This is a genomic window from Streptomyces sp. NPDC056296, assembly GCF_042268605.1.
GTDB lineage: Bacteria > Actinomycetota > Actinomycetes > Streptomycetales > Streptomycetaceae > Streptomyces.
Genome location: NZ_JBHJRX010000010.1, coordinates 1 through 56,594, shown reverse-complemented (window position 1 = coordinate 56,594; position 56,594 = coordinate 1). Strand labels below are relative to the sequence as shown.

General features: G+C 72.4%; 46 protein-coding genes (1 of these 46 running past the window's edge). 18 read left to right on the top strand and 28 right to left on the bottom strand.

Features of this window, described 5'->3' with window-relative positions; genetic code table 11:
* The 4 genes from ACFCZF_RS09460 to ACFCZF_RS09445 form a co-directional block, all read right to left on the bottom strand.
* Positions 1-2,395, bottom strand: the 5' portion of a protein-coding gene (locus tag ACFCZF_RS09460) for an SAV_2336 N-terminal domain-related protein (protein ID WP_376671169.1). Its footprint begins 1,544 nt before the window's first position; only the first 2,395 of its 3,939 coding nucleotides appear in the window; its start codon is at positions 2,393-2,395; its stop codon lies beyond the left edge, outside the window.
* Entirely contained in the window at positions 2,395-3,420 is a 1,026-nt protein-coding gene (locus ACFCZF_RS09455; protein ID WP_375907513.1) for an AAA family ATPase, read from the bottom strand. The genes ACFCZF_RS09460 and ACFCZF_RS09455 overlap by 1 nt, the downstream gene beginning before the upstream one ends.
* Positions 3,421-3,886: 466 nt before the next feature.
* Complete coding sequence (locus ACFCZF_RS09450; protein ID WP_375907516.1) at positions 3,887-5,539, bottom strand: trypsin-like peptidase domain-containing protein; 1,653 nt, start codon at positions 5,537-5,539, stop codon at positions 3,887-3,889.
* Positions 5,536-5,895 (bottom strand): CU044_2847 family protein, encoded by a 360-nt coding sequence (locus ACFCZF_RS09445; RefSeq protein ID WP_375907519.1) that lies wholly within the window; start codon positions 5,893-5,895, stop codon positions 5,536-5,538. Before ACFCZF_RS09445 ends, ACFCZF_RS09450 begins: the two co-directional genes overlap by 4 nt.
* 222 nt (positions 5,896-6,117) lie before the next feature.
* Here ACFCZF_RS09445 and ACFCZF_RS09440 point away from each other — a divergent pair, with 222 nt between their 5' ends.
* A complete protein-coding gene (locus ACFCZF_RS09440) occupies positions 6,118-9,777 on the top strand; it encodes a S8 family serine peptidase (protein WP_376671168.1) in 3,660 nt (1,219 codons plus the stop codon).
* 264 nt (positions 9,778-10,041) lie between these two features.
* Here the strand turns inward: ACFCZF_RS09440 and ACFCZF_RS09435 are convergent, their stop codons facing one another.
* Genes ACFCZF_RS09435 through ACFCZF_RS09425 form a run of 3 tightly spaced genes read right to left on the bottom strand, consistent with a single transcriptional unit; the run spans position 10,042 to position 14,367 of the window.
* Complete coding sequence (locus ACFCZF_RS09435; RefSeq protein ID WP_375907525.1) at positions 10,042-11,412, bottom strand: carboxyl transferase domain-containing protein; 1,371 nt, start codon at positions 11,410-11,412, stop codon at positions 10,042-10,044.
* A complete protein-coding gene (locus tag ACFCZF_RS09430) occupies positions 11,405-12,865 on the bottom strand; it encodes an acyl-CoA synthetase (RefSeq protein WP_376671167.1) in 1,461 nt (486 codons plus the stop codon). Before ACFCZF_RS09430 ends, ACFCZF_RS09435 begins: the two co-directional genes overlap by 8 nt.
* A gap of 50 nt (positions 12,866-12,915) precedes the next feature.
* The gene (locus ACFCZF_RS09425) at positions 12,916-14,367 is read right to left on the bottom strand and encodes an SLC13 family permease (protein WP_376671166.1); all 1,452 of its coding nucleotides are present in this window, start codon (positions 14,365-14,367) and stop codon (positions 12,916-12,918) included.
* 175 nt (positions 14,368-14,542) lie between these two features.
* Between ACFCZF_RS09425 and ACFCZF_RS09420 the strand changes: the two genes are divergently transcribed.
* Together ACFCZF_RS09420 and ACFCZF_RS09415 are read left to right on the top strand one after the other, a co-directional pair.
* A complete protein-coding gene (locus tag ACFCZF_RS09420; RefSeq protein ID WP_376671165.1) occupies positions 14,543-15,250 on the top strand; it encodes a FadR/GntR family transcriptional regulator in 708 nt (235 codons plus the stop codon).
* 3 nt (positions 15,251-15,253) lie between these two features.
* On the top strand, positions 15,254-16,147 hold the full coding sequence (locus tag ACFCZF_RS09415; protein ID WP_376671164.1) for a RimK family alpha-L-glutamate ligase: 894 nt from the start codon (positions 15,254-15,256) through the stop codon (positions 16,145-16,147).
* On the opposite strand, the gene ACFCZF_RS09410 is transcribed toward ACFCZF_RS09415, so the two are convergent.
* The gene (locus ACFCZF_RS09410; protein ID WP_376671163.1) at positions 16,134-16,739 is read right to left on the bottom strand and encodes a hypothetical protein; all 606 of its coding nucleotides are present in this window, start codon (positions 16,737-16,739) and stop codon (positions 16,134-16,136) included. The genes ACFCZF_RS09415 and ACFCZF_RS09410 overlap by 14 nt on opposite strands.
* Before the next feature lie 141 nt (positions 16,740-16,880).
* Between ACFCZF_RS09410 and ACFCZF_RS09405 the strand changes: the two genes are divergently transcribed.
* Together ACFCZF_RS09405 and ACFCZF_RS09400 are read left to right on the top strand one after the other, a co-directional pair.
* Positions 16,881-17,654 carry an IclR family transcriptional regulator gene (locus ACFCZF_RS09405; RefSeq protein WP_375907539.1) on the top strand — a complete coding sequence of 258 codons (774 nt, stop codon included), beginning with the start codon at positions 16,881-16,883 and terminating at the stop codon, positions 17,652-17,654.
* Positions 17,651-18,565 (top strand): SMP-30/gluconolactonase/LRE family protein, encoded by a 915-nt coding sequence (locus ACFCZF_RS09400; protein WP_376671162.1) that lies wholly within the window; start codon positions 17,651-17,653, stop codon positions 18,563-18,565. The genes ACFCZF_RS09405 and ACFCZF_RS09400 overlap by 4 nt, the downstream gene beginning before the upstream one ends.
* Positions 18,566-18,648: 83 nt before the next feature.
* Here the strand turns inward: ACFCZF_RS09400 and ACFCZF_RS09395 are convergent, their stop codons facing one another.
* The 5 genes from ACFCZF_RS09395 to ACFCZF_RS09375 form a co-directional block, all read right to left on the bottom strand.
* Positions 18,649-20,052, bottom strand: a complete 1,404-nt coding sequence (locus ACFCZF_RS09395) for an FAD-dependent oxidoreductase (RefSeq protein WP_376671161.1) — start codon at positions 20,050-20,052, stop codon at positions 18,649-18,651.
* Positions 20,042-21,244, bottom strand: coding sequence for an MAB_1171c family putative transporter (locus ACFCZF_RS09390; protein ID WP_376671160.1), 1,203 nt, complete (start codon positions 21,242-21,244; stop codon positions 20,042-20,044). Before ACFCZF_RS09390 ends, ACFCZF_RS09395 begins: the two co-directional genes overlap by 11 nt.
* A 31-nt stretch (positions 21,245-21,275) precedes the next feature.
* Positions 21,276-22,463, bottom strand: a complete 1,188-nt coding sequence (locus ACFCZF_RS09385) for an MAB_1171c family putative transporter (RefSeq protein ID WP_376671159.1) — start codon at positions 22,461-22,463, stop codon at positions 21,276-21,278.
* On the bottom strand, positions 22,460-22,981 hold the full coding sequence (locus ACFCZF_RS09380; protein WP_375907553.1) for a toxin: 522 nt from the start codon (positions 22,979-22,981) through the stop codon (positions 22,460-22,462). The genes ACFCZF_RS09385 and ACFCZF_RS09380 overlap by 4 nt, the downstream gene beginning before the upstream one ends.
* 91 nt (positions 22,982-23,072) lie before the next feature.
* Positions 23,073-24,308: a DUF6545 domain-containing protein gene (locus ACFCZF_RS09375; protein WP_376671158.1), complete on the bottom strand. Its 1,236-nt coding sequence runs from the start codon at positions 24,306-24,308 to the stop codon at positions 23,073-23,075.
* Positions 24,309-24,546: 238 nt separating this feature from the next.
* Between ACFCZF_RS09375 and ACFCZF_RS09370 the strand changes: the two genes are divergently transcribed.
* The 5 genes from ACFCZF_RS09370 to ACFCZF_RS09350 all read left to right on the top strand — a co-directional run bounded on the left by ACFCZF_RS09370 (position 24,547) and on the right by ACFCZF_RS09350 (position 30,256).
* Positions 24,547-25,905: an extracellular solute-binding protein gene (locus tag ACFCZF_RS09370; RefSeq protein WP_376671157.1), complete on the top strand. Its 1,359-nt coding sequence runs from the start codon at positions 24,547-24,549 to the stop codon at positions 25,903-25,905.
* Positions 25,902-26,843 (top strand): carbohydrate ABC transporter permease, encoded by a 942-nt coding sequence (locus ACFCZF_RS09365; RefSeq protein WP_376671156.1) that lies wholly within the window; start codon positions 25,902-25,904, stop codon positions 26,841-26,843. Before ACFCZF_RS09370 ends, ACFCZF_RS09365 begins: the two co-directional genes overlap by 4 nt.
* Positions 26,840-27,703 carry a carbohydrate ABC transporter permease gene (locus ACFCZF_RS09360; RefSeq protein ID WP_376671155.1) on the top strand — a complete coding sequence of 288 codons (864 nt, stop codon included), beginning with the start codon at positions 26,840-26,842 and terminating at the stop codon, positions 27,701-27,703. Before ACFCZF_RS09365 ends, ACFCZF_RS09360 begins: the two co-directional genes overlap by 4 nt.
* Positions 27,700-28,671: an arabinan endo-1,5-alpha-L-arabinosidase gene (locus tag ACFCZF_RS09355; RefSeq protein WP_376671154.1), complete on the top strand. Its 972-nt coding sequence runs from the start codon at positions 27,700-27,702 to the stop codon at positions 28,669-28,671. The genes ACFCZF_RS09360 and ACFCZF_RS09355 overlap by 4 nt, the downstream gene beginning before the upstream one ends.
* A 79-nt stretch (positions 28,672-28,750) precedes the next feature.
* The gene (locus tag ACFCZF_RS09350) at positions 28,751-30,256 is read left to right on the top strand and encodes an alpha-N-arabinofuranosidase (RefSeq protein ID WP_376671153.1); all 1,506 of its coding nucleotides are present in this window, start codon (positions 28,751-28,753) and stop codon (positions 30,254-30,256) included.
* Between the two features lie 12 nt (positions 30,257-30,268).
* Here the strand turns inward: ACFCZF_RS09350 and ACFCZF_RS09345 are convergent, their stop codons facing one another.
* Positions 30,269-33,085 carry a beta-galactosidase gene (locus ACFCZF_RS09345; RefSeq protein ID WP_376671152.1) on the bottom strand — a complete coding sequence of 939 codons (2,817 nt, stop codon included), beginning with the start codon at positions 33,083-33,085 and terminating at the stop codon, positions 30,269-30,271.
* A 160-nt stretch (positions 33,086-33,245) separates the two neighbouring features.
* On the opposite strand from ACFCZF_RS09345, the gene ACFCZF_RS09340 reads away from it, so the two are divergent.
* Both ACFCZF_RS09340 and ACFCZF_RS09335 read left to right on the top strand, forming a co-directional pair.
* On the top strand, positions 33,246-33,899 hold the full coding sequence (locus ACFCZF_RS09340; protein WP_376671151.1) for a DUF4360 domain-containing protein: 654 nt from the start codon (positions 33,246-33,248) through the stop codon (positions 33,897-33,899).
* Positions 33,900-34,102: 203 nt separating this feature from the next.
* Positions 34,103-34,894 (top strand): hypothetical protein, encoded by a 792-nt coding sequence (locus tag ACFCZF_RS09335; protein ID WP_376671150.1) that lies wholly within the window; start codon positions 34,103-34,105, stop codon positions 34,892-34,894.
* A gap of 19 nt (positions 34,895-34,913) precedes the next feature.
* On the opposite strand, the gene ACFCZF_RS09330 is transcribed toward ACFCZF_RS09335, so the two are convergent.
* A complete protein-coding gene (locus ACFCZF_RS09330; protein ID WP_376671149.1) occupies positions 34,914-35,279 on the bottom strand; it encodes a hypothetical protein in 366 nt (121 codons plus the stop codon).
* Between the two features lie 92 nt (positions 35,280-35,371).
* Here ACFCZF_RS09330 and ACFCZF_RS09325 point away from each other — a divergent pair, with 92 nt between their 5' ends.
* Positions 35,372-36,340: an arabinan endo-1,5-alpha-L-arabinosidase gene (locus ACFCZF_RS09325; RefSeq protein ID WP_376671148.1), complete on the top strand. Its 969-nt coding sequence runs from the start codon at positions 35,372-35,374 to the stop codon at positions 36,338-36,340.
* A gap of 11 nt (positions 36,341-36,351) precedes the next feature.
* Here the strand turns inward: ACFCZF_RS09325 and ACFCZF_RS09320 are convergent, their stop codons facing one another.
* From ACFCZF_RS09320 to ACFCZF_RS09285, 8 genes are all read right to left on the bottom strand, one after another.
* Positions 36,352-38,064 (bottom strand): pyridoxal phosphate-dependent aminotransferase, encoded by a 1,713-nt coding sequence (locus ACFCZF_RS09320; protein WP_376671147.1) that lies wholly within the window; start codon positions 38,062-38,064, stop codon positions 36,352-36,354.
* A gap of 121 nt (positions 38,065-38,185) precedes the next feature.
* Positions 38,186-39,334, bottom strand: a complete 1,149-nt coding sequence (locus tag ACFCZF_RS09315) for an aldose epimerase family protein (RefSeq protein ID WP_376671146.1) — start codon at positions 39,332-39,334, stop codon at positions 38,186-38,188.
* A 135-nt stretch (positions 39,335-39,469) separates the two neighbouring features.
* Positions 39,470-40,714, bottom strand: a complete 1,245-nt coding sequence (gene mmsB, locus ACFCZF_RS09310; RefSeq protein WP_376671145.1) for a multiple monosaccharide ABC transporter permease — start codon at positions 40,712-40,714, stop codon at positions 39,470-39,472.
* Entirely contained in the window at positions 40,711-42,270 is a 1,560-nt protein-coding gene (gene mmsA / locus ACFCZF_RS09305) for a multiple monosaccharide ABC transporter ATP-binding protein (RefSeq protein WP_376671144.1), read from the bottom strand. Before mmsA ends, mmsB begins: the two co-directional genes overlap by 4 nt.
* Positions 42,271-42,302: 32 nt before the next feature.
* Positions 42,303-43,415 carry a multiple monosaccharide ABC transporter substrate-binding protein gene (gene chvE, locus ACFCZF_RS09300; RefSeq protein WP_375919945.1) on the bottom strand — a complete coding sequence of 371 codons (1,113 nt, stop codon included), beginning with the start codon at positions 43,413-43,415 and terminating at the stop codon, positions 42,303-42,305.
* 95 nt (positions 43,416-43,510) lie between these two features.
* The gene (locus ACFCZF_RS09295; RefSeq protein ID WP_376671143.1) at positions 43,511-44,482 is read right to left on the bottom strand and encodes a hypothetical protein; all 972 of its coding nucleotides are present in this window, start codon (positions 44,480-44,482) and stop codon (positions 43,511-43,513) included.
* Positions 44,483-44,624: 142 nt separating this feature from the next.
* Positions 44,625-45,629, bottom strand: coding sequence for a zinc-binding dehydrogenase (locus ACFCZF_RS09290; RefSeq protein WP_376671142.1), 1,005 nt, complete (start codon positions 45,627-45,629; stop codon positions 44,625-44,627).
* Positions 45,626-46,792, bottom strand: a complete 1,167-nt coding sequence (locus ACFCZF_RS09285; RefSeq protein WP_375919936.1) for a mandelate racemase/muconate lactonizing enzyme family protein — start codon at positions 46,790-46,792, stop codon at positions 45,626-45,628. The genes ACFCZF_RS09290 and ACFCZF_RS09285 overlap by 4 nt, the downstream gene beginning before the upstream one ends.
* Before the next feature lie 215 nt (positions 46,793-47,007).
* Between ACFCZF_RS09285 and ACFCZF_RS09280 the strand changes: the two genes are divergently transcribed.
* Positions 47,008-47,751, top strand: a complete 744-nt coding sequence (locus tag ACFCZF_RS09280) for a hypothetical protein (protein WP_376671141.1) — start codon at positions 47,008-47,010, stop codon at positions 47,749-47,751.
* 114 nt (positions 47,752-47,865) lie between these two features.
* Here ACFCZF_RS09280 and ACFCZF_RS09275 read toward each other — a convergent pair whose 3' ends face one another.
* Positions 47,866-48,306 (bottom strand): MarR family winged helix-turn-helix transcriptional regulator, encoded by a 441-nt coding sequence (locus ACFCZF_RS09275; RefSeq protein WP_375919930.1) that lies wholly within the window; start codon positions 48,304-48,306, stop codon positions 47,866-47,868.
* Between the two features lie 101 nt (positions 48,307-48,407).
* Between ACFCZF_RS09275 and ACFCZF_RS09270 the strand changes: the two genes are divergently transcribed.
* Positions 48,408-49,430 (top strand): NADP-dependent oxidoreductase, encoded by a 1,023-nt coding sequence (locus tag ACFCZF_RS09270; protein WP_376671140.1) that lies wholly within the window; start codon positions 48,408-48,410, stop codon positions 49,428-49,430.
* Between the two features lie 126 nt (positions 49,431-49,556).
* A complete protein-coding gene (locus ACFCZF_RS09265; protein ID WP_376671139.1) occupies positions 49,557-49,976 on the top strand; it encodes an organic hydroperoxide resistance protein in 420 nt (139 codons plus the stop codon).
* Between the two features lie 13 nt (positions 49,977-49,989).
* On the opposite strand, the gene ACFCZF_RS09260 is transcribed toward ACFCZF_RS09265, so the two are convergent.
* Positions 49,990-51,156: a serine hydrolase domain-containing protein gene (locus tag ACFCZF_RS09260; RefSeq protein ID WP_376671138.1), complete on the bottom strand. Its 1,167-nt coding sequence runs from the start codon at positions 51,154-51,156 to the stop codon at positions 49,990-49,992.
* A gap of 146 nt (positions 51,157-51,302) precedes the next feature.
* On the opposite strand from ACFCZF_RS09260, the gene ACFCZF_RS09255 reads away from it, so the two are divergent.
* Complete coding sequence (locus tag ACFCZF_RS09255; protein ID WP_376671137.1) at positions 51,303-52,151, top strand: EI24 domain-containing protein; 849 nt, start codon at positions 51,303-51,305, stop codon at positions 52,149-52,151.
* On the opposite strand, the gene ACFCZF_RS09250 is transcribed toward ACFCZF_RS09255, so the two are convergent.
* The 3 genes from ACFCZF_RS09250 to ACFCZF_RS09240 form a co-directional block, all read right to left on the bottom strand.
* On the bottom strand, positions 52,096-53,433 hold the full coding sequence (locus tag ACFCZF_RS09250) for a pyroglutamyl peptidase (protein WP_376671136.1): 1,338 nt from the start codon (positions 53,431-53,433) through the stop codon (positions 52,096-52,098). The two genes, ACFCZF_RS09255 and ACFCZF_RS09250, sit on opposite strands and share 56 nt — an antisense overlap.
* A 301-nt stretch (positions 53,434-53,734) precedes the next feature.
* Positions 53,735-54,721, bottom strand: coding sequence for an aldose epimerase family protein (locus ACFCZF_RS09245; RefSeq protein ID WP_376671135.1), 987 nt, complete (start codon positions 54,719-54,721; stop codon positions 53,735-53,737).
* A 39-nt stretch (positions 54,722-54,760) separates the two neighbouring features.
* Entirely contained in the window at positions 54,761-55,696 is a 936-nt protein-coding gene (locus ACFCZF_RS09240) for an SGNH/GDSL hydrolase family protein (protein WP_376671134.1), read from the bottom strand.
* Between the two features lie 257 nt (positions 55,697-55,953).
* Here ACFCZF_RS09240 and ACFCZF_RS09235 point away from each other — a divergent pair, with 257 nt between their 5' ends.
* The gene (locus ACFCZF_RS09235; RefSeq protein WP_376671133.1) at positions 55,954-56,448 is read left to right on the top strand and encodes a DUF3145 domain-containing protein; all 495 of its coding nucleotides are present in this window, start codon (positions 55,954-55,956) and stop codon (positions 56,446-56,448) included.
* Positions 56,449-56,594 lie beyond the last annotated feature (146 nt).

Here is a 56,594-nt window from a genome sequence, read left to right as displayed (position 1 = left end):
GCCGCACGCGCAGCGGTCCCAGGACGTGGTACCGGCGCCGCTCGTACGCCCCGGCCGCCCGGGCGGGCAGCTGCGGGTCCGCGAGCAGCTCCAGGCCCTGGCTCTGGGTCGCCGACGAGGCGGACATCAGCTGGTCGAAGGCGTGCGCGTAGTGGATCCGCAGGCTGCCGGGCAGCCGGTCGAGGTGGCGGGAGTCGATCGGGACCGTCAGGCGAGAGGTCCCCGACGTCAGCAGCAGCAGGACGTCGCACAGGGCCCGCAGGTCCTCGGAGCGGCCGGCCGGGCCCGCGGTGTGCCCCGGTTCGAAGAGGCTGAGCCGGACCGTGCCGTCCGGCATCAGGACCACGCGGGAGGCCTCCAGACCGCCGTGCGTGACGCCCGCCTCGTGCAGGGCGGTGAGCGCCGTCGCCAGCTGCGCCCCCACCGACACCGTCAGCGGCATCGGCAGCCGCCGGCCGCCGGACCGGGTGAGGGCGTTCAGGGCGATGCCGTCGAGATGCTCCATGACGACGTACGGGATGTCGTCCTCGATGCCGCGGTCGAGGACGGTGACCACGTTCGGGTGGGCGATCTCCGACAGGCGGCGCGCGTCGCGCAGGAACGCCTCGCGCGACGCGGGGTCGGTGTTCGCGTCGTGCAGCCGGACGGTCACCGTCCGGTTCTCCGCGGTGTCCTCGGCCAGCCACATCCTCCCGGTCGGCGCGAGCCGACGCACCGGCCGGTAGCGCGCGCCCAGCGCGGGCGGGAAGGGCGACGGGGCCGGTGGCCGCTCCCGCGCCGCCAGCTGCCGCGCGCTCTCCTGGCTGATCCGCGCGAACGACTCGTTCCCGTCGGCCCGTTCGGTGCCGTCCCGGTCGGGGATCAGTGCGCGGAACTCGCCGGGCGATCGCCCCGCCCGCTCGTCGATCAGGCCGCCGGTCCGCAGCAGCAGTTCGTGGGTGCGGTTGCGGGCGGTACGGGGCAGACCGCGCAGCAGGAGGTCGCGTACGCCGGGCCGGAACGCGTACGAGCCGGGCGGCCCGGCGACCGTGGTGAGCAGGCCGCTGAGGATGACCTCGGCCAGGTGCCGGGGGAGCGGGTGCGGCTCGACGGCGGCCTGCACCAGCCGCATCACCGGCAGGTCCGGACGCCCGAGCGCCAGGTGCCCGGCCAGCCGGAAGGCCTGCGGGGAGGCGCTCGCGCGAAAGCGCAGGACCAGCTCCTCGGCGGACAGCCGCGCCACGTCGGTACGGTCGTCGGCGTCGGCCGGCAACGGGCGGTGCAGTGCGGCGGCGGCGCCCGGGTACTCGGTGCCGCCCGGGCTCGCGACCAGTGCGGCCCAGTTCGCCAGCCACTCGGGCCCCGGTTCCAGTACGGGCACGTGCACGGCCTTCCCGGGCGCCTGGCGCGCGGTGCCGTCGTACGGCGTGAAGGCGAGCGACGCGCTGGGCGCGGCCCGGTGCGGTGCCGACAGCCGGCCGGGGACCGGTGGCAGGGCGGTGTCCCGCCACAACTGCTCGGGCAGCGGCTGGAGTACGGCCAGGGGTGTCCGGCGCGCCCAGCGGCGCAGGGTGTCGAACCACCGGGTGCCGGCCGGGCCCTCGCGCCACTGGGGCCCCATGCAGTCGCTGATCAGCAGGGTGACGGTACGGCCGTCGGCGGGCGCGTCTGCTCCGTCGCCGCGGACGGTGCCGTCGGGTTCCGCGCGGTGCAGGGTGACCGTGCGGAAGACGCCCGACTGGGCGAGCGTGGCGTGCAGTTCGCGCACCAGGGGCTGCCAGACGGGCATCGTGGGGCCCGCGTCGTGCACCAGGTTCAGCCGCAGCCATCGCTCCCGCACGGGCCGCAGCACCGGCAGCCACCACTCGGGGCCGACGCCCAGCCGCGCGATGCGGTCGGCGGTCGCGGCCTCGTCCACCTCGTGCCCCACCGGCGCGTCGGTACGGCGCTTCAGCGGACGCAGGGAGCGCTGCAGCGCCAGCGTGTGCCGCAGCATCGGCGGGGCCGGCGCGAGCAGGGCGCTGTGCGGTTCGGCCGCCGAGGTGCCCGGCGTGGGGGCCGGGGACGGCAGGCGCAGGGGGGTGCGTGCCTCGGGTGCGGGCGGCGGTTCCTGCGGCCGGTCGTGCCGGGACGGCCCGCCCTGTCGGTGCTGCTCCGGCGTCACCCGGGGCGCGGGCGGTGGTGTCGGCGCTGCGGGCTCCGTCTCGGCCGCGGGAGCCGCCGGAGTCGCCGGGGCCGTCGGAGTCGTCGGAGCCGCCGGAGTCGGCCGGTCCGGCTCCCCGGGCTCCATCTGTCCGGCCAGCCAGAGGAGTTCGGCCAGCTCCAGCGGGGTCGGGCGGACGCCCGAGGTCGCCCGGCCGAGGATGTCGGCCAGGCGGGGAAGGGGCTCCGGTGCGCCGGGGCGGTCGGCGGGCATCAGAAGGCGTCTGGCTGCGGGGACCGGCCCAGGTACGGCATCAGCTGCTCCGCCAGCTCGTCGAGCGAGTCGGTGCCCAGGCCGGAGGACCGGGCCAGGTAGATCGCGTTGAGGAGTTGGTCGGTGGCCAGTTCGCCGCTGCCCACCCGGGACAGGAACCGGTCGATCAGCTGCTGCGCGTACCCGTCGGGCTCGCCCAGGTGGGCGCGGACGATCTCGGTGAGGTGGTCGTCGTCCGGCTGCCGCAGGCGCAGCGAGACACAGCGGCGCAGGAACGCGGGCGGGAACTCGCGCTCGCCGTTGCTGGTGAGGACGACGAAGGGGAAGGACTTGCAGCGGACCCGGCCGCGCTCGACGGGCACCCGCTGGTCGGTGCCGTCGATCAGCACCTCGGCACGCCCGTCGGGGGTGTCCCGGGAGGCCCGCACCAGTTCGGGGATCTCGTACTGGCCCTCCTCCAGGACGTGCAGCAGGTCGTTCGGCAGGTCGAGGTCGCTCTTGTCGATCTCGTCGATGAGCAGGGCGCGCGGGCGGGCGTAGGGGAGCAGGGCGGTGCCGAGCGGGCCGAGGCGCAGGTGGTTCTCGATGCCCGTACCGGCCGCCGGGTCGTCGGGACGTTCGGTGGTGTGGCGTGCCGCGTACAGCCGGGAGAGCGGGTCGTACGTGTAGAGGCCGTCGTGGAGGGTGCTGCGGCTGGTGATGTTCCACCTCAGGACTGGGCCGAGCCGCAGTTCGCGGGCTACCGCGTAGGCGAGGGACGACTTGCCGGTGCCGGGTGGGCCGGTGACCAGGAGGGGGCGCCGCAGGTACAGGGCGGCGTTGACCAACTGCACCGTGTGCGCGGAGGCCTGGTAGGTCGCGGCCCGGTGGACGCGGTCGGGCGAGGTGGCCGGGGTGTCGCCGTCCTCGTCCGGCGGGTCGAGCACGGGATGGCCGTCGAAGGCCCGCCAGGGCGGCGGCGGGGGCAGCTTGGTGATGCCGTCGTGGGGGGCCGGCGCGCCGGTGTAGACGGGCCACAGGGGCATGGTTCTTCTCTCCGAGCGATCGGTGCGGCGGTTCGTTTTCGGCGGCGGGCGGTCGGGGTTGGCGGGTGGTTGGGGTGGCGGGCGGCTCGGTGGCGGGTGGTTCGGGTAGCAGGCGGCTTGGCGGCGCGCGGTTGGGGCGGCGTGCGACTTGGTGGCGGGTGGTTCGGGTAGCAGGCGGCTTGGCGGCGCGCGGTTGGGGCAGCGAGCGGTCGGGGTGGCGGGTGGTTTGGCGGCGAGTGGCTGGGGTGGCGGGTGGTTTGGCGGCGAGCGGTCGGGGCTGCGGGCGGTGCGTGTGGCGGATGGCTCGCGGTGGCGAGCGGTCGGGTTGGCGAGCGGTTTGGGTGGCGGGCGGTGCGTGTGGCGGATGGCTCGCGGTGGCGAGCGGTGGGGTTGGCGAGCGGTTCGGTTGGTGGGCGGCTCGGTGGGGGGCGGTCGGGGTTGGCCGGTGGTTCGGCCGGTGGGTGGTTCAGCCGACGGGTGAGTGCAGCAGGGCCGCGGGCTCGGCGAAGCAGCGGGGGTCGTCCCACAGCAGCTGGACGTCCCTCGCCCAGTGCTCGTCGGGGACGTCGGCCGCGTCCGCCGCCTCGCGCAGCTCCATGACCAGGCGGGGGAGTTCGGACGGCGGCACCCCGGCCACGGACACGGCGAGTTCGTCGAGGAACGCCGTACCGGAGCAGGGGCCCCCGTGCCCGTCGCCGGGACACCCCCTGCGCGACCACAGCAGCACCGGGACGGGGACGTGCAGTCCGACCTCGAAGTGCTCCCGGGCCGCCGAGGGCGCGGTGGCGAAACCGGCCAGCTCCGCGTCGTCCCGCAGCCGCATGCGCAGGCCGGCCGGCCGCTCCCGGGTGCCGCAGTCGACGCGGTGCAGCGTGCCGCCCGTGCTGACCCCGAGCTTGCGCCACTTCTTGCGCAACTGGTGGCGGAGCCGCCCGCTGCGGTGGCGGTGGCGGTCGGTCACCACCAGCGGGTAGGCGCAGCCCAGCGGCGTGGGGTCGTCCTCGCTGCACGCCCAGTGCGCCACCGGTTCGTTCAGCCACTCGCGCGGCAGCACGAAGGTGAGCAGCTCCTCGGCGCCGGGATCGAGCTGGGTGAACGCCTCGTCGATGCGCTCCTGCACGAACGACCGCACCGCGCCCCTGGCCAGCCGGCGCGTGCCCACCGGGCGGCGCTGCCCGTCCCGGTAGGCGGACACCTCGACGGTGACCTGGTCGGCGCCGGCGCCGCTGTGCTCGATCTCCACGACGATGGGCGACCACGTCGCGGGGCGCGGCGGCGGTGCGTGCAGCTGTTCCTCCAGCCGGTCGGCGAACCGGGCCACGGCACCCGGCTCCGGCACCTCCCACTGCACGTACGCGGCGGCTTCCCGCAGCGAGGCGAAGCCCCCTTCCGGGGGCGGCGGGTCGAAGGGGTCCATGGCGGAGACGTACAGCCGGTTCGGGTCGCACGTCAGGCCGGTGCTCTCGGCCCGGCGCACCAGCGCGTACAACCGGCGGCGCGCGTCCGCCCGGTGGCCCGGCGTGGGCACCAGTTCGCCGAGCTCCGGCCAGTAGCGCGCCATGACCTCGACGGGCAGCATCCGGCCGACGCGTACGTCCTTGGCGCCCGCGACCGCGGTGACCATGCCGACGACCGTGCCGTCAGCCAGCGCCAGCGCCGCGCCGCTGAAGCCGGCCGCGAGCGGCTGCCCGTGCGCCGTGAGCGCCTCCAGCTGGACCCACTCGTCCGAGATGAGCGGGCCGGGCAGGGCCCGGTACGAGGCGAGCATGCCCTCGTCGTACCCCTTGGGGAAGCCGTAGGCGACCAACTGGGGCGCGGGCGCTTCCTGTTCCGAGCCGGGCCGGGCGAAGACGGCCGGTGCGAGCGGCACCTCGCGGTCAAGTTCCAGTACGGCCAGGTCGCCGGGGTCGGCGGGGCCGCCCTGCCAGCCGCCGTGCACGGCGACCGTGGCGGACAGCTCGCCCAGCTCCCGGCGGCCCGGGAACGACACCGTCACCGTCGCGCTCCCGCTCCACCTGACGACGTGGGCGCAGGTGAGCAACCGGCGCGCGGAGACGAGGAATCCGGCGCCGACCTCCTTGCCGCACTCGACACGGGCGTGCCACGCGGTACCGGTCATGACCGGCCGGCGGCTTCCGGCTCCTCGGGCCGCGTCGGGGACGGCTCCGGCGACCAGCTCAGCTTCACCACCAGATGGCCCTCCGCCGAGCCCTTCGCGATGATCGCGCCGGCCTCCGCGCTCAGTTTGACCCCGAACTCCAGCTCCACCGAGTCGGGTCTGAGCGAGCCGTCCCGGAACACCCGCAGCGCGGACTCGGCCGCCGCCCGCACGCCTTCCAGGGAGCCCTCGAACGTGCGTGCCGCCTGGGCCGGTCCGTCGCCGCGCGAGACCAGCCGCGCGCCGTCCTCGTCCTCGACACCCTCGACGACCACCCGCATGCCGTCCTCGGTCTTGAACTCGACCAACCCGTCCATGACGCCGCTCGCTCCCCGTCTGCCGTACCTGTGCGAAAGGTCATTGTGACGGACGGTGCTCGGCCCTGTCCCGCCCATCGCCTCCGGTCCACCGGCGCTCTGGCGGAAACCCGCCAGGGCACCAATCCGCCACCTCCGGTCAACTCCGTTGCCCCACAAGCCCCCTGAGACTTCTCCCAGCACTCGTCGCAGCACTCTACGACGATACGAAGAGAGGCGTGGATGAGCAGAGGACCAGTCAGACGCGGAGCGACCCTCCTGTCGGCGGGGCTCGTGATCGCGCTGCTGCCGGCCGGGACGGCGGCGGCGCAGGAGCCGCCCCCGGACACGGCGCGCACCCCGGCCGCCGCCGCCCGCGATGCCGCCGCCCGTACCGTCACCCTCGTCACCGGCGACCGGGTGACCGTCACCGACCTCGGCGGCGGCCGGAAGACCGTCACGGTCGAGCGGCCCGAGGGCGCCACCGGCGCCGTGCACACCCGTGGTTCCGGCGGCCGGACCACCGTCGTACCGGACGAGGCACTGCCGTACCTGCGCGACGGCAGCCTCGACGAGCGTCTCTTCGACGTCGATGAGCTGTTCGAGCAGGGGCTCGCCGACTCCGAGACCGGCGAACTGCCGCTGATCGTGACCTACGACAAGGGCGCGCGGGCCGCCATCCCGCGCGGCGCCGAGCGGACGCGGGCGCTGCCCAGCGTGCGCGGAGCCGCCGTCGAGGCCGACAAGGGGCGTGAATTCTGGCGGGAATTCACCCGTCGTGGCGCCGGCATCGACGGCGTGTGGCTCGACGGGCGGGTCACCGCCGCGATGGCCGAGTCCAACGCGCAGATCGGCACCCCCGAGGCCTGGCAGGCCGGGCTGACCGGCAAGGGCGTCACCGTGGCCGTGCTGGACAGCGGCGTGGACGCGGGCCACCCCGACCTCGCCGGACGGGTCGCGGAGAGCCGGAGCTTCATAGCCGGGGAGGAGGTCGCCGACCGCAACGGCCACGGCACGCACGTCGCCTCCACCGTCGGCGGCAGCGGCGCGGCCTCCGGCGGCAAGGAGAAGGGCGTCGCGCCGGGCGCCGACCTCGCGGTCGGCAAGGTCCTGGACGACTCCGGCTCGGGCAGCGAGTCGGAGATCATCGCCGGCATGGAGTGGGCCGCCCGGGACGTGGACGCCGACATCGTGTCCATGAGCCTCGGCTCGACCGAGCCCAGCGACGGCACCGACCCGATGGCGCGGGCCGTCAACACCCTGTCCCGCGAGACGGGCGCCCTGTTCGTCATCGCCGCCGGGAACACCGGCGCCCCGTCCTCCATCGGCTCGCCCGGCGCCGCCGACGCGGCCCTGACCGTCGGAGCCGTCGACCCGGCCGACGAGGCGGCCTACTTCACCAGCGCGGGACCACGCCACGGCGACAACGCGCTCAAGCCCGACCTGTCCGCCCCCGGCGTCGACATTCTCGCCGCCCGTTCCCGGCTCAGCGAGGGCAGTGGCGACTACACCTCCATGAGCGGTACGTCGATGGCCACGCCGCACGTCGCCGGGGTCGCCGCCCTGCTCGCCGAGCAGCACCCCGACTGGACCGGCGCGCGGCTCAAGGACGCGCTGATGTCCACCTCGAAGCGACTCGACGCCTCCGCCTACCGGTTGGGCGCGGGCCGGGTCAGCGTGCCGGACGCGATCGGCGCCGACGTCACCGCCACCGGGAGCGCCGACCTGGGCTTCCACTCCTGGCCGTACGACGGCAACGAGCCGGTGACCCGCACCGTCACCTACACCAACGACTCCGACGCCGCCGTCGAGTTGAAGCTGTCCGTGCGGGGCGCCCCCGAGGGCGTCGCCACCCTCGCCGACACCGCCCTCACCGTGCCCGCGCACGGCACCGCCTCCACCACCGTCACCGGCGACGGGTCCAAGGCGCCGGTCGGCACGACGAGCGGCCGGATCGTGGCGTCCGGCGCCGACGGCACGCCCGTCGCGCACACGGCGTTCGGGATGGTCAAGGAGGACGAGCGGTACACGCTCACCGTGCACGTCAAGGACCGGGCGGGTGCCTCGACCCCGGCCGACCTGGTCGTCCAGCGCCTCGCCGAGGGCGTCGACCCCTTCCCCGCGCACGTCGGTGACTCCGGCACCCTGAAGCTGCGGCTCGCGCCGGGGACGTACAGCCTGACCTCGTTCCTCGACGTGCGCGGCAGCCACGGCGCCGACTCGCTCGGACTGGGCTTCCTCGCCGCGCCCGAGGTCGTCGTCGACCGGGACCGCGAGATCACCCTCGACGGACGCGAGCTGCGCGAGATCAGCGCCGACGTCGACAGGCGCACCGAGACACGGCAGCTGCTCATGGAGTACGACCGGAGCGCGAACGGCTCCGACCTGTTCGGCGCGGTCCAGGTGCCGCTGACGTACGACAGCGTCTTCGCCGCGCCCACCGGCGAGAAGGTCACCGAGGGCGACTTCGAGTACCGCACCGTGTGGCGGCTCGGCAAGCCGCTGCTGGAGGTCAAGGGGATCGGTGAGGCCGTCGTCCAGTCGGGCGGCACCCTGATCGAGGGGCGCGGCCGGATGCCGCTCGTCGACGTCGGTGACGGCCCCTTCCCGGACGAGGTCCGGGGCAAGGCGGCCCTCGCCCGGCTCACCGAGGGCACCGAACCGGCCGACCTCGCCCAGGCAGCCCAGGACGCGGGCGTCAAGGCGCTGTTCGTGACCGACGACGCGGCCGGGCGGCTGATGGCCTGGTGGGGCACGGCGGACAACGCCGACCGGCCGTTGCAGATCGCCACGGTCGGCGCGGCCGACGCGCGTCGGCTGCGGGACGCCGGGCGGGTCGACATGACCGGGACGCGCAACACGCCCTACACGTACGACCTCTCCGAGGGGCATCGCGGCGCCGTTCCCGACCGGGACCTCACCTATGAGCCCGGACGGCGCGATCTCGCCACGCTGCGGACCGGGTACCACGCCGCCGAGCCGGCCAGCGGCGGCGAGTTCCGGTACTCGATCACCGACACGTTCCCGATCGGCATCGGCTTCCGGGAGCGGATCGACTACCCCGTCGAGCGCACCGAGTACGTGTCGACCGGGCCGGGCCAACTGTGGCACGAGTCCGTGACGGCCGCCGACGGCGCGCTGGAGCAGCGGTCCGGAACGGTCCGGTACGAGGGAGGGGCGCGTACGGAGCTGAACTGGTTCAAGCCGGTGTGGCACCCGTATCTCGGCACCGGACTCGGCTGGGGACAGCAGCGCGCGGGCGACCGGCTCCAGTTCAACGCCCCCGGCTGGGGCGACTCCGGCCCCGACCACACCGGCTTCGGCGACGTGTGGAGCGAGGGCAGCGGGATGACGCAGACGACGTCGGTGTACCTGGACGGCGAACTGGTCGACCAGGGGACGGGTTCCGCCGCGTACGTGGACGACGCGCCGGCCGACGAGCGCACGTACCGGCTCGTCACCGACACCGCGCTCGACGCCGGTCGTTGGCGCCTCGGGACCGAGGGGCACGCGGAGTGGACCTTCCGCTCGGCCGCCACACCCGATGACCGCTGGACCTATCTGCCTCTGATCAATCTCTCCTTCGACGTCGGCACCGACCTCGCGGGCGAGGTGCGCGGCGGGAAGAAGCTGCGGGTCGGGATCGGCGCGCAGTACGTGGCGGGCGCCCCGGACACCGGGACGATCGGCGGCGGGAAGCTGGAGGTGTCGTACGACGAGGGCGAGACCTGGCAGCAGGTCCGGCTGCGCGGCGGCGACGGGGAGGACGAAGGGGAGGCGTCCTGGCGCGGGACGCTGAGCGTGCCCCGCGACGCCGGGCACGTCTCGCTGCGGGCCTCGGCGCGCGACGACCGGGGCGGCTCGGTCACGCAGGAGATCGTGCGGGCCGTGGCCGTGCGGTGACGCGCGGACTGCGTGACACGCGGACTGCGGTGACACGTGGACGGCGCCGCCTCCCTGGGACGGGGAGGCGGCGCCGCCGTGGTTCTCGGACCGTCAGACCAGCCAGCCGACGAAGTGGACGATGCCGGCGAGGATGTCGGTGAGAAGGTTCATGATCGTGCAGCTCCTTGCGCTGTGCATGTGTGGGACCTACTTGGGACTTGTGCGTCGACTACGGTCTGCAGCCCGTTGCTCGCACAACGTAAGTATCGTTGGTCTCTCCAGTCACATACGCTCTTCAGAGCGACGATCACCTGTTCCAGGGAACAACTGATCGCTTGTTCGGATCACGCCAAGCTCGGCCAAGTCCTGCGGTCGCAGCCGCAGTTGACCGGCCGTCGCCTCCACCTCCTCCGCCGGACGCTTCAGGATCGCCGCCGCGAGCTCCGGCGCGATGACGGAGAAGTAGCTGTCCGGCGTGGCCCAGGTGCTGCCCGGCGCGGCCAGCGCCAGCGCCCCGCCCGAGCCGCCCTCGCCGATCACCAGCGTGGTGACCGGCGTCCGCGCCGACGCCACCGCAACGAACAGGTCGGCGATCGCCGCGCCCACGCCCTGCCGCTCCGCCTCCGCGTCGCTCGCCGCACCCGGGGTGTCGACCAGGGTCAGCACGGGGATGCCGAGCCGGTCCGCGAGGCGGACCAGCCGGGTGGCGGTGCGGTATCCGGCGGGCCTGGTCGCCGTCCCGGTCTGGGCGGCGTACGCGACCGTCCGCCCCGCGTGCTCGCCGAAGCCGCAGAGCATGCCGTCCGGGTCGGTGCCCCCGCAGCGGTCGCCGGAGAGGGCGACGCGGTGGGCGAAGTAGGCGTCCAGGTACGCCCGGGCGCGCGGCCGTTCGGGGGCGCGGGCCCGCCGGACCGCGTCCCAGCCGGTGTCCGGCAGATCCCGTGCGCCCAGCGGTTCCGGCACCGGCGCGGGGTCACCGGACGGCGCCGTCAGCAGCCGCAGCCACCGCCCCAGCGTCGCGCGCAGCTCCCCGGCCGGCACGACGGCGTCCGCGCTGCCCGCCGCCACCTGCGCCTCGGCCGTGTACGCCGCCGGGTCGGCGTCCGCCGGCCGGACCCGGGAGCCGGCGAAACCCACCTGGGCGCCGGGCAGCGCCAGCACCACGTCGGCGCCCGCGCCCAGAGTCGCCCAGCCGCCGCCGGTCGCCGGGTCGCGCAGTACGGCGATCTGCGGCAGCCCGGCCTCCCGGGTGAGCGCCGACTGCCGCGCCACCCGCTGGAGCTGGGTCAGCGCGAGCATCCCCTCCTGCATCCGGCTGCCGCCGGTGGCGACCAACGGCACCACCGGCAACCGGTGTTCACGGGCGTATGTGTACGCCGCCGCCAGCCGGTCGCCGGTGGCGCTGCCCAGTGAGCCGCCGAGGAAGCCGAACTCGAAGGCGAGGAGCACGGCCCGGGAGCCCTGGACGTGCCCGGTCCCGCAGACGACGGACTCCTCCTCGCCGGTGCGCTCGGCGGCGCGGGCGCGGGAGGCGTCGTAGCCGTGCCAGCCGAGGGGGCCGTCGGGCCGTGACTGCGCGGCCGGGTGGGGGAGTTCGGTGAAGTCGTCGGTGAGGAGGGCGAGGAACTCGCGCGCGGAGGGCCGGTCAGTCATGGGGCAGCGCCCGCTTCATGATCTTCCCCATGTCGTTGCGGGGGAGGGCGTCGAGGTGCCGCAGTACGCGGGGGCGTTTGTGCGGGGCGAGGCGGCCGGCGACATGGTCGGCGAGCGCGTCGAGGGTGGGCGGCGAGGCGGGGTCGGCGGGTACGATCCACGCCACGATCCGCTCGCCGAGGTCCGGGTCGGGCTCCCCGGTGACGGCGGCCTCCCGCACACCCGGGTGTTCGAGAAGGGCGTTCTCGATCTCGCCGGCCCCGATCTTGTACCCGCCGCTCTTGATCAGGTCGGTGGCCTTGCGGCCGACGATGCGGACGTAGCCGTCGGGGTCGCGCACCGCCATGTCGCCGGTGCGGAAGAAGCCGTCGTCGGTGAAGGCGGCGGCGGTGGCGTCGGGGCGGTTCAGGTACTCGGTGAACAGGTTCGGGCCGCGCACCTGGATCTCGCCGACGCTCTCCCCGTCCAGCTCCGCGATCGGCGTGCCGTCGTCCTCCACGAGCCGCAGCTCCACCCCGGGCAGCGGCACGCCCACGGTCCCGGCGCGCGGCTCGCCGTCCGCCCGCACGCTGGTGTTCATCAGCGTCTCGGTCATGCCGTACCGCTCGATCACCCGCCGTCCGGTCGCGGCGGCGATGCGCTCGTGGTCGTGCACGGGCAGCGCGGCCGACCCGGACACCAGCAGCCGGGCCCCGCCGAGCGCCTTCGCCAACTCCGGGTCACCGGGCAGCGCCTCGGCGATCCGGTGGTACATCGTGGGCACCCCGAACAGCATGGTCGCGCCGTCGTTCAGTTCCCGCGCCGCGCCCTCGGCGGAGAACCTGCCCAGGTGCCGCACGGACCCGCCGCGCCGCAGCGGGCCGAGGATGCCGAGCACGAGGCCGTGCACGTGGAACAGCGGCAGCCCCTGCACCAGTACGTCGTCACCGGTCCACCGCCAGGCGTCGGCGAGCGCGTCCAGCGTCGTCGCCAGCGCACGCCTCGGGATGACCGCGCCCTTGGGCGGGCCGGTGGTGCCGGAGGTGTAGACGACGAGGGCGGGGGCGTTGCCGTCGGTGCGGCCGTCGTCGGGGGTGGGTCCGGTGGCGCGCACGTCGACGTCGACGCGCTCCAGGGCGGCCAGGGCGGGCGGGAGTTCGCATCCCGGCGGCGTCAGGACGAGAGAGGGCTCGCTGTCGGAGAGGATGTGCGCGAGTTCCTTGTCGCCGGACTTCGGGTTGAGCGGCACGGCGGGGACCCCGGCCAGCAGCGCCGCCATCACGGCGACGGCGGTCTCCATCTCCGGCGTCGCCCAGACGGCGACCCGCCCGGCCCCCCGGATCCGCCCGGCGGTGCCACCCGCGGCGGCGGCCAGTTCGGCGTACGTCAGGGAACGCTCGCCGAACCGCAGGGCGGGCCGGTCGGCCCCGGCGCCGGTCGCGGCCGGGGAGAGGGCGGGGAAGAGAGAGGACACGCGTCGTACTCCTTAGCTGTTGCTCACGATTACCGATCGTCCGAGGTGGCCTACCCGAATCCGGGCACGACCAGCACCAGCCACGCCAGCGCGGGTACGACCGCCACGACGATCCCTCCGTACACCATCAACTGCCGGAAGAAGCGCTCCCGGTCCGCCTCCTGCGCCGCGGCCAGCACCAGCGCGCCGTTCGTCGAGAACGGGCTGACGTCCACCACCGTCGCCGAGACCGCGAGCGCCGCCACCATGCCGACCGCACCGATCTCGCCCTGCGCGAGGAACGGCACCGCCAGCGGGATCAGTGCGCCCATGATCCCCACGGAGGAGGCGAAGGCCGACACGATCGCGCCGATGTAGCAGAGCAGCACCGCGGCCAGCAGCGGGACGCCGATGCCGCCGACGCCCTCGCCGGCCCAGGTGATGGTGCCGATCTCCTCCAGTACGCCGACGTAGGTGAGGACACCGCAGATCAGCAGGACCGTGGACCAGGCGATCTCGCCGACCGCGCGACGGCTGTCGTCCGGCCAGGCGGTGCTCAGCACGACGGCCAGGGAGACCGCGGTCAGACCCGCGTCCAGGTCGAAGCCGAGGACGGCCACGACGAGGGCGACCAGGGCGACGAGGGTGGCGATCCGGGCGGGGGTGAGGCGCGGGCCGGTGCCGGTGCCGGTGCCGGCGCCGGTGGCGTCGGTGTCCTGGTCCGGGCGGACGGCCACGGCGGTGGGGGCGGCGCCCGCGGCCCCGGGAGCGGTGCCGGTGCCTGTGCCGGTACCGGGGTCGGTGCTGGTGCCGCTGCCCGTACCGGTGCCGCTGCCCGTACCCGTGCCGCTGCCCGTGCCGGTGGGCTCCGCGCCCTTGCCCACCGCGCCGCCGTCCTCCGGCGTCACCGAGCCCCGCGCCCACAGCTTCCGCCCGCCGAACAGCACGAACAGCACGCTCGCGATAACCAGGTTGGCGATCAGCGAGGCGAGGAAGAGGGTGACCTCGCTGCCCGGCAGGCCCTCGCGCTCGACGATGCCGTTGACGATCGAGCCGTAGATACTGATCGGCGAGAAACCGCCGGCCTGCGCGCCGTGCACCACCATCGTGCCCATGAGCAGCGGGTTGATCGCGTACCGGGTGGCGAAGCTCAGCGCGATCGGCGCGACGATCGCCACCGCGGCCGGGCTGACCGCGCCGATCGCCGTGAGCGCGCCGGTCAGCGCGAACATCACCCACGGGATCAGTGCCACCCGCCCCCGCACCAGCCGGACGGCCGCGTGCACCAGCCAGTCGGTGGTGCCGTTGGCCCGGGCGATCGCGAAGAGGTAGGTGACGCCGACGAGGACGACGAACAGGTCACCGGGGAAACCGGCGAAGATGCCGTCCGCGTCGAGGTCCGCGACGAGCGTGCCCACCCCGAAGGCGGCGGCGAAGGCGAGCGCGCCCATGTTGACGGAACGGGTGGTGGCGATGACGAACACCACGACGAGGACGAGGATCGAGATGAGTTCGGGGGACATGCGGGGGCTCCCGAGGGCTGACCTGATTGGCTGAGTGGCTGAGCCACTTGGATGGCGCGGTTGGCTGGTCAGCGTGGGCCCGCCCCGGGCCGCCGTCAAGGGGTCGCGCAGGAATTGGCTCAGCCACTCGGCCACCCACACCCCGGTGTTACGCTCCCGGCGAGAGGGGGATCTCGTGACCGACGCCCTGCGCCCCATGACCAAGCAGCGCCTGTACGAACAGGTGCTGGAGCGGCTGCGCCAGTACGTCACCGACGGCGGCCTGCGGGCCGGCGACCGGCTTCCGCCCGAACGGGACCTCGCCCAGCGACTCGGTGTCAGCCGGGCCTCGGTGAAGCAGGCGATCGTGGTCCTGGAGGTCCAGGGCCTGGTGGAGGCACGGCACGGCGGCGGGACGTACCTGGTCCGGGACAGTCTCGACGTCGAGCCCGTCGAGGACATGGTCGAACGCCGGCGGCGGCTCCCGGACGTCCTGGAGGCCCGCGAGGCGCTGGAGACGAAGCTCGCCGAACTGGCCGCCGAGCGCCGCACGGAGGACGACCTGGCCGCGATGCGGTCCGCGCTGGCCGTGATGGCCGAGGAGATCGAGAGCGGCGGGCACGGCGTCGAGGGCGACCGCCTGTTCCACGCGGCGGTGACGGCCGCCGCGCACAGCAGCCTGCTCGCGGAGTTCATGCGCTCCATCGCCCACCAGATCGCCGAGAGCCGCACCGAGTCCCTGCGCCAGCCGGGCCGCCCCGGCCGCTCGCTGGCCCAGCACCAGGACATCCTGGACGCCGTCGCCGCCCGGCAGCCCCGGCAGGCCGCCACCGCGATGCGGCGCCACGTCCGTACGGTCGCCAAGGTCCGGCTGCTGGACTGGGACCCGGAAGAGGAACGGTAACCAATGCCCCGTACATCTGTAACGCCCCGAATAGCGCTCGTCACCTGCCGCCCCGGACCGCACGTCAGCGAGGACCGCGACCTCCCCGTGCTCGTGCGCGCGCTGGAGGAGGCGGGGGCGCGGGCGTCCGCCGAGGTGTGGGACGACGACGGCGTCGACTGGGGGTCCTTCGACCTCGCCGTGATCCGTTCCACCTGGGACTACAGCTGGCGGGCGGACGAGTTCACGGCGTGGGCCGAGAAGTGCGGCGAGGTCACGCGGCTCGCGAACCCGGCCGGTGTCGTGCGGTGGAACACCGACAAGCGCTACCTCGGCGACCTCGCGGCGGCCGGCGTGCCCACCGTGTCCACCCGCTACGTGTCCCCCGGCGAGATACCCGACCTGCCCGGCGACCACGAGTACGTCGTCAAGCCCACCTCGGGCGCCGGTGCCCGCTTCGCCGCCCGCTACACGCCCGACGAGCACGCCACCGCCGTACGGCAGGTGGAGCGGATGCACGCCGAGGGCTTCACGGCGATGGTGCAGCCGTACGTGAGCAGCATCGACACCGCCGGTGAGCGGGCGCTGCAGTTCTTCGGCGGGCGCCTGCTGCACGCCAGTCGCAAGGGCGCGGTCCTCACGCCCGGGACGCCGTACGACGAGCGCAAGGTCGCGCACCCCGGCCTGGAGCCCTGGACCCCGTCCCCGGCCGAACTCGTCGTCGCCGAGCGCGCCCTGGCCGCCGTACCGGACGCCTCCGAGCTGCTGTACGCCCGCGTCGACCTGGTGGACGGGGAGGACGGGCGGCCGCTGCTGATGGAGCTGGAGCTGGTCGAGCCGAACCTGTTCCTGTGGCTGCACGAGCGGTCGATGCCGAGGGTGGTGGAGGCGGTGCTCGACGCGGCTAGGGGTCGCTGACCGCCGTCCGCTGGAGCAGTCCCCAGGTGAACTCCGCGACGACCTCGTGGCGTTGGCCCCGCGCGTCCGGGGCGGTGAAGGCCAGCCCCCAGCGGGTGGGCGCCGAGCCCTGGAGCGGGCGGGCGGGGGCGAAGGCGCGGGCCGCCTCGTCGACCGTGCAGGACCAGGGCGTGAGGTCGTCCAGGGTGCGCAGCTCCGGTCCCTCGGCGCCGGGAGCGCGGACCAGCCACTCGTTCCACACGACGCCCTTGTCGGCGACGAGCACCTCGAAGCGCAGGTCCGGCCAGAGGGGGAGCCGCCACTGCCGGGCCTCGCACTCCAGGTCGCCGATCCGGCGGGGTGCCACCGACTCGGGCTCACCCAGGACCGAGCGGTAGCGAGAGGCTGCCGAGCGGGAGCGCGGGGAGCGGAGCATCGCCTGCCAGCGCTTGTTGGCCTCCCGCATCTCCGCGAGCGAGGCGCCCAGCTCGCGACGGGCGTCCTCGACCGGGCCCGGATTGTGGTCGGCCATGCGGCGCAGCAGCACGAGCTGGAAGTCGCGCGGGGTGAACGGGCCGGTGGGCCGCTTTCCGGTGGACGCTGGCGTGGGCATGGAGACCATCGTGGCCCATGGGTGGGGGTGCGATCGCGGTGCCGCCTGCCCATTGCCCCGGCAAACGCGATATGAGTAGCCTGTGTTCGCTATTCCGATCGCCTGTTGAAATCTCGAACATACCTAGGGAGGGGGCGGGACATGGGACGCCTCGTACCAGCCGTGACCCGGGCTCTCGACATACTGGAGCTCTTCCTCGACGGGGACGGCACGCTCTCCGCCCCCGACATCGTGCGCCGGCTCCAGCTGCCGCGCACCACCGTGCACGAGCTGGTCACCACGCTCGCCGCCCGCAAGTACATCGTCCCCGTGGCCGGGCAGCCCGGACGGTACCGCCTCGGCGTGCGTCCGTACCAGCTCGGCGCCCGCTACGCCGAGCACCTCGACCTCGCCGCCGAGGGCCAGCAGGTCGCCCGGGCCGTCGCCGAGACCTGCGACGAGACCGTGCACGTGGCGATCCTGGAGGACACCGACGTCATCTACATCGCCAAGGTCGACTCCACGCACGCGGTGCGCATGGTGTCGGCGGCCGGTCGCCGGCTGCCCGCCCACTGCACCTCCGTCGGCAAGATGCTGCTGGCCTCCCTGCCCGAGCAGGAGGTCGCCGCCCGCTTCCCCGACGGCGCCGAGCTGACCGCGATGACCCCGAACAGCATCACCGATCCGGCCGCCCTGCGCGAGGCCCTGGCCGGGATCCGCGAGCGGGGCATCGCGGTGGAGAGCCGCGAGTCCAACCCGGACGTCTCCTGCGTGGCCGCCCCGGTCCGCGACCGCACGGGCCGGGTCGTGGCCGCGCTGTCGATCTCCGTGCCCATGATCCGCTGGAGCGAGGAGCGCCTCGGCGAGCTGGAGCAGCTCGCCGTCAAGGGCTCCGCCGACCTCTCCGAGCGACTCGGCCACCGGAGCGCCGCATGACGAGGCACGGTACGACGCCGACCGGGACGGCGTACGACGTGGCCGTCCGGGCGGAGGCGTCCCTCGGCGAGGGGCCCACCTGGGACCCGGTGACGGGCCGCCTCCTGTGGATCGACATCCTGAACTCCCGCGTCCACACCTACGACCCGGCCACCGGCCGGCGCACGGTCCGCCGCACCGACCAGCACGTGGGCGCCGTCAAGCCCCGCGCGGGCGGCGGCCTCGTCCTGAACCTGCGGGACGGGATCGGACTGCTCGACCCCGACGACACCTTCCGCTGGCTGCACCGGGAGGTCGTCCCCGGCCGCCGCGCCAACGACGCCGCCGTCGCCCCCGACGGCACGCTGTGGGCCGGCACCATGCGCTACGACGAGGCACCCGGCGGCGGCTCGCTGTCCCGGGTCACCGGGGACGGCACGGTGACGCCGGTGCTGGACGACGTGGCGGTGAGCAACGGCACCGGCTGGAGTCCGGACGGGCGGCTGATGTACTACGTCGACTCGCCGACCCGCCGTATCGACGTCTTCGACGTCTTCGAGGACGCGGACTCCGGCACCGGGGGCGCCCGGAACGGCCGGGACGGCTGGATCACGGGGCGCCGGCCCCTGGCCACCGTCGAGGACGGCGCCGGTTTCCCGGACGGCCTCTGCGTCGACGCCGAGGGCTGTGTCTGGGTCGCCCTGTGGGACGGCGGCGCGGTACGCCGGTACACCCCGTCCGGTGACCTGGACCGGGTGATCCCCCTCCCCGTCCCCCGGGTCACGGCCTGCGCCTTCGGCGGCCCCGGCCTGACCGACCTGTACATCACCACGGCCCGGGTGGGGCTGACGGCTCCGCATCCGCTGGCCGGTTCGGTACTGGTGGTGCCGGGCGCGGGCCGGGGGACGGCCCAGCCGGCGTTCGCGGGCTGAGCGCGGGGCGGCGGAGCCGGGGCGGACGCCGGTGCGCGTCCGCCCGTCCCCTCACACCTCCGTTGCCTCACACGCCCGTTGCCTCACACCCCCGTGCGGTCCAGCCCGCGGAGCACCTCCCGCTCACCCGGAGTCAGCGGCGGCCTGGTCAGCGGGGCGAGCGGGGAGCCGGCGAGGGCGGCCAGGAGCGCGCCGGGGTGGAACATGCGGGTCGGGGGCGTGCGCATGCTGGTGACGTCCCAGATCGCCGAGGCCGCCGCGAAGGAGCCCGTGGCCGCCCTCGTCATGCGCCGCGTGTACGCCGTCACGACGCGGTCGGCGGCCCCCGGCCGTCCACCGCGCACCCCCGGGTAGAGGACGTCCTGGCCGACGGCCATGGACCACGCCGGGTCCGCCGAACGCGCCGCACCCCGCAGCACCCGCCGGGCGAGACCGGGCGCGCCGAGACCGCCGGCCCGCTCCAGCTCCCGGCCGAGGACCCGCGCGCCGAACGCGGCCACCGACATGCCGTGCCCGTACGCCGGGTTGAAGGTGGCCAGCGCGTCACCCAGGACGACGAAACCGTCGGGCCACCGGGCGGACCTCTCCAGGTACCGCCGCACATTGCTGGTCGAACGGCTCAGATGCACGTCGGTGAGCGGCTCCGCGCCGGAGATCAGCCGCCCCACGATCGGGTCCGGCAGTTCGAGCGTGTACCGCAGGAAACCCTCCGGGTCCGCCGGCGGCTCACCGCCTCGCGTGCCGCCGCAGCTGACCATCCACCGGTCGTCCTCGATCGGCAGGACCATCGCGCTCCGCCCCGGCCGGGACACGTACGGGTCGGACTGCACGATCGTCAGCGGAAACCGCTCCGCGCCCTCCGGAACCCGGTAGACGCGCGTCGCGTTGACCAGCCCGGAGTCCACGGTGCGCTCCCGGACACCGGCGAGACCGAGCCCGTCGAGCCAGGTGACGACCCGGGTGCCGCGCCCGCTCGCGTCGACGACGAAGTCCGCGTCGAGGTCCGTGTCCCCGCCGACGGCCGCGACGCGCACGCCCCGCACCCGGCCGGCGGACCCCGTCAGCCCCACCACCGCCGCCTTGCGGACCTCGACCGGACAGTGCTCCAGCACCGCCGCCCGGACCGTCCAGTCCAGCAGCGCCCGGCTGCACGTGAGCATGACGGGCCCCTCGCGCCGCCACCGCCGCAGCCAGCCCTCGGGCGTGCGGGCCAGCATGCCCGAGCTGAGGGATATCTCGTGGGCCCCGGCGGCGAGCAGCCGTTTGCGCAGGCTCACACCCGGCACCAGCTCCTCCATGGCGGCCAGCCCCCCGGCCATGAGCAGGTGCGCGTGCCGCCCCTGCGGCAGCCCGCGGCGGTGCTCAGGCCCCTCGGGCAACTCGTCACGGTCCAGCACGATCACCTCGTCCACGCCCGCGGTGGACAGCACGGACGCGGCCAGCATCCCGGCCAGGCCGGCACCGATGACGACAGCTCTACGCGACATGGGGCTCCTCGGGTTCAGCCATGGGTCCGGTCATGGGAGACGGCACCGCACCGCCGGACGCGGCGGGCGGACGGTCGAGCGCCTGCGCCAGCTCCACCAGACCGCTCGGGCCGGACACCTCGGTGGCGTGCAGACGGTAGGTACCGGCGCTCTCGGGCGGTTCCTCACCGGTGACGGCCCGGCGCGCGGCGTCGGCGAGCATGGCCGCCTCCGCCGCCAGCCGGGCCTCGTGGGGGGAGCGGCCCGCGCCCAGGGCGGTGTCCCGCACCCGCTCACGGACCCGGTGGTCGAAGTACGGCGCGAGCGCGAGCAGGGCGTCGTGGATGGACACCTCACGCCACTGGAGCCGGGCCTGGGGGAGCTGCCACCAGGCGGTCGGCGGCTTGGGGGCGGTGGACACCGACCTGACCAGGGACCACAGCGGATCCAGCCGCCGGTAGTCGCCCAGCCCCCGCCAGTGGTCGACCACGGGCGGCAGCAGCCTGGGCAGCACGAACCCGGCCGAGCACAGCAGCGCGGCCAGCGACGCCATCGGCGGGGCCACGGTGGTGGACAGGAAGTCGAGGTCGTGACCCGTCCAGCGGGCCACGACGGCCGTGTACTTGGTCAGCTGGAACCCCACCACGTCCAGCAGCGCCCCCAGCAGGATCAGCCGCAGCCCGGCCCGCAGCAGTCCGCCCACCTCGCGGCCCCACTTGACGCAGACGGCGCACATCACGAGCATCGCCGCGCTGTGCCCGAGCAGGTACAGCAGGATCATCTCCCGCATGTACGGGGTGCCGGCGTAGTAGGTGTCGAGGTCGGTCAGCCGCTCGGTGTCCGCGTCGGCGAGCGTGAACAGCACGACGATGGCGACCACCAGCAGACCGTAGGCGGCGATGCTGCGCAGCACCATGCGCCGCACCCGCTCGCGGGAACCGCCCCGCCAGTTGATCAGCAGCACGAGCACGGCGCAGCTGTACGCGGAGAGCATCCCGTAGGTCAGCGGGGCCCCGAAGTTAGGGACGCCGGTCAGCTCGTTGACGGTGGCGAGGGTGGCCGGGGCGGCGCAGACGAAGACCAGGGCGCCGAGGACGATCGCCATGCTGGTGGACAGGGTCAGCGGATTCCGCATGGCCGTGCGCGGGCGGCGGAACAGCAGTACGGAGGTCATCCCGAACACGACGGCCGCCAGGTACACGACGAGGCTCATACCGGCAGACTCCTCTCGCCCGGGGCCCGGTTCACGCGGTCCCCGCCGTGGTCGTACCGCTCGGCACGGCGGCGGGGGCCGGCGGCAGCGGTGCCGTACCGGCCAGCACGTCGGCGATCCGGCCGAGGGCGGCCGGGCCCGGCACCCGGCCGGGAAGCGGACCGGCGCCGCCGGGCGGCGGCGCGCCCCCGTCCGGTCCCGCCTCGTGCCGTACCGCGGCGGTGATCACCGCCGCCCAGGCGCCGGCCTCGGCCCGTTCCGGATCATCCGTCGCCGCCAGCACACCGGCGCGGGTCCGGTCGTACAGGTCCCGGTCGAAGTAGGCGTCCAGGTGGCCGAGCGCGTTGTGGATGCTGGTCTGGCGCCACATCAGCCGGGTGGTGGGGGAGGCGAACCGGGGCCGGGGCAGCCGCAGCGTCCGCCGGGTGAGCAGGTCGTCCAGCGCCCGCTCCAGGGGTTCGAGCCGGGCGTACGTCCGCCGGGCCCGCCGCCACTCGGCCGTCCGGGGCGTCACCAGCGGGATCAGCACCCCGACGACCATCAGCAGGGCACCGAGACCGGCGGCGGCCGGGGAGAACGCGGTGTCGAGCGCCGACCAGTCCCGCCCCGACCAACTGGCGCCCACCGCGACCAGCTTGGCGACGCTGTAGCCGGCGCCGCACAGCGAACCGACGCCGAGCAGCGTCAGGCCCGCCCGCAGCCCGCCCCGCACCCGGCGCGCCCAGCGCAGCGACATCACCGTGGTGACGGTCACCGCGATGAGGTGCGCGACCAGGTAGAGCACGATCATCTGGGCGATGAACGGGGTCGTCGCGTAGTAGGTGTCCAGGTCGGTGCGGCGCTCCACGGGCGCGTCGCCGAGGGCGAAGGTCACCGCGATGCCGAGGACCACGGCGGCGTAGGCGAGCGTCCAGCGGCGCGCCGTGCGGTGCACCCGGGGCCCGCCGCGCCAGTGGACGACGAGGACCTGGGAAGCGGCGCAGTACCCGGTGATCGCCGCGTAGGTGAGCGGGGCCGCGAGGTTCGGCACACCGCTCAGCCGGTTGACCGCGCCGACCGTCGGAGGCGCCCCGAGCAGGAAGCAGAGCCCGGCCAGCCCCAGCACGGCGCAGATGGCGCGCAGATAGGGATCGCGGCGGTGGCGCACCAGATCCGGGGCCTTCACCAGCAGGCCGAGCCAGAGCACTCCGCAGCTGACGTAGTTGATCAGGCCGTTCATCTCGTCGTCCCGCGGTAGTTGAGCGCGGCCCCGATGCGTCCGGCGAGGTCCTGGGGGTCGTCGGGGTCGCCGCCCTCCGCGGCGAACACCGAGTCGGTGGAGGCCTCCAGCCAGGTGCGCAGCCGACGGCCCATCAGCATGCCGAAGCGGTCCGCCTCCTGCTCCTCGGCCAGGGAGAAGTCGGTGCGCGCGGCGACCGGCCGGGGCTCGGCACCGACGTCCGTCTCCGCCTGGCGGCGACTCATGTGCCACACCTCGTGGCAGAGGATCACGATCTGGTGCCACACGGCGGCGCGCTCGTCCACCACCACGTCGTCGTGGTTCTCGCGCTCCAGCCACAGTCCGCTCGCGGTGTGCGGCGGGAACGCCGCGCGGTGGACGACCACGTCGCGTCCCCGCCATGCGCTGACGGAGGCGACGAGCGCGTCGAAGAGGACCTCGGGGTCCGCCGGGACCGGAACCCGGATGGGGTCGATGAGGGCGTCAGCGAGACGACGCATCTCCTTCCTGGTACGCACCGATGTCTCCCTGTTCCCCTGGTTGTTGCTCGGTCACCTGTGCAATATGCCAAGACAAGTGCCGTCCGGGCCAGTTCCGCGTGCGGCACGGTCACTCGGTGACCGCCACGGTGTCCTCGGGTGCCGCGGCGCGGGCGCGGACCTCCCGGATCACGTCGGGGTGGCGCAGGGCGCGCGAGAGCGCCCCGATCTCGCGGAGCAGGTCCGTGGTGTCGGGGTCGTGGGTGCCGTCGCCGCCGTCCGCGCGGGGCCCGGCGTCGACCGCGTCGAGGATCACCACCGCCGACGCGAGCGCCTTCGCCCGCGCCGGGGGTAAACCGAGGCCGAGGGCCGCGACGTACGACCGCTCGCCGAGCCGCTCGTCGGTGCGCCGGGCCAGCGGCAGCAGGACGTCGCGGATGAAGGTCTCGCGGCGGGTCAGGCGCAGCTCCGGGCTGGCGCGCAGGACGAACGGCACCCCGGAACCGTTCACGGTCCGTGTCAGCCGGTACAGCGGACGCAGCCGGCGGTGGGCCAGGCGGATCCGCCACCGCTCGTGCAGGTACTGCCCGGCGTGCGGCAGGATGAAGCCGACCGCGATCGACACCGCGGACAGACAGGCCAGGGCCGGGGCCACGTCCAGGCTGAGCCAGTCCAGGTCGTTGCCGGTCCAGCGGGCCGTGACGGCGGTGAGTTTGGCGGCGTCGAAGGCCAGGTTCAGCGCGTAGCCGATGCCCAGGAACCTCAGTCCCCAGCGCAGCCAGGCGTCGAATCCGCCGGTGCGGATCCAGTTCCAGATCAGCTTCGAGGTGATGAGCACGGCGGTGGTGTGCGCGACGAGGTACAGCAGGATCTCCTCGCGCATGAACGGCGTGTTGGCGTAGTACGTGTCCAGGTCCCGGGTGCGCTCCACGGGCACGTCGGCGAGGGCGAACAGCACCCAGAGCGCGACGATCACGCTCCCGTAGGCGAAGACGACCCAGCGCGTGGCCCGGCGCGTCGGGGCGGAGCGCTCGGACAGCCCGTCGCGCCAGGCGATGATCAGCACCAGACAGGAGCCGCAGAACGCGGTGAGCAGCGAGTACACCCAGGGCGCCGAGATGTTGGGCACGCCGGTGACGCGGTTGACCCAGACGATGGTCGAGGGCGCGACGAACACGAACACCGCGCAGGCGAGCAGCAGCAGACCGCCGACCGCGCGCAGCAGCGGGTCCTTCCAGAGCCGGATGATCGTCGGCACTTTGATCGCCAGGGCGGCGGCCAGGACGGCGGCCGGGATCCACCAGAAGGACGTGTAGAACTCGCTGAGGAACGAGGCCGGACCCATGGCCGCGTCCGCGGACTCCATCTTCGTCCCCCACCCCCGCTGGCACTCGCCGTCGTGTCCAAGGCCGTTCGAGCCTACGCGGCTGGATGTGTCCGCGTCATGCGATGCCGGCGCACGGAAAGTCCTGCCCCGAGTTCTTGTCCGAACCATTGACGCGAAAGCGCCGCCCACCTACGGTCCCGTTCGAAGTTACGAGCGCTATTCGATATCTCGAACAACGCGTCTCGACCCACACATTCATGAGCAGATAGGGCAGGGCATGGGACGACCTGGCCTGGATCGCAGGCACTTCCTGGCCGCGGCGGGCGGCCTGACGGTCGCGGGGAGCTTCGGCTTCGCGGCCCTGGGCACGGGCGCCGACGCGCTCGCCTCCGGCGCGGACACCCGCGTGAGCTACTGGAACCTCTTCAGCGGCGGCGACGGCTACAACATGATCGCGATGCTGGACTCCTTCCGTAAGGACAATCCCGGCATCGACGTGCAGGACTCCACCCTCCAGTGGGGCAGCCCCTTCTACACCAAGCTCGCCATGGCGGCCGCCGGCAACCGCGCACCGGACCTCGGCGTCATGCACCTGGGCCGCGTCACCGGCTTCTCGCCCGGCCGCCTCCTGGACCCCTGGGACGTCGGCCTGCTCGCCAAGTACGGCGTGAAAGAGGCGGACTTCAACCCCGAGCTGTGGAAGCGCGCCGTCATCGACGGCAAGCTCTACGCCCTCCCGCTCGACATCCACGTCCAGCTCTGCTTCTACCGCAAGGACGTGCTGAAGAAGGCGGGCCTGCTCGGCGCCGACGGGCGGATGGTGCCCGTGACGTCGACCGAGGAGTGGTTCGACGTGCTGAAGGAGGCCAGGAAGGCCACCGGGAAGGGCCTGCAGACCATCGGCTTCTGGCACAACGACCAGAACTTCCAGTGGTGGGACTTCGTCGCCTTCTACACCCAGCTCGGCGGCACCTGGTTCAACGAGGGGAACACCGAGGTCACCTTCGACACCGACAAGGCCACCCAGGTCCTGGAGTTCCTGCGCCGACACGTCGCCGACGGCTACGCCGACCCCGGCTTCGGGGGCGGCGCGGGCGCCGAACAGTTCGTCAACGGCGCCCCGTTCGCCTGGGAGGGCAACTGGTCGGTGCCCGTCTTCTCCGGTGCGAAGCTCGACTACGGCGCGACCCCGCTGCCGCCCGTCTTCGGCAAGCGGGCCACCCACGCCGAGTCGCACTCCTTCGTGCTCCCGCACCAGGCGGACCGCGGCGGCGCCACCAACGAGGCCGCGCACCGACTCGCCGCCTACGTCGTCAAGCACGCCCAGCAGTGGGCGGCCGGCGGCCACATCCCCGCCTACACGCCGACCCTGTCCACGGCCGCGTACAAGGAGCAGAACCCGCAGAGCGAGTACGCCGGCGCGATGGACCACCAGGCCACCGAGCCGAAGGTGTGGTTCGCCGGCTCCACCGGCATCCTCGCCCAGCGCGTCGGCCCGATCGTCGTCTCCTCGACGATGGGCTCGGCGAAGCCGGAGGCCGCCGCCCGCCGCATGAAGGGCGCGCTCACCGACCTGCTCGGCACGGAGAACCCCATGGACGGCCGCACCGCCGCGCAGGGAGGTGCGGTCGTATGACGACGACCAGCGCTGAAACGATCATCCGCCCGGCGCGCGCGAAGACCGCCGCCGACAGCGTCACCGTCCGCCGCGGGCAGGGCTTCCAGCACGGCGGCTGGTTCGTCGCCCCGTTCCTCGCCCTGTTCGCGCTCTTCGTCGTCTGGCCCCTGCTGCGCGGCCTCTACCTCAGCTTCACGGACGCCAACATCTCCGGCGACAGCGCGAGCTTCATCGGCCTGGACAACTACAGCGAGGCCCTCCAGGACCCCCTGATGTGGGACGCGCTCGGCCACAGCGCGTACTTCACGCTGCTCGTCGTGCCCTGCATCACGGTCCTCGCCTTCCTCCTCGCGATGCTCGCCCACCACATCGAGCGCGGCAAGTGGCTGTGGCGGCTGTGCTTCTTCATGCCGTTCCTGCTGCCGTCCACCGTCGCCGCCAACCTGTGGCAGTGGCTGTTCAACCCCGGCACCGGCATGGTCAACCACGTCCTCGGCCTCGAGACACCGTGGCTGACCGACAAGTCGTACGCTCTGCTCGCGGTCGTCATCACCACCCTGTGGTGGACGGTCGGCTTCAGCTTCCTGCTCTACCTCGCCGCACTCCAGGGCATCCCCGCGCACCTCTACGAGGCCGCCAAGCTGGACGGCGCGGGCGCCTGGCACCGCACGCTCCACATCACGCTGCCGATGCTGCGAAACATCACCGGCCTCGTCGTCGCCCTGCAGATCCTCGCCTCGCTCCAGGTCTTCGACCAGGCCGTCGTGATGCAGGACTTCGGGCCGGGCCCCGAGGAATCGACCCGCACCTTCGTGCAGTACACCCTCGAACAGGGCTTCACCAGCTACCGCGTGGGCTACGCCTCCGCGATCTCCATCATCTTCTTCGTGCTCATCGCGGCCGTCGCCCTCGCCCGGATGTGGCTGCTGCGCAACCGTGAGGAGGGCGGCCGATGACCACCGCCGCGGCGCCGACGCGCACCAAGGCCCGCAGGCCCTGGTCGGCCGGCCAGATCGTGCTCACCCTCCTCGGCACGGCCGTCGCCGTGCTGTTCCTGGCGCCACTGGCCTGGGCGCTGTTCACCTCGCTCAAGTCGGAGACCGAGGCCGTCGAGGTGCCGACGCACTGGCTGCCCGAGGACTGGACGGGCCAGGCGTGGACGGCCCTCTTCGAGACCGGCAACATCACCAACTGGTTCGTCAACTCCCTCGTCGTGTCGGTCTGCGTCACGACGATCGTGCTGCTGGTCAGCGCGCTGGCCGGCTACGGCTTCGCCCGCACCGAGTTCCGGGGCAAGGGCCTCCTGATGGGCGTGGTCATGGCGGGCCTCATGGTCTCCCCGGCCGTGCTCGGCGTCCCGCTGTTCACCACCGTCCAGCAGATGGGGATGGTCGACACCTACTGGGGCATGATCCTGCCGCAGTGCGCGCCCGCCGCGATGGTCTACATCCTCTACAAGTTCTTCCAGGGCATCCCGCGCGAGCTGGAGGAGGCCGCCTTCATCGACGGCGCCGGCCGCTGGCGCGTCTTCTTCACCATCATCGTGCCGCTCTCCCGCCCCTCGCTCGCGGCGGTCGGCATCTTCACCTTCATCAGCTCGTGGAACAACTTCCTGTGGCCCTACATGGTGACCAACAACCCCGACCTGATGACCATGCCGAACGGCATCGCGACCGTCATGAACTCCTACGGCATCCAGTGGGCCCAGCTCATGGCCGGCGGCCTCATGGCCGGCCTGCCGCTGATCATCGTCTTCGTCTTCTTCCAGCGGCAGATCGTGGCGGGCGTCGCCCACACGGGACTGGCGGGCCAGTGACCGTACGCAGAACCCTCGCCGCCGCGGCGACGGCCGCCCTGATGGCCCTGCTGCCCAACACGGCGCAGGCGGCGGAGAGTTACCCCGACCCGCGCCCCATCACCGGCCAGCAGATCATCCACGACCCCACCGTCATGCGCCTGAAGGGCGGCGGGTACGTCGCCTACTCCACCGGTGGCGTCATCGGCGCCCGGCTCTCCGAGGACGGCAGCCACTGGGACGACGCGGGCAACGCCTTCGCGAAGCCCCCGGCCTGGTGGTACGGGTACAACGACACCGGCGACCCGTGGGCCCCCGACCTCTCCTACCGCGCCGGCCGGTACTGGCTCTACTACGCCGTCTCCTCCTGGGGCACCAACCACTCCGCGATCGGCGTCGCCACCTCCCGCACCGGCCTGCCCGGCACCTGGACCGACCACGGCAGGGTCTTCTCCTCCGAGACGACCGACACCTGGAACGCCATCGACCCGGCGGTCATCCGCGCCGACGGCCGCCCGTGGATGTCCTTCGGCTCGTACTGGAGCGGCATCCGCATGGTCGAGCTGCACCCGCGCACCGGCAAGGCGGTCGAGGACGCGAAGGTCCACCACCTGGCGACCCGGCCGGACGAACCGTACGCGGTCGAGGGCCCGGAGATCGTCAAGCACGGCCGGTACTACTACCTCTTCGCCTCCCACGACGCCTGCTGCTCGGGCGTGGACAGCACCTACAAGATCAAGGTCGGCAGGTCGGCATCGATCACGGGCCCGTACGTCGACAGCACGGGCAAGCCGCTGCTGGAGGGCGGCGGTGACCTGCTCCTGGAAGGCCACGGCCGCTACATCGGCACCGGCGGCCAGTCGGTCTTCCGCGACCGGGGCCGCGACTGGTTGGCGTACCACTACTACGACAAGCAGGACAGCGGTACGCCGAAGCTCGGGCTCAACGAGCTGAACTGGGCGAGGAACGGTTGGCCGAACGTGGCGTAGGGGCGCGGGGAACTGCGCGACCAGCCACCGGCGACCTTCAGCCGCCAACGAACAAGCACCCCCTCTCCGAAAGGCGCACATGCGAACGGCTCGCTTCACCCTCGACCCCGCCTTCACCGTCGGTGAGGTCAACCCCCGCCTCTTCGGCTCCTTCGTGGAACACCTCGGCCGCTGCGTGTACACCGGCATCTACGAGCCGGACCACTCCACCGCCGACGACGCCGGCCTGCGCCAGGACGTGCTGGACCTGGTCCGGGAACTCGGCGTCACCGCCATCCGCTACCCCGGCGGCAACTTCGTCTCCGGCTACAAGTGGGAGGACTCGGTCGGCCCGGTGGAGGACCGCCCCCGCCGCCTCGACCTGGCCTGGCGCTCCACGGAGACCAACCGCTTCGGCCTCTCCGAGTACATCGCCTTCCTCAAGAAGCTCGGCCCCGAGGCCGAGCCCATGATGGCGGTCAACCTCGGCACCCGCGGCGTCGCCGAGGCCCTCGAACTCCAGGAGTACGCCAACCACCCCGCCGGCACGGCGCTCTCGGACCTGCGTGCCGAGCACGGCGACAAGGACCCCTTCGGCATCAGGCTCTGGTGCCTCGGCAACGAGATGGACGGTCCCTGGCAGACCGGCCACAAGACCGCCGAGGAGTACGGCCGCGTCGCCGCCGAGACCGCCCGCGCCATGCGCCAGATCGACCCGGACCTCGAACTCGTCGCCTGCGGCTCCTCCGGCCAGTCCATGGAGACCTTCGCCGAGTGGGAGGCGACGGTCCTGAAGGAGACGTACGACCTGGTCGACCACGTCTCGCTGCACGCCTACTACGAGCCGCACGACGGCGACATCGACTCCTTCCTCGCCTCCGCCGTGGACATGGAGTCGTTCATCGAGAACGTCGTCGCCACCTGCGACCACATCGGCGCCCGCCTCAAGTCCAAGAAGAGGATCAACCTCTCCTTCGACGAGTGGAACGTCTGGTACATGGCCAAGACCCAGGCCGAGGTCAGCGCCCTGGACTGGCCCGAGGCGCCCCGCCTGCTGGAGGACAACTACAGCGTCACCGACGCCGTCGTCTTCGGCTCGCTGCTCGTCGCCCTGCTCCGGCACGCCGACCGCGTCACCGTCGCCTGCCTCGCCCAGCTCGTCAACGTCATCGCCCCGATCATGACCGAGCCGGGCGGCCCGGCCTGGCGCCAGACCACGTTCTTCCCGTTCGCGCAGGCCTCGAAGTACGGCCGGGGCGAGGTCCTCGACGTCCGGGTGGACTCACCGACGTACGAGACGAAGAAGTACGGTGCGGCCGACCTGCTGCACGCCACCGCCGTGCGCGCCGAGGACGGCTCGGTCACCGTCTTCGCCGTCAACCGCTCCCGCACCGAGTCGCTGCCGCTCGACGTGGCCCTGAGCGGCCTGGACCTGACCGAGGTCGTCGAGCACAGCGCCCTCGCGGACGCCGACCCGGACGCCCGCAACACGCTCGCCGAGCACGAGCGGGTCGTCCCGCACGCGGTGGACGGCACCGTCCTGAACGGCGGCAGGCTGACCGCCGCCCTGGAGCCGCTGTCCTGGAACGTGATCCGGCTGCGCTGAGGCCCGACGAGGTCAGCGGCGCGGGCCGGGGGAGGCGACCGGTTCCACCGGCACCCCTCCGGCCGCGCCGCCCAGCAGTTCCAGCCGCACCGTCCCCGGCCCCGAGACCGCCTCGCCGTCGGCCAGGACGGCGAGGGCCAGGGTGTTGGCGGCGGCGCGGGTGCGCAGGATGCCGTTCGGCAGGACGAAGGTGTGCGGCGCGCCCGCGCCCGTGGGGTCGTCGCCGGCGTACTCGCCCATGTTCCAGCCGTTCAGGAAGACCTGGGCGCGGTGGTCGCGGTCCGGGTCGCCGTCGAGGACCAGACCGACCGAGGCGTCGACGTCCGGCGGGACGTCCAGCCGGAAGGTGGTCCGGTACCAGGTCACGCCCTGGCGCCGGTCCGCACGGGGGAGAGCCGCCGAGGACACCTCCTCCCAGCCGCCGTCGTCGTACCCGGGCAGATGCCAGCCCCACCGCTCCCCGTACAGCCCGCCGTTGTTGAGCGGCCCGCGCACGGGGTCGGCGGCGGCCGCGCCCTGGATCCGCCACCTCACCTCTGGCGACGCGCCCTCGAAGGTGACCGAGGTCAGGCCGCGGGCCGCCTGGTAGGCGTCCTGGTCGTGCTGGGTGCGCCGGACCAGGACGGACAGGACGAGGGAGTCACCGTCGTCGGGCCGCTCCCGCAGGCTCTTCCGGAGTGCCCGGGGCAGCCGGAAGCCGGCCGTGGCCGTCCACGTGCCCTCGCCGCCGTCGTCCTCCCGGCCCATGCGGTGGGTGCCCAGCGGCGCCCCGTCCAGCCAGGCCATCAGCATCCCGCGCGCACCCGTGCTGTAGGCGAGGGACACCGACTCCAGGTCCGCGGCGCCGGTGAGCCGGCCCCGGTACCAGACGTCGCCGTAGTGGAAGCCGTAGTCGTCGGCGAAGAGCACGGGCTGCCCGTCGGGCACGGGGGTCGTGCTGTGCGAGGTCCGCCGGTCGGCGACCGTCCACCCCGAGTCGTCGTAGCCGGGGCCGGACTCCGGGTTCTCGGTGCGGCGCCGCCAGCCGTCCAGCGCGGGCAGCACCAGGTCGGGCACGCCGGACAGCGGCCAGACGGCCATCAGGCTCTGGGCTCGGCCGACGGACGCCTCCACCGGCTCGCCGTTCCAGGTGACGTGGGTGATGCCACGCGGCGCCCACACCTCCAGGCCGCGCTCCTCGACGGTGTCGCCGGTCAGCCGGATCGTGGCGCCGTCCAGGGCGACGTCGCGCAGCAGCGCCGGGCCGTGCACGAGGACCCGGCCCGACGGGGTCTCGTACGGCCACAGCCGCAGCGAGGCGGCGTCGTCGGCGACGAGCAGGATCAGGGTGCGGTCGGACTCGCCGCTGCGCACCCGCAGCCGGGTCACCCGGTCCTCCCCCAGGGGCACGGTGATGTGCAGTTTCCCGTGGTCGTACGCCCAGGCCGCCTCTTCGTCCAGCCGGGTCGGCCACGGCTCGTTCGGGCAGTCCAGCACCAGGTGCGCGTTCTCGCCGGCCCGGCCCACGAAGGCGGCGATGTCCAGCCGCCCGACGCTCAGGGACATCATGGGCTGCACGGTGGCGTACGCCAGTTTCCGGCCCGATCCCAGGTGGAGCCCGGTGGCGAACAGCTTGGCGTCCCGGGCGGGGACGGTGACCTCCACGTCGGTCCCGCCCATCGGCAGCGTCGACGTGACGTCGGTCGCGGAGTCGTTGCGCACGACGTACGCGTGGGTGCCGGTGTCCGGGTTGGCGAGGTGCCGCACCCGGATGCGGTCGTCCGCGGCCCTGACCGCGGGGGCCTCGTCCAGCCGGGTGAAGTCGGGGACGTGGCGGAGCAGCTGCCCGAGCTGGTGGAGCGGGGCGAGCCTGTCCGTCGGCCGGCGCGCCTCGTCGATCGCCGCGGTGGGGTCGTACGTGGGCGTGGGCGCGGACGGCGCGGCCAGCCAGCCCCACGAGGTGCCGCCGAACGCCGTGTGGACGTTGTGCAGCGTGACGCCGTGCGCGAGGTGGTCGAGGTGGACCCGCCGCGCCTCGGCGGCGTCCCGGGTGTGCTCCGCCGCTCCCCAGGGGACCGGGGTGTCGGCGTGCAGGAGGGGTACGTCGATGCCGTCGGCGCGGAGCCTGTCGTGCAGGCGGGTCAGGTGGGCGCGTCGCGGGGCGTCGGCCCGGTAGAGCAGGACGGTGCCGGTGCCGCGGGTGTACTGGTGCCGGGCGGCGACGGCGTTGACGCGGCTCAGCCACTCGTCGGCGTGGCGCAGATACGCGGGGTCGGCGGTCCTGGCCCGGCCCTCGGCGGCCGTCAGCCAGCCGGGCAGGCCGCCCGCGTCGACGTCCGCGCCGATGTACGGGCCGGGCTGGAGGACGACGTACATACGGGTCTCGGCGGCCGTGCGCAGGAACAGGTCCAGGTCGCGGACGCCGGTGAAGTCGTACTCGCCGGGGGCGGGGGAGTGCTGGTTCCAGGCGAGGCGGACGCTGACCGCGTTGTAGCCGTAGGCGCGCATCTTCTGCAGCACGTCCCCCCACAGGGACGGGCTGGGCAGCCGGAACGGGTGCATCTCGCCGGACCACAGCGCGAGCCGTCTGCCGTCGATCAGCAGGGAGTACCGGTCCAGGGCGACCCGGTGGCGCACCCCGTCGGCGCCGGGCGGTCCGGGCGGCGGCCCGGTGGGCACGGGGCCACGGGCGCCGGAGCGTGGCAGCGCCTCGCTGCTCACGCTGCCGCCGAGTGCGAGACCGAGGACGCTGGTGCCCGCGAGGGCGCTGAACGCTCGTCTGCTGAGCCTGCTGAGCTCCAAGGGAGCCTCTCCTGTTGCTGTACTTCTGGTGCCGCGCTGCCGGGCCATTCTCCACAAGGACCCGGCGATGCGTTAAATGGCCGGTCTTCGATCTGTTCGCGTCGTGTGGGGGTGCATACGATGCGACCGCCTTGTGAATGTCATGTGCACAACAGATGTGCAAAGCATTCAACTACATCCACCCCCCACTGACCGGGATGGGAGACCCATGGCCACCGGCCTGCTCCTGAGCGGCACGATCGCCGCGCTCCTCACCTCCGCGCTGCCCGCGCAGCACCAGCCCTCCGGCGGGTTCGAGGACCCGCCGCCGGACAAGATCATCATCGACGTCGCCACGGTCAACGGCTCCGGCTGTCCGCAGGGCACGGCGGCGGTCGCCGTCTCCGAGGACAACACCGCCTTCACCGTCACCTACAGCGAGTACCTCGCCCAGGCGGGCGGCGACTCCGCGCCCACCGCGTTCCGCAAGAACTGCCAGCTCAACCTGCTCGTCCATGTCCCGCAGGGCTTCACCTACGCCGTGGCCAGCGCGGACTACCGCGGCTTCGCCGCCCTCCAGCCCGGCGCCAAGGGCACCCAACGGGCCTCGTACTACTTCCAGGGCTCCCCGGACACGCAGTACCGCTCCCACCCGTTCAGCGGCCCGCTCAACGACAACTGGCAGGCCACCGACACCACCGACTGGGCCCAGCTGGTCTGGGCGCCCTGCGGAGTGCAGCGCAACTTCAACATCAACACGGAGTTGCGGGTGAGCACGGGGACGTCCGACCCCGACGAGGTGAGCTTCATGACCATGGACTCCACGGACGGGGACATCAGCACGGTGTACCACCTGGCGTGGAAGGAGTGCCCCGAGTCCTGACCGGGTGAGGGCGGCGGCGCGGACCTGTTCGACGTGGGCCGCGGTCTTCTCCCGGTTGACGACGCACGTGCGGGGTAGGGTCCGCACGTGCGTTGATCCTCCGGGCGGCGGCCGAGCGCCGCCGCAGACGGTACGGGCGACCCCGCGGCGCGCGGGGCCGCCCGGTCGGCATACCCGTCGTCCGTCCTCACGGAGATCACGCCATGACCGCTCAGCCCCCTCAGACCGCTCAGACCGCTCAGACCGCGCAGCCCCCTCAGATCGCGCGGCGGCCCCTGACCTACGACGCCGTCGTCGGACTCGCCGCCGCCGACCCAGCCGTCGTCGGACTCGTCCTCAAGGGCTCCCGGGCCCACGAGGGCATGACCACCGAGCACTCCGACCACGACCTGTACGTCGTCCTCGCCGACGGCGCGACCACCGCCCTCACCGGTCTCGCGGGGCACCGCACCCCGGAACTCGACCTCGTCGTCCTCTCCCTCGACGAGTTCCGCGCCGCCGGAATGCCCGGCTTCGAGCGGTACGCCCTCGCCCGCGCCCGGGTCGTGCTGGACCGGCTGGACGGAGGCATCGCCCGGATGCTGGCCGCCAAGGCGCGGCTCGACCCCGACGAGGCCTTCCGGGACGCGGGCGGATGGCTCGACGCCTACGCCAACTCCCTCTACCGCTCGGTCAAGAACCACCGCGACGGGCACCCGCTCGCGGCCCGGCTCGACGCCGCCGACAGCGTCCGGTTCCTGCTGGAGCTGCTCTTCGCGCTGGACCGCCGCCCCCGCCCCTACAACAAGTACCTGGAATGGGAACTCGCCCGGTTCCCGCTGCCGGGCTGGGACACGGCCCGGCTGCTCGCCGCCGTGGACCGCGTCTCGGCGACGGGCGACGTGTCCGCGCAGCGCCGACTGTTCACCCGGGTCGAGCCGGTGGCCCGCGCGGCCGGGCACGGGGCGGTGCTGGACGCGTGGGGCGAGGACCTGGAGCTGATGCGGCCGGAGTGAGGCGCGGATACGACCCGGGTCACGACCCGGTCGGCCGGCACAGCAGCGGCTTGTCCAGTTCCGAGCAGGGGCGGTGGCCCTGGGAGCGGATGATGTCCTTGCCGACCTCGTCGGCGAGGTAGCGCAGGAAGCCCGCGGCGATCGAGTCCGCCGGGGGCTCGCCGTAGGTGTAGGCGATCTCCGTCTGCCAGTACGGGTAGGCGCCCTCGTCGGCGCCCTCCAGGGTCGCCGGGTAACCGAGGGCACCGGGGACCGAGGCCACGGTGTCCAGCAGGCCGGGGGTGCCGCCGACCTCGCAGCGGCCGGGCGTCTTCGTGTCCAGTCGTATGTCACCCGTGAAACGTGATGTGTTCCGGACGTTGGCAGCCGTTGCTGTGCGGGCCATTGACGCGCAAGGGGTTCGATTCTACGTTCCGTCCCAATCTCCCGTCCGAAGTGACGATCGGCGTTCGACATACAGAACAGGAGCGTCCCCCCATGAGTCGCAGAAGAACCGCACTCCTCGCTCTCCCCACCGCCGCCGTGCTCGCCCTCGTCCCGTCCACGGCGTCGGCGTATCCCGACCCCGGCCGGGTCACCGGCTCCGTCGTCGTGCACGACCCGACGATGATCCGCACCTCGTCCGGGCAGTACCGGCTCTACGCCACCGGCGGCGGCATCAGCGGCAAGGCGTCCTCCGACCGCACGGCCTTCGCCGCCGGCGCGGACGCTTTCGGCTCCCGGCCGGGCTGGTGGTCCCGGTACTCCTCCGTGCCGGAGGCCTGGGCGCCCGACATCTCGTACCACGGCGGCAAGTACCTGATGTACTACTCCGTCTCGAAGTTCGGCTCCAACACCTCCGCCATCGGCCTCGCCGGATCGAGCACCGGACAGCCGGGCAGCTGGAGCGACTACGGCATCGTCTATACATCGGGTTCGTCCAGCGACTACAACGCGATCGACCCCAACCTCTTCGTCGACGACGACGGCAAGTGGTGGCTGTCCTTCGGCAGCTGGTGGACCGGCATCAAGATGATCCGGATCGACCCGGCCACCGGCAAGCAGCTCGCCTCCGACACCGCCCGGCGCTCCCTCGCCTCCCGCCCGACCGGCACGAAGGCCGTCGAGGCCCCGTACATCGTCAAGCGGAACGGGTACTACTACCTCTTCGCCTCGTACGACACCTGCTGCGCCGGCACCAGCTCGACGTACAAGGTCAAGGTGGGCCGGGCGACCAGCGTCACGGGGCCCTACCGCGACCGCGACGGCGTCTCGATGATGAACAACGGCGGGACGCCCGTGCTGGGGTCGCACGGCAGCGTCATCGGTCCCGGCGGCCAGTCGATCATGAACGACGTCGACGGGGACCTGATCGTCTACCACTACTACGACGGCAACGACAACGGCACACCCAAACTCGGCATCAACCTCCTGGACTGGAGCGGCGGCTGGCCCGTCGCCTACTGAGTGGGGCGGAGTCAGCCCGTCCGGCCCATGCCCGCCGGGTTCGGCCAGTTCTGCGGGCCCGGCCAGCCCGTCGCCGGGACCGACTCCAGGCCGTTGGTGCCCCTGACCTGGGCGGCCGTGAGGCCACCGCGGGCCGGGACGCCGGGCGGGGTGGGGCCGGTGGGCGCCGGGTACTGCGCCGCCGCGGCAGCCGGGGCGGGGACGGCAGCCGGGGCGGGGACGGCAGCCGGGGCGGGCACGGGGACGGGGGCCGGTGCGGGCATGGGCTGTTGTGGGACCGGTGCCGGGTGGGGGACCGGCACCGGCCCGGGATACGGCGCCGGCTGGGGGACCGGCGCCGGTTGCGGGACCTGCTGCGGTGCCGTCGGCACCGGCATCGGGCCGATGGCGGCCGCGGCCGGGGCGGCGGGCACCGCGGCGGGGAGCGGCATGCCGGTGCCGACGGCCGGAGCGGCGACGAGCCCCGGGTTGCCGGCACCGGCGGCCGGAGCGGCGAGCCCCCGCAGGCCGGACCCGTTGGTCTCACTCATCAGGCGGTCCACCGCCGCCGTGCCCGAGCTGTAGCTGGTCCCTGTAGCGGGCTCGGGCACGGCGGCTCCCCTCCTGGCCCCGTAGAGCACCTGTTCCAGGCCGGACACCAGGCGACGCACGTCGGCCTGGGGGCGCACCACGAGACGCAGGAAGCGGCTGGACGAACCGATCTTGTTGCCGCATTCACGGACCAGGACCCGGTGCTCGGTGAGCATGCGGTCCCGGACGACGGTGCCCTCGGCGCCCACGGGCAGACGCACGAAGAGGAAGTTGCCCTGGGAGGGATAGACGGTCAGGCCGGGCAGCGAGGAGAGCTGACCGGCCATCTCCAGGCGGTCGCGGCGGACCTGGTGGAGGCTCTGGGCGTACTCGGGCCCGTGGTCGCGCAGCATGAACACCACGTGCTCGGCGAAGGAGTTGAGGTTCCACTTGGGGAGCATGGCGCGCACCCGGCCCGCGAGCGCCGGGTTGGCGACCAGATAGCCGAAGCGGATGCCGTGCAGCCCGAAGTTCTTGCCGAGGCTGCGCAGGACGACGACGTTGGGGCGCAGCATCGCCTCCTGGACCACGCTGGGCTCCGCCTCCGCGTCGGCGAACTCCAGGAACGACTCGTCGATGACGACCAGGTCCCGGTCGGCCATGGCGTCCATGAACTGCACGAGCGCGTGCTTGTGCAGGAAGCCGCCGTCGGGGTTGTTGGGGTTGCAGACGACGGCGACCCGGGTGCCGCGGACCCGGATGAACTCGGCGTACTGCGCGAGGTCGAGGGCGAAGCCGCTGGACTCCTGGAGCGGGAACATGTCGACCCGCTTGCCGGTCTCCATGGGCTGGTCGGTCCAGCGGCCGAAGGTGGGGACGGGGACGGCGAGGGACTCCCGGACCAGCAGATGGTCGATCCAGGTGATCAGCTCGGTGGAGCCGTTGCCCATCGCCACGCACTGTGGCGGCAGTTGGAGCAGGCTGCACAGTTCGGCGGTGATGGTGTCGGCGCTGCTCGGGTAGTACGTGATGATGTCGCGCAGCCGGGCGGCCATCTCGTCGAACATCGCCGGGGTGGGGAAGTACGGGTTGCAGGGGATGCAGAAATCCACCGGGCCGGCGCCCGCCGCCTCGCCGCTCTCCCGCGTCAGCGCCGCCATCGACGGGCTGTGCGCCGCGGTGCCGCGGAACAACGAGGTGACGTTGCCGGACAAATGAACCTCCGTAGGTGGGCGGCCCGCGCGGGGGAGCACGGGCCGCCCTTACATACGGAGGGGGGTGGGGCGCTGTTCAACGCGTGTGAAGAAAGTGTGCCCTCGCGGCGCCCTCACGGCCTCACGCGTCGAACGAGTGCACCGTCGTCGTCCGGTACGTCTGCCCCGGCCGCAGCACGGTCGACGGGAACGACGGCTGGTTCGGCGAGTCCGGGAAGTGCTGCGTCTCCATGCACAGGGCGTCGCCCTGCCGGTAGAGGGAGCCGCCGGTGCCGGTCAGGGTGCCGTCGAGGAAGTTGCCCGAGTAGAACTGCAGGCCGGGCTGGTCGGTGGCGATGCGCAGGGTGCGGCCGGAGGAACGGTCGCGCAGGGTGGCGATGTGCTCGGGGCGGTCGGTGATGCCCTTGTCCAGCACCCAGTTGTGGTCGAAGCCCTTGGCGGTGACCAGCTGCGGGTGGGCATCCCGGATGTCCCGGCCGATCGGCTTGGCCCGGCGGAAGTCGAAGGGCGTGCCGGACACCTCGGCCAGCTCGCCCGTCGGTATCAGGCCCGCGTCGGTGGGCGTGTAGCGGGACGCCGCGATCGACAGCTCGTGGTCCTCGATCGTGCCGCTGCCCTCGCCGGCCAGGTTCCAGTAGACGTGGCTGGTGAGGTTGACGACGGTGGCCTTGTCGGTGGTGGCCTCGTAGTCGATGCGCCAGTCGCCGCGCCGGGTGAGGGTGTACGTCACCTTCGCCCTGAGCGTGCCCGGGTAGCCCATCTCGCCGTCGACGCTGGTGTAGTGCAGGACCAGGCCGACGTCGGAGCCCTCGGTGAACGGCTCGACGTCCCACACCCGGTAGTCGAAGCCCAGGGCGCCGCCGTGCAGGGAGTTCTCGCCGTCGTTGACGGATAGCTGGTACCGCTTGCCGTCCAGCGTGAAGCGGCCCTGCGCGATGCGGTTGCCGTACCGGCCGATCAGGGCGCCGAAGTGCGGGCTGCGGGCCACGTAGTCGTCGAGGTCGTCGAAGCCCAGCGAGACGTTCTCGTAGCGGCCACGGCGGTCGGGGATCTCCAGGGACTGGACGACTCCCCCGTACGACAGCACCTTCATCCGCGTGCCGCCGTTCTCCAGCGACCAGCGGTACACCTTCGTGCCGTCGGCGAGCTTGCCGAAGAGCTCCTTCACCGGCTTCCTGCCTCCCGTGGCGTGTGCGGTGCCGCCGAGGGTGGCGGCGGTGAGACCGACGGCCGCTGCGCCGGCGATGACCGTGCGCCTGTTCAGTTCCATACGGCAACTCCTCAAGTGGGTTGACGGAAGCGCACTTCAGGGGCGCGGGGCTGTGTCGATGTGCGGCTCCGCCGCGTGGGCGCGACCGGCCACAACCGGCCCGCAGTCTCCGTACGGCCCGAATAGACCGCTTCTCTAAGAACCGACCCGCCGTTTGTTCCACACGTCGAACCCGACCGCCGCCAGCAGCACCGCGCCCTTGATGACCTGCTGCCAGTCGGTGCCGATGCCGACGAGGTTCATGCCGTTGTTGAGCACGCCCAGGACCAGACCGCCGATGATCGCGCCGAGGACCGTGCCGACGCCGCCGCTCATCGACGCGCCGCCGATGAACGAGGCGGCGATGGCCTCCAGCTCGAAGTTGAGGCCGGCCTTGGGGGAGGCCGCGTTGAAGCGGGCGGCGAAGACCAGACCCGCCAGGGCGGCGAGCATGCCCATGTTCAGGAAGACCAGGAAGGTGACCTTCTTGTCCTTCACACCCGACAGCTTGGCCGCGGGCAGGTTGCCGCCGATGGCGTAGATGTGGCGGCCGATGATCGCGTTGCGCATCAGGTAGCCGAACCCGACGACCAGCACGCCCAGGATGAGCAGCACGACCGGGGCGCCCTTGTAGCTGGCGAGCAGCAGCGTGACGACGAGGACGGCGGAGACCAGCGCGACCAGCTTGAGCACGAACAGCTTGACCGGCGGCACCTCAAGGGCGAACTCCTGCTGCCGCCCCCGGTCGCGAACCTCCTGGAACACCACGAAGGCGATCAGCGCGAAGCCCAGTAGCAGGGTGAGGTTGTGGTAGTTGGTGTTCGGGCCGACCTCGGGCAGGAAGCCGTTGGCGATCTTCTGCAGGTCCTTGGGGAACGGGCCGAGGGTCTGGCCCTTCAGGAAGATCTCCGTCAGACCGCGGAAGAGCAGCATGCCCGCCAGGGTCACGATGAAGGAAGGTATGCCGAGATAGGCGATGAAGAACCCCTGCACCGCGCCCGCGGCCGCGCCGATGGCCAGGCAGAGCACCACCGCGAGCGGCCAGGGAAGGTCGTTGTCGACCATGAGCACGGCGGCCATCGCGCCGATGAACGCCGTCAGTGAGCCGACCGACAGGTCGATGTGGCCCGCGATGATGACGAGCATCATGCCGATCGCGAGGATCAGGATGTAGCTGTTCTGCAGCACCAGGTTGGAGACATTGCGCGGCAGCAGCAGGTCGCCGTCGGACCACACCGCGAACAGCACCACGATCAGGCCGAGGGCCATCAGCATGCCGTACTGGCGCATGTTGCGGCGCATGCCGTCGAGCATCAGCTGCAACAGGCCGCCGCCGGAGGCCGCTCCGTCCTTGCCGGGCGGCGCGGGGGCCGGGGTCTTGGCGGTCAGGTCCGTGCTCATCGGGTTACCTCTTTGTCCTTCTTGTCCTTCGTCATCCGACGCATCAGCGCTTCCTGTGAGGCCTCGGCCCGCGAGAACTCACCCGTGAGCCGACCCGCGGCCATCGTGTAGATGCGGTCGCACATGCCGAGCAGCTCCGGCAGTTCGGAGGAGATGAAGACGACCGCCTTGCCCTGGGCGGCCAGCTGGTCGATGACCGTGTAGATCTCGTACTTGGCGCCCACGTCGATGCCGCGCGTGGGCTCGTCCAGGATCAGCACCTCGGGACCCGCGAAGATCCACTTGCTGAGGACGACCTTCTGCTGGTTGCCGCCGGACAGCTTGCCCACCGGTTCGAAGACGGTCGGCGCCTTGATGTTCATGGACTTGCGGAAGTCCTCGGCGACCTGCCGCTCCCCGTGCTCGTCGACCAGGCCCCGCTTGGCGACCTTGCCCAGCGCGGTCAGCGAGATGTTCCGGTTGATGGTGTCGATGAGGTTGAGGCCGTAGTGCTTGCGGTCCTCGGTGACGTACGCGATGCCGTGCCCGACCGCCTCGGGGACGGTCTTCGTACGGACCTCGGCGCCGTCCCTGAGGACCGTGCCGCCCGCGTGCCGGCCGTAGGTGCGGCCGAAGACGCTCATCGCCAGTTCCGTGCGGCCGGCGCCCATGAGTCCGGCGATGCCGACGATCTCGCCGCGCCGCACCTCGATCGAGACGTCGTCGACGACCTTGCGCTGCTGGTCGATGGGGTGGTGCACGGTCCAGTTGCGGATCTCCAGGGCGGGCGCGGTCCCCTCCTCCGGATGGTGCGGGGTGCGCTCCGGGAAGCGGTTCTCCAGGTCGCGGCCGACCATCCCGCTGATGATCCGGTCCTCGGTCGTCTCCTCGGCCTTCACGTCGAGCGTCTCGATGGACTGCCCGTCGCGGATGATCGTGACCGAGTCGGCGACCCGGCGGATCTCGTTCAGCTTGTGCGAGATGATGATCGAGGTCATGCCCTGTTCCTTCAACTGAAGGATCAGGTCGAGGAGTTTGCCGCTGTCCTCGTCGTTGAGCGCCGCCGTCGGCTCGTCGAGGATGAGCAGCTTCACCTTCTTGGACAGCGCCTTGGCGATCTCCACCAGCTGCTGCTTGCCCACGCCGATGTCGGCGACGCGGGTCTCCGGGTGCTCGTCGAGACCGACCCGGCGCAGCAGCTCGGTGGCGTGCTTGAGGGTGTCGTTCCAGTTGATCAGTCCACGCTTGGCGTGCTCGTTGCCGAGGAAGATGTTCTCGGCGATGGACAGGTACGGCACCAGCGCCAGCTCCTGGTGGATGATCACGATGCCGTGCTGTTCGCTCGCCCGGATGTCCTTGAACCGGCAGGTCTCGCCGTCGAAGAGGATGTCCCCCTCGTAGCTGCCGTGCGGATGGACGCCGGAGAGCACCTTCATCAGGGTCGACTTGCCGGCGCCGTTCTCACCGCAGATGGCGTGGACCTCGCCCTGGCGAACGGTCAGTGTGACGTCCGACAGCGCTTTGACACCGGGAAAGGTCTTGACGATCGAGCGCATTTCCAGGACGGGTCCCGCCATGGTCGTGCCTTCCAATCCTTGAGGGGGCCCGGTTACTTGAGGTCGTCCGCGGAGTAGGTGCCGCCCTCGATGAGGACCTTCTCGTAGTTGGACTTGTCGACGCTGACCGGCTGGAGCAGGTAGGCGGGGACGACCTTGGCACCGTTGTCGTACGACTTGGTGTCGTTGACCTCGGGCTTCTTGTCGTTGAGGGAGGCTTCGACCATGTTCGAGGCGACCTTGGCGAGCTCGCGCAGGTCCTTGAAGACGGTCTGCGTCTGCTGGCCCGCGATGATCGACTTCACCGAGGCGAGCTCGGCGTCCTGGCCCGTGACGACCGGCATGGACTTGCTGCCCGAGCCGTAGCCGTCCGACTTCAGGGCGGACAGGATGCCGATGGAGATGCCGTCGTAGGGCGAGAGCACCGCGTCGATCCGGGCGCTGCGGTAGCTGGAGGTGAGCAGGTCGTCCATGCGCTTCTGCGCGGTGCCGCCGTCCCAGCGCAGGGTGGTGACCTGGTTGAGGTCGGTCTGCTTGGACCTGACGACCAGATCGCCCTTGTCGATGTACGGCTTCAGGACGCTCATCGCGCCGTTGAAGAAGTACTTCGTGTTGTTGTCGTCGTTGGAGCCGGCGAACAGCTCGATGTTGAAGGGCCCCTTCTTGGAGCCGTCCTTCAGACCGAGCTTCTCGACGATGTACGTGCCCTGCAGCTCGCCGACCTTGCTGTTGTCGAACGAGGCGTAGTAGTCGACGTTCTCCGTGCCGAGGATCAGCCGGTCGTAGGAGATGACCGGGATGTCGGCGTCCTTGGCCTGCTGGAGCACGTTGCCCAGGGACTTGTTGTCGATCGCGGCGATGACCAGGGCGTCCACGCCCTGCGTGATCATGTTCTCGATCTGGGAGACCTGCTGGTCGGGGTCGTCCTCGCCGTAGACGAGCTTGGTCTCGTAACCCTTGGCCTTCAGTTCCTTCTCGACGTTGGCGCCGTCGGAGATCCAGCGTTCGGAGGACTTGGTCGGCATCGCGATGCCGATGGTGCCGCCTTCGCTGCCGCCCTTGTCCTCCTCACTGCCGCCCTCGCTGTTCTGGCCGCAGGCGGTCAGCGTGAGGGCGAGGGAGGCGGCGGAGGCTATGGCTGCGAGTGCGGCTCTGCGGTTGCGCATGGTCATCATCCTTGAGGTGAGGGCTGGGCCGGCGACGCGGGTGTGTGGGATTGTGCGCGGTCGTGTCTTCTTTTGTGAAGGAAGTTTCCGGAACGTTATGACGAGGTCTCGAACCGGTTGAGCGAGCCCGGTTCGCGCGTGCCGAGCGGAGCCATCTCCCCGTCCGCCCCGTGCCGCGCGAGCAGGTCCAGTGCGAGCCGGCCGCGCCGCACCCGCTCCTTTGCGGTGGTCAGCGTCAGTTCGCGCAAGTGGTGCCCGTACGGATAGATCCCGGGTGCCTTGGAGAGGCCGAACTTCAGATACAGCGGGGCGCCGCGCCGGACCAGCTCGGCGACCTCGTACATCCGCACGTAGCCGCCGAGGTCGTCGGGAGCCTCGATGTACATGTCCATGGGCGCGGCCGAAACCCGCCGGATTTCGGTCAGGTGATCGGGCGTCAGGTCGCTGGGCACGTTGATGGAGTCGGCGCCGAGCCGCTCGTACACCGCGTACGAGGCCGGGTTGACCGGCCCCACGAGCGCCGACAGCTTGAGCGTGGTGTCGGCGGGGATGATCCCGGCCGACCGTGCCCGGTGCAGCGTCCACAGCACGCCCTCGTCGGCGACGAGCAGGCACTTGACGCCCAACTCCGTGGCCCGCACGGCGTCCTCGACGCAGCCGGCGACCGCGTCGTGGCCGCGGGCCCGCAGGCCCGCGCCGCCCGAGTCGGTCCGGGTGGAGCCGCCGATGTCCCAGGTGCCGCGCGGGCCGGTGAACAGGCAGAGCTCGATGTCGCGTTCGGCGGTGGCCTCGACCATCTCGGTGATCTCGGCGTCGGTCAGCATCCACACGCCGCTGCCCTGGCTGATCCGGTGGATCGGCACATCCAGCCGCGAGGACTCCTTCAGGACCACCCCCAGCGCCTCCGGTCCCTCGCAGGAGGGGATCTCGGTGCGCCAGCGGCCGCCGCCCGGAAAGGAGTGCGGCGAGGCGTCGGCGGGGTCGAGGGCGGGCGCGGCGAGGCCGAGGGCGGTGAGTGCCTGCTCACCGGGCCTGCGTGCGGCGGCCTTGGCGGAAGCGTCGGTCACAAGCTGTCCTTAGTGTTCGGTATTTCGGACGAAGTTCGCCGCTTTGGGCAGGGCTTTGGGCAGGAAGACGCGCGGTTGGGTGTACGCCGGTACGGAGGCCGTCAGGTCGCCCCCGTACCGGCGTACGGCTCAGGGGCGGCCGTCAGGGACGCAACAGCACCTTGCCGACCTTCGGGTCGCCGGACCCCACCAGCTCGATGGCCTCGGCGAACTCCGCGAGCGGCAGCTCGTGCGTCACCAGCGGCCGCGGGTCGAGCAGACCGGCCGCGAAGACCCGCACCGTGTGCGCCCAGGCGTCCGGCGGTGCCCCGAAGACGGTGTGCACCTCCAGCTGCCGTACGACCAGGTCGGTCGGGTCCAGCCCGTCGGCGCCCGGCGCCGGGATACCGGTCAGCACCAGCCGCCCGCCCCTGCGGAGCAGCGCGGCGGCGGTGCGGGCGGCGTCGGCGGACCCGGCGGTCTCGATGACGACGTCGAAGTCGTCCGGGAGGAGTCGGTCCTTCGTCCGGAAGTCGGTCGCGCCGTACTGCCGGGACAGCGCCTCCCGGTCCCCGCGCGTGCCGACGACCAGCAGTTCGCCCGGGGACGCGGCGCGCAGGAACTGCACGGCGAACATGCCGAGCGTCCCGGTGCCGACGACCGCGACCCGCTCGCCGGGGCGGGCGTTCGCCTTGAGCGCGGCGGCGGCGATGCAGGCCGCGGGCTCCAGCAGGGCGGCGGCGGTGAGGTCGGCGTCGTCGGGCAGGGCGTGCAGGAGGCGGGCGGGCAGCGTCAGCGTGGGCGCCATGGCTCCCGGCTGGGTGAACCCCGTCTCCTCGTACCCCGCCGTGCACAGCGTCGTCTCACCCGCGTGACAACGGTCGCAGACCTGGCAGTTGCGGAACCCCTCGCCGACCACCCCGCGCCCGACGAGGGACGCGGGCACCCCGACGCCGACCCGCTCCACGGTCCCGGACCACTCGTGCCCGGGGGTGAGCGGGTAACGCACGTACCCCTCGGGCCGGTTGCCCTGGTACACCTCGCGGTCGCTGCCGCAGATCCCGGCGGCGTGCACCCGCACCAGCGCCTCGCCGGGACCGGGCTCACGCGGCTCGTGCGGCACCAGCCGGTGCTCGCCCGGCGCCTCGATGACGACCGCCTCGCTCATCCCTCGGTCCCCTTGGGCTTGCGCTGCTCCCAGCCCTCGGCCCACAGGTCGAACCGCGCCTGCTGCTGCGGGAACTCGGCCGCCGCGTCGGTGTCCAGCTCGACCCCGAGGCCGGGCGCGTCGGACAGGTGGAAGCACCCGTCCTCCGGGTCCACCACCGGCGCGCCCTTGACCACCTTCTTGATCTCCGCGTCCGCGAAGTCGTTGAAGTGCTCCAGGATCTTGAAGTTCGGTGAGGTGAAGCCGACCTGGAGACTCGCGGCGGTCAGCACCGGCCCGCCCACGTTGTGCGGGGCCACCAGCGTGTAGTGGGTCTCGGCGGTGGCGGCGAGCTTCCGGGTCTCCCAGATGCCGCCGATATGGCCGACGTCGGGCTGGATGATGTCCACGGACTGGTCCTCGAACAGCTCCCGGAACTCGATCCGGTCGTGGATGCGCTCACCGGTGGCGACCGGGATGTCGACCTTCTCGGCGACCTTCCGCAGCGCCTTGAGGTTCTCCGGCGGGACCGGCTCCTCCAGCCAGGCCGGCTTGAAGGGCGCGAGTTCGCGCGCGAGCCGGACGGCGGTGGCGGGGGAGAAGCGCCCGTGCATCTCCAGCATCAGCTCGGCGTCGGGCCCGATCGCGTCCCGCACCGCCTCGATCAGCGACACGGCGTACAGGCTCTGCGCGTGGTCCAGTTCGAAGTGCCCGGTGCCGAACGGGTCGATCTTCAGCGCCCGGTACCCGCGCTCCATGACCCCCTGCGCGGCCTTGTGGTAGGCCTCCGGCGTCCGCTCGGTCGTGTACCACCCGTTGGCGTACGCCTTCACCTTGTCGGTGACCTTGCCGCCGAGCAGCTGCCAGACCGGAACGCCGAGCGCCTTGCCCTTGATGTCCCAGCAGGCCATCTCGACGACGGCGATACCGGACATCACGATCTCGCCGGCGCGGCCGTAGTCGCCGTACTTCATGCGGCGGACCAGGTCCTCGACAGCGAACGGGTCGGATCCGAGAATGTGGTTGGCCTCGGCCTCCCTCAGATAGCCGAGGAGGGCGTCGGTGTGCCCCAGCATCCGGGTCTCGCCGACTCCGGTGATCCCCTCGTCGGTGTGCACCTGGACGTACGTCAGGTTGCGCCATGGCGTCCCGACCACGTGTGTGCTGATTCCGGTGATGCGCACGGCGGTTGCCCCTTCGCTATGTTCGATATTTCGTCACTCGTTCGAAATGCTGGCGTGACAGTAAGGAGACGGCGGTCGGGGTGTCAATGGGTCGGACACATAACGGTTTCGACAGTTTCGAAGCGCGGAGCGGAGTGGTTCCGGCCGCTTTCCCACACAACCTTCACAGTCACGTCTAGGAACGCGCCCGTTGCGGAACTTAACCTTCCCGCGTCATGGACTACTGCCTCCCGTGCCGACGGCACCTCAACGGCGCCCTCGCCTGCCCGGGGTGCGGCGCACTTGTCGAAGAACCGCGCGCGTCCGACCCGTACTTGGCGGTGAGCGAAGAGCGCCCGCCGCGCGTCTCCGACGAGACAGATGAGACTTATGCGGCCGACGCGCCGACCGACGCGCCGACCGACGAGGCTCCCGGCGACGCCTCTCGCGGCGGGAGGGGCAGCCGCCGCGACCGCAAGGCCGCCGCACACCGCCGACGCCGCCGGCGGACCCTGCTGATCACGGCCGGCTTCGTCCTGGCCGCCGGCGGACTGAGCCTCGCGGAACTCGGCATGGACGCCCCCGGCTCCCCGGCGAAGCCGGCCGCCGCCGGCGGTGAGACGACGGACGGCGGGGCGACGCGCGAGGTGGGGGAGTCGTCCGCCGTACCGGTCGACGAGACGTCGAGGACGACCTCGACCTCGACCTCGGGCACACCGTCCCCCGACGCGTCCGCCTCGGCGTCGGCCTCGGCGTCGACGTCGGAGTCCCCGGACGCGGAGAGGTCCAAGGCGGCGGACGGGGCCGAGGTCCCGTCGGCACCCCCGGCGTCGACACCGGAGACGGCCCCGACCCCGGACCCGCCGTCGACGGACACGGACGACCCGCCCCCACCCCCGACCACGACACCCGCCCCGACGACCTCTCCGGACCCCACTCCCACCGAAACCTGCGACCGTTTCTTGTGGTGGTGCACTTAAGGGTCTGTCGTTCTCCTGGTGGTGCACTTGGGGCCTGGCGTCCGGATCAGGTCGGCATCGCGGGTTCGCGCCCCGCCCCCTGACGGCAGCGCCGGACCGCCGGCGAACGCGGGTTCACTCCCCGAGCATCCTCCGCAGCGCGTCCCGCAGAGCGACCCGCTCCCCCTCCGACAGCCCCGCGAGCGGCTCCCGTGCGAACCGCAGCGACTCGCGCAGCCCCCGCGCCACCCGTCGCCCCTCGTCCGTCGCCGCCGCCACCTTCACCCGGCGGTCGGCGGGGTCCGGGCGCCGCTCGACCAGTCCCCGTGCCTCCAGCCGGTCCACGATCCCGGTGACGTTCGACGGCTCGCACTTCAGCTTCTGCGCCAGTTTCCGCATCGGCAGCGGCTCCAGCGACAGCAGGCTCAGCAGCTTGGCCTGCGCCCCGGTCAGGGCGCGTTCCGCGGCCGCCTCCTCGTAGTCGGCGTGGAAGCGGGCCACGACCTCGCCGATCAGCTCGACGACTTCGAGGGTGAGCGCGTCCGGTCGGCGTGGGGTGTCGCGTGGTGTGGCCATGGAATCCAGGGTACCCATTTGTTTGACAACCTGAAATGTTCAGCCGCATGGTTGTTTCAGAGCGTGAAACACTTCCGGTAAGCGCCAGGAAAGGTGCCCTCATGACCGACTCCCCCGCCCTCCCCACCGTCAACCGCGAATGGCACCTGGTCAGCCGCCCGGTCGGCTGGCCCAAGCCGGAGGACTTCGCCCTCGTCGAGGCGGAGGTCCCCACTCCGGGTGCGGGCCAGGTGCTGGTGCGCAACCTGTACGTCTCCGTCGACCCCTACATGCGCGGCCGCATGAGCGCCGCCAAGTCCTACGCCGACCCCTACGAGCTGGGCAAGGTGATGCAGGGCGGCGCGGTCGGCGAGGTCGTCGCCTCCAACGCCGAGGGCTTCGCCGTGGGCGACCACGTCCTGCACTTCTTCGGCTGGCGCGAGTACGCCGCCATGGACGCGAAGAACGCCGTCAAGGTGGACCCGGAGGCCGCGCCGCTGTCGACGTACCTCGGCGTGCTCGGCATGACGGGCCTCACCGCGTACGCCGGTCTGCTGCGCGTCGCCGCGCTCAAGGAGGGCGACACGGTGTTCGTCTCCGGCGCGGCCGGTGCCGTCGGCAGCCAGGTGGGGCAGATCGCGAAGCTCAAGGGCGCCGCCCGGGTCGTCGGCTCCGCCGGCTCGGCCGAGAAGGTCAAGCTGCTCGTCGACGAGTACGGCTTCGACGCCGCCTTCAACTACAAGGACGGCCCGGTGAGCGAGCAGCTGCGCAACGCCGCCCCGGACGGCGTCGACGTCTACTTCGACAACGTGGGCGGCGACCACCTGGAGGCCGCCGTCGGTTCCCTCAACCTGAACGGCCGCATCGCCATCTGCGGCGCGATCTCCGTCTACAACAACACCGAGCCCGCGCCCGGCCCGAAGAACCTCGCCCGTCTGATCCAGACCCGCGGCCGCATCGAGGGCTTCCTGGTCGGCGACCACTACGACCTCCAGCCGCAGTTCGTCCAGGAGGTCGGCCCGTGGGTCCGCTCCGGCGAGCTGAAGTACCGCGAGACGGTCGTCGAGGGCATCGAGAACAACCTGGAGGCCTTCCTCGGCGTCCTGCGCGGCGACAACACCGGCAAGATGATCGTCAAGCTCTGACGTCCGCGCGGGAAGAGCGGCCTTCGGAGCGGCCTTCACTGAATTTCCGGCATGCGGTAGCGTCTTTCCGAAATCTGTCGTGATCGTGGGCGCGAGTCACGGCGGACCGAGGAGGAAGACAACCGCATGCCCATTCAGCAGTCCGAGGTCCTCTACACCGCCGTCGCCACCGCCGAGAACGGCCGCGACGGACGGGTGGCCACCGATGACGGCAAGATCGACGTGGTCGTGAACCCGCCCAAGGAGATGGGCGGCAACGGCGCCGGCACCAACCCGGAGCAGCTGTTCGCCGCCGGGTACAGCGCCTGCTTCCAGGGCGCGCTCGGCGTGGTGGCCCGCCAGGAGGGCGCCGACATCACCGGTTCGACCGTCACCGCGAAGGTCGGCATCGGCAAGAACGACGACGGGTTCGGCATCATCGTCGAGATCTCCGCCGAGATCCCGGCGGTGGACGCCGCCACCGCGCGGTCGCTGGTGGAGAAGGCCCACCAGGTCTGCCCGTACTCGAAGGCGACCCGCGGCAACATCACCGTGACGCTCGTCTGACCGGCATCCGGTCTCACGCGGTGCGGTGCTCGCACGCGAGCGCCGCACCGTGCACCGCCGCCACCAGCCGCCCGTTCTCCGGCGCCGCCCCGCCCGGGTAGGCGCACCGGCGCCTGGTGTAGCCGTACGCCAGCCCGCTGAACGGGTCCGCGAAGCCCTGGCAGCCGCCCGCGCCGCTGTGCCCGATCGCCCCGGCGCCCAGGAACGGGTACCAGGTGTCCGCCGTCGCCTCGAAGCCCAGCCCGTACGACCGGTGCGTCCGGGTCACCAGGTCGTGACCGACCGAGTGGAACTGCCCGAACTCCGCCACCGTGTCCGGCTTCAGCAGCGGCGCCTTGCCGTCCAGTTCGCCGATCGCCGCCGCGTACAGCCCGGCCAGCCCGCGCGCCGAGGCCACGCCGCCCACGGAGGCCGGACCCCGGGCGCGTACGACCGGCTCGTTGGGCAGGGTCGCCAGGTCGGTGGGGTGCGCCGCGTTGCGGTTGAAGGCGATCGCGGTGAGGGTGTGCGGGCCGTCCGGGAGCGGATCCGGCGCCACCTGCTGCACCGGGGTGCGGATCACCGCCTGCGCGGTGCGGAAGCGGTGGTCCAGCGAGGCCGGCAGGCCCAGGTGGAAGTCCAGGTGGTGCGGGGCGCGGACCCGCTCCTCGTAGACCTCCTGGAGGGTGTGGCCCGTGGCCCGGCGCACCACCTCGCCCGCGAGGGCGCCGAGGACCAGCGCGTGGTACCCGAAGGCCGTGCCGGGACGCCAGTACGGACGCTGGTCGGCGAGGCGTTCGGCGATCACCCGGTCGTCGGCCAGTTCGGCGGTGCTGAAGCCGGTGTCCGTGCCGATCACGCCCGCGCGGTGCGCGAGCAGGTCGCGCAGGGTCAGCGCGCCCTTGCCCTCGGCCGCGAACTCCGGCCAGTAGTAGGTCACCCTGCGGTCCAGCTCCAGGGTGCCCTCCTGCACCAGCATGGCGACCACCAGGTGGGCCGCGCCCTTGGTGGCCGAGTGCACCCCGTACAGCGAGCCGGCGTCGGCGCCGTCGCCGGTCCACAGGTCGACGACCCGGCGTCCGTGGACGTGGGCGCACAGCTGACCCTCGTAGTCCGGCCGTTCGCCGGCCACGACCGCCGCGAACTCCTCACGCACCGCCTCGAAGCCGTCGGCGACGGTGCCGTGGATCTTCTGCGTCATCCGCTTCTCCTCACCAACTCGGCGGACCTCTGCGGGGCCGTTCGTCGATCGGTACGGCGCGATGAGCGCGTTCGACTCAATCGCGGCTCCTTCGGAGCCCTCATCCGGGCACGGCGGTGCCGGTCCCGACCGGTAGAGTTCCGCCCATGCGCGATCTTGGGGCGGGATTCGGCCATCTCCTGAAGGGCCAGCGCTGGGTGGCCCGGCACGGCAAGAGTTACGGCTTCGGGCTTCTCCCGGGCCTGATCACACTGGTGCTGTACGCGGCGGCGCTGGTCGGGCTGGCGCTGTGGGGCACGGACTTCGTCGCCTGGGCGACCCCCTTCGCCGACGACTGGTCGAGCCCCTGGCTCGGCCTCTTCCGCGGCTTCCTCACCGCGGTCCTGTTCGCCCTCGCCCTGCTCCTGGCCGTCCTCACCTTCACCGCGGTCACGCTGCTGGTCGGCCAGCCCTTCTACGAGAGCCTCTCCGAGCGGGTCGACCGCGACGTCTCCCCGGACGGCACCGCCCCCGAGTCGAACCTGCCGCTCTGGCGCGAGCTGTGGATCTCCGGCCGCGACAGCCTCCGGATCCTGCTCCGCGCCCTCGTCTGGGGCGTGCTGCTGTTCGCCCTGGGCTTCATCCCGGTCGTCGGGCAGACGGTGGTCCCGGTGATCGGCTTCTTCGTCACCGGCTTCTTCCTCACCGAGGAGCTCGCCTCCGTCGCCCTCCAGCGCCGCGGGGTCGAACTGCGCGACCGTCTCGCCCTCCTGCGCTCCCGCAAGATGCTGGTCTGGGGCTTCGGCACCCCGCTGAGCGTGTCCTTCCTGGTGCCGTTCGTCGCGGTGTTCCTGATGCCGGGCGCGGTCGCGGGTGCCACGCTCCTCGCCCGCGAACTGCTGGGCGAGGAGACCCACGACGGCGCCGACCGCTCCGACGGCGGCGCCGCCGACCCGGCGGTCAGCTCCGGTCCGGCACGCCCGGGCGGTCCGGCCGGTCCGGCTCCGACGCGCTGACCGCCACGGCCACGATCGCCCGCGTCTGCGCCACGATGTCCAGCCGGTTGCGCACGAACGCGGGATCGGTGACCGCCCCGGTCGCCGGATCGGTGTTCTGGGCCCCGAACTGCAGCACCGGCGTGTGGACGTGCCCGCCCGGCAGCGTGGCGCCCAGCCCGAGCCGGTCCCGCAGCAGGGTCGCCCGGTAGGCGATCTCGTTGGAGAGGTAGTCCCCGCCGCCCCCCGCGCGGGCCGTCGAACCGGGCGTGGGCCCGTCCGGCCGTACGACCGGCTCGGTGGCTCCCACCGGGATCTCGGTCACGCTCGTGTTGTCGTACACGGGGAAGCGGCCGGTGTCCGAGGCCGTGATCGCCTCGTACGGCAGTGTGGTCGTCGTCCACTGCGGCTGCGAGGCCGGGTCGGCGACGGGCACCGTCTCCGTGCGGGAGACGTTCTCGTTGTCGGGGAAACCGCCCCGCCAGGCCCCGTTGGTCCGCTCCACGTCGAACCGACCGACCCGGCCCTGGCTCACGGTCGTGAACAGATCCACCCTCGGCAGATACGGCCGCAGCGCCCGCTCCACCGCCCCCTCCGCGAAGTCCCGCCAGCGCACCGGGAACACGGCCGTCTCCACCCGGGCGGGCCCGTCCGGTGTGTCGATCACCGTGCCGTCCAGGGCGAGCGCGGCGGCGCCGGACGGGTTGGAGATCCGGATGTCGCGGTCCAGGGTGAAGGGGTCGAAGCCGGTGAGCAGCACCCGCTTCATGCCCTTGCCGTCCCTGCCGTCCCTGCCGTCCCTGCCGTCCCTGCCGTGCCTGTCGCGCGGCAGGCGGATGTCGCCCTGGCCGCGCGAGGCGCGCTCCAGTTCCACGAGCAGCGCGGCCCGCTGCCGCTCGGTCAGCCCGAACTCCGGCTCCCAGGTGCGCAGTTCCCGCGTCATCGCGAGCCGCGCCCAGTACAGCGGCCGGTCGTCGTCCCGGCTGAGGTCCCCACGGGCCGGGCCCCGCCCCTGCACCCGGTCCACCGCTCGCCGCCACAGCGCCGAGCCCTCACGCGCGACGAGGCGGCGGGCCTCGCGGTAGGAGTCCGCCCGACCGAGCCCACGGGCGAACGCCGGTCCCGCCGAGGCGAATCCGGAGCGCCGCAGGATCTCCTGGGGCACGTCCCCGTCGAGCCGCCGCTCCTCCACCGTCGGTGCGGAGACGGTGGCCGGGGGCGCCGCCGTGGCCGCCGCCGGGGCCGCGAGCCCCGCCACCAGGGCCAGTCCGAGTACGCCGATCCGAACGCGTATGTATGTCAAGGGAGTCCAGGTCCTTCCGTCGCCGTGGGGTGCGCTGTGGGACGGCGGCAGTATCCCGTGACGGAAGGGGCGGGCGCCATGGCGCGTGCCGACCGGCTCGTGGCCGTTTGTGAAGGGTTCGTAGGAACCGGTGACCGGACGCCCGATCGCGGACCACCGGATCACCGGGGCGATTACCGTCTGACGCGGGACCGCTCACGGCGTGCCCCTCACGAACAGCCCCGGCCCGGGACCTGACATCCGGGCCGGGGCTCAGTACCTCAGCCTCAGTACCTCAGTACCGGGGGGGGCACCGCACGGGCTACCGCACCGAGAAGCCGTACACGGTCTCCGAGCGGAAGACCTCGCCCGGCCGCAGCACGGTGCTCGGGAACTCCGGCCGGTTCGGCGAGTCCGGGAAGTGCTGCGTCTCCAGCGCGACGCCGTAACCGGGCGCGAACGGCTCGCCCAGGTGGTCGGCGGTGTACAGCTGGAGGCCGGGCTCGGTCGTCGCCACCGTCAGCACGCGCCCCGACGCCGGGTCGTAGAGCTCGGCGACCTCCACGGCGGTGTCCGTCACGCCCTTGTCGAGGACGAAGTTGTGGTCGTAGCCGGAACCGACCTTGCGCGCCCGCCGGAAGTCGAAGCGCGTGTCCGCCACGTCCTCCGTGCCGCCCGTCGGGATCAGGTCGGCGTCGACCGGCGTGATCCGGGAGGCGGCGAGCCGCAGTTCATGGCCGCCCGCGTGCCCGGAGCCCGTCCCGCCCAGGTTGAAGTAGCTGTGGTTCGTCGGGTTCAGCACCGTCGGCGCGTCCGTGACCGCCTCGTACGCGATCCGCAGCGCACCCGACTCGTCCAGCGTGTACGTCGCCGAGAGCTCCACGCGGCCCGGGAAGCCCTCCTCGCCGTGCGGGCTGACCCGGCTCAACCGGACACCGTGCGGGCCCTCCCCGACGGGCTCCACGTCCCACACGCGCTTGTCGAAGCCGTGCTCGCCGCCGTGCAGCGAGTTCGGCCCGTTGTTGAGCGCCAGCGTGTACGTCCGCCCGTCCAGCGGGAAACGCCCGCCCGCGATCCGGTTGGCGTACCGCCCGACGAGCGCGCCGAAGTAGGGCTCCGGATGCGTCACATACCCGTCCAGGTCCGCGAACCCCAGCACCACACCGGCGGTGTTCCCGTCCCGGTCCGGGACCTCGGCCGACTGCACGATCCCGCCGTACGACAGGACCCGTACCCGTACGCCGGCCCGCTCCAGGGTCCAGCGGTGGACGGGAGTGCCGTCGGAAAGTGTGCCGAAGAGTTCGTTCATGTGCGGAACTCTAGGACACGCCCCCCAGGTCAGAGTGGGTCAGGGCTGCTTCGCGGTGACCGCGCGGTACGCGATCTCGGCCAGCCGGGCCTGGCCGTCCACACTCGGGTGGAACCAGTCCCAGCGGCTCAACTGGCCGGTCCCGAACCGGTACTCGTGCACCGCGCCGCCGTCGGTGCGGCACAGCCGGTCCTTCGCGCAGACCTCCCGCAGCACCTCGTTGTAGTCCTCCACCCGGTCCCGCACGGTGTTCCGCCGCAGCGTCGCCGCCGAGTCCATGGAGTCCGCGTCGCCCAGCATCGACGGGCAGATGCCCAGCTTCCACACCTGCTTGCCCAGCGGGTTGGTGCGCCCCTGCGACCAGAGCCGCTTCAGATCCGGGATGCTCGCCACGTACACCTGCGCCTTGGGCAGCTTCTCGCGGAGCACGCCCATGGCCTCTTCGAACCGGTCCCGGAAGTCGGCCACCGACGTCATCGCCGAGGTCGTGGCCCGACAGGCGTCGTTCGCCCCGACCATCACCGCGACCAGCTCCGGCTTCCGCGCCGCCGCCCGGGTCACCTGCCCGGTCAGGTCGGCCATCCGGGCTCCGGTGACCGCGTAGTTCCAGCTCCGCTCGGCCGCTTCCGCCTTCCCCAGCAGCCGTACGGCGAGGCTGTCGACCTCGGCGCTGCCGCCGGTCGCCCACGACACCTCCGGGCAGTCCGACAGGACCGAGCAGGCGTCGAAGCCGCGCGTGATGGAGTCGCCCACGGCGGCGACCGAGTCGGGGCTGGTGTCCCAGGCAGGGGCGGGCTTCGGCCGCTTCGACGCGGAGCGGGACGGATCGGCGGAGTCACCGCCCACGGCGTCGCAGCCGGTCACGCCCAGGACGGCGGCGGTCAGAACGGCGAGTGCGGCACGCGCACGGCGACGACGACCGACACGCGAACGTCCACGTCCGACAGGCGTCCGCCGGCCCGTCCGCTGACCCATACCGGTCCCACCCCTCGCCTCGTGCCTCCAACGTCCTCAACCCATGACACCGCGCCAGGGTTCCCGAGGGCGGAGATGCAACGGCTCACACCCGTACAAGCGTCCTGCCGGGTGAATGGCGGAGGTTTGTCGGCACCGGGACCGACGGTACGTCACACTCCTTGCCCCGTCGCACGGTAGCCTCGCCATCAACGTGGCCCGCCAGGCCACAGCCGTTCCGCCCGTTCCGAGATGTCCCGCTCAGCCCGGAGGTTCCGGTGACGACACGTGGAGTTCTGTACGTGCACTCCGCGCCGCGCGCGCTCTGCCCGCACGTCGAGTGGGCCATCGCCGGGGTGCTCGGCACGCGCGTCGGCCTGGACTGGATCCGGCAGCCCGCCGCGCCCGGCACCTGGCGCTCGGAGTTCTCCTGGCAGGGCCAGGCCGGCACCGCCTCCAAGCTCGCCTCCGCACTGCGCGGCTGGCAGCTGCTGCGCTTCGAGGTCACCGCGGAGCCGTCCGCGAACGCCGAGGGCGAGCGCTACAGCTGCACCCCCGAGCTCGGCATCTTCCACGCCGTCACCGGCATCCACGGCGACATCATGATCCCCGAGGACCGGCTGCGCGCCGCCCTGGTCCGCTCCCAGCGCGGCGAGACCGACCTGGAGTCCGACATCGCGAGGCTCCTCGGCAAGCCCTGGGACGACGAACTGGAGCCCTTCCGCTACGCGGGCGAGGGCGCCCCGGTCCGCTGGCTGCACCAGGTGGTGTGATTCCCCTCGGCGGCATCCGCCGCTCCGACGCGTGAAGGGCCCCCACCTGCCCTTGGGTTCTAACGGTCCTCGCAACACCCGCGATCTGTGGGAGTTGCGAGGACCGTGGCTGTTGGACGCGATGATCTTGCGGGGGTGAAGGAGCG

Bases quoted from the DNA above. Each gene is read 5' to 3' on its own strand.
- ACFCZF_RS09440 (WP_376671168.1), top strand. From the start codon at position 6,118: ATGAGCAGAGGACCAGTCAGACGCGGAGCGACCCTCCTGTCGGCGGGG.
- ACFCZF_RS09410 (WP_376671163.1), bottom strand. From the start codon at position 16,739: ATGCCCACGCCAGCGTCCACCGGAAAGCGGCCCACCGGCCCGTTCACC.
- ACFCZF_RS09370 (WP_376671157.1), top strand. From the start codon at position 24,547: ATGGGACGACCTGGCCTGGATCGCAGGCACTTCCTGGCCGCGGCGGGC.
- mmsA (WP_376671144.1), bottom strand. From the start codon at position 42,270: ATGGCGGGACCCGTCCTGGAAATGCGCTCGATCGTCAAGACCTTTCCC.
- ACFCZF_RS09265 (WP_376671139.1), top strand. From the start codon at position 49,557: ATGCCCATTCAGCAGTCCGAGGTCCTCTACACCGCCGTCGCCACCGCC.
- ACFCZF_RS09335 (WP_376671150.1), top strand. From the start codon at position 34,103: ATGACCGCTCAGCCCCCTCAGACCGCTCAGACCGCTCAGACCGCGCAG.
- ACFCZF_RS09425 (WP_376671166.1), bottom strand. From the start codon at position 14,367: ATGTCCCCCGAACTCATCTCGATCCTCGTCCTCGTCGTGGTGTTCGTC.
- ACFCZF_RS09385 (WP_376671159.1), bottom strand. From the start codon at position 22,463: ATGAACGGCCTGATCAACTACGTCAGCTGCGGAGTGCTCTGGCTCGGC.
- ACFCZF_RS09325 (WP_376671148.1), top strand. From the start codon at position 35,372: ATGAGTCGCAGAAGAACCGCACTCCTCGCTCTCCCCACCGCCGCCGTG.
- ACFCZF_RS09290 (WP_376671142.1), bottom strand. From the start codon at position 45,629: ATGAGCGAGGCGGTCGTCATCGAGGCGCCGGGCGAGCACCGGCTGGTG.
- ACFCZF_RS09360 (WP_376671155.1), top strand. From the start codon at position 26,840: ATGACCACCGCCGCGGCGCCGACGCGCACCAAGGCCCGCAGGCCCTGG.
- ACFCZF_RS09445 (WP_375907519.1), bottom strand. From the start codon at position 5,895: ATGGACGGGTTGGTCGAGTTCAAGACCGAGGACGGCATGCGGGTGGTC.
- ACFCZF_RS09375 (WP_376671158.1), bottom strand. From the start codon at position 24,308: ATGGAGTCCGCGGACGCGGCCATGGGTCCGGCCTCGTTCCTCAGCGAG.
- ACFCZF_RS09395 (WP_376671161.1), bottom strand. From the start codon at position 20,052: ATGTCGCGTAGAGCTGTCGTCATCGGTGCCGGCCTGGCCGGGATGCTG.
- ACFCZF_RS09280 (WP_376671141.1), top strand. From the start codon at position 47,008: ATGGACTACTGCCTCCCGTGCCGACGGCACCTCAACGGCGCCCTCGCC.
- chvE (WP_375919945.1), bottom strand. From the start codon at position 43,415: ATGCGCAACCGCAGAGCCGCACTCGCAGCCATAGCCTCCGCCGCCTCC.
- ACFCZF_RS09255 (WP_376671137.1), top strand. From the start codon at position 51,303: ATGCGCGATCTTGGGGCGGGATTCGGCCATCTCCTGAAGGGCCAGCGC.
- ACFCZF_RS09435 (WP_375907525.1), bottom strand. From the start codon at position 11,412: ATGACTGACCGGCCCTCCGCGCGCGAGTTCCTCGCCCTCCTCACCGAC.
- ACFCZF_RS09415 (WP_376671164.1), top strand. From the start codon at position 15,254: ATGCCCCGTACATCTGTAACGCCCCGAATAGCGCTCGTCACCTGCCGC.
- ACFCZF_RS09345 (WP_376671152.1), bottom strand. From the start codon at position 33,085: ATGGCCCGGCAGCGCGGCACCAGAAGTACAGCAACAGGAGAGGCTCCC.
- ACFCZF_RS09390 (WP_376671160.1), bottom strand. From the start codon at position 21,244: ATGAGCCTCGTCGTGTACCTGGCGGCCGTCGTGTTCGGGATGACCTCC.
- ACFCZF_RS09330 (WP_376671149.1), bottom strand. From the start codon at position 35,279: ATGGCCCGCACAGCAACGGCTGCCAACGTCCGGAACACATCACGTTTC.
- ACFCZF_RS09455 (WP_375907513.1), bottom strand. From the start codon at position 3,420: ATGCCCCTGTGGCCCGTCTACACCGGCGCGCCGGCCCCCCACGACGGC.
- ACFCZF_RS09400 (WP_376671162.1), top strand. From the start codon at position 17,651: ATGACGAGGCACGGTACGACGCCGACCGGGACGGCGTACGACGTGGCC.
- ACFCZF_RS09240 (WP_376671134.1), bottom strand. From the start codon at position 55,696: ATGGGTCAGCGGACGGGCCGGCGGACGCCTGTCGGACGTGGACGTTCG.
- mmsB (WP_376671145.1), bottom strand. From the start codon at position 40,714: ATGAGCACGGACCTGACCGCCAAGACCCCGGCCCCCGCGCCGCCCGGC.
- ACFCZF_RS09275 (WP_375919930.1), bottom strand. From the start codon at position 48,306: ATGGCCACACCACGCGACACCCCACGCCGACCGGACGCGCTCACCCTC.
- ACFCZF_RS09260 (WP_376671138.1), bottom strand. From the start codon at position 51,156: ATGACGCAGAAGATCCACGGCACCGTCGCCGACGGCTTCGAGGCGGTG.
- ACFCZF_RS09405 (WP_375907539.1), top strand. From the start codon at position 16,881: ATGGGACGCCTCGTACCAGCCGTGACCCGGGCTCTCGACATACTGGAG.
- ACFCZF_RS09270 (WP_376671140.1), top strand. From the start codon at position 48,408: ATGACCGACTCCCCCGCCCTCCCCACCGTCAACCGCGAATGGCACCTG.
- ACFCZF_RS09340 (WP_376671151.1), top strand. From the start codon at position 33,246: ATGGCCACCGGCCTGCTCCTGAGCGGCACGATCGCCGCGCTCCTCACC.
- ACFCZF_RS09350 (WP_376671153.1), top strand. From the start codon at position 28,751: ATGCGAACGGCTCGCTTCACCCTCGACCCCGCCTTCACCGTCGGTGAG.
- ACFCZF_RS09315 (WP_376671146.1), bottom strand. From the start codon at position 39,334: ATGGAACTGAACAGGCGCACGGTCATCGCCGGCGCAGCGGCCGTCGGT.
- ACFCZF_RS09365 (WP_376671156.1), top strand. From the start codon at position 25,902: ATGACGACGACCAGCGCTGAAACGATCATCCGCCCGGCGCGCGCGAAG.
- ACFCZF_RS09450 (WP_375907516.1), bottom strand. From the start codon at position 5,539: ATGACCGGTACCGCGTGGCACGCCCGTGTCGAGTGCGGCAAGGAGGTC.
- ACFCZF_RS09245 (WP_376671135.1), bottom strand. From the start codon at position 54,721: ATGAACGAACTCTTCGGCACACTTTCCGACGGCACTCCCGTCCACCGC.